The 50,450-nt window shown below is 32.5% G+C and carries 43 protein-coding genes; 21 read left to right on the forward strand and 22 right to left on the reverse strand.

Features of this window, described 5'->3' with window-relative positions:
• Window positions 1-194: 194 nt before the first annotated feature.
• Complete coding sequence (locus tag HN894_01950) at window positions 195-353, forward strand: zinc-ribbon domain-containing protein (GenBank protein ID MBT7142072.1); 159 nt, start codon at window positions 195-197, stop codon at window positions 351-353.
• Window positions 354-696: 343 nt separating this feature from the next.
• Here HN894_01950 and HN894_01955 read toward each other — a convergent pair whose 3' ends face one another.
• The 15 genes from HN894_01955 to HN894_02025 all read right to left on the reverse strand — a co-directional run bounded on the left by HN894_01955 (window position 697) and on the right by HN894_02025 (window position 21,765).
• Window positions 697-2,364 (reverse strand): NarK/NasA family nitrate transporter, encoded by a 1,668-nt coding sequence (locus tag HN894_01955; GenBank protein ID MBT7142073.1) that lies wholly within the window; start codon window positions 2,362-2,364, stop codon window positions 697-699.
• Window positions 2,365-2,462: 98 nt separating this feature from the next.
• Window positions 2,463-4,004, reverse strand: a complete 1,542-nt coding sequence (locus HN894_01960) for an MFS transporter (GenBank protein MBT7142074.1) — start codon at window positions 4,002-4,004, stop codon at window positions 2,463-2,465.
• Window positions 4,005-4,079: 75 nt separating this feature from the next.
• The gene (gene narI / locus HN894_01965) at window positions 4,080-4,799 is read right to left on the reverse strand and encodes a respiratory nitrate reductase subunit gamma (protein ID MBT7142075.1); all 720 of its coding nucleotides are present in this window, start codon (window positions 4,797-4,799) and stop codon (window positions 4,080-4,082) included.
• Window positions 4,800-4,842: 43 nt separating this feature from the next.
• Window positions 4,843-5,445: a hypothetical protein gene (locus HN894_01970; protein MBT7142076.1), complete on the reverse strand. Its 603-nt coding sequence runs from the start codon at window positions 5,443-5,445 to the stop codon at window positions 4,843-4,845.
• Window positions 5,446-5,495: 50 nt separating this feature from the next.
• The gene (narH, locus tag HN894_01975) at window positions 5,496-6,986 is read right to left on the reverse strand and encodes a nitrate reductase subunit beta (GenBank protein MBT7142077.1); all 1,491 of its coding nucleotides are present in this window, start codon (window positions 6,984-6,986) and stop codon (window positions 5,496-5,498) included.
• Between the two features lie 47 nt (window positions 6,987-7,033).
• Window positions 7,034-10,654 carry a nitrate reductase subunit alpha gene (locus HN894_01980; GenBank protein MBT7142078.1) on the reverse strand — a complete coding sequence of 1,207 codons (3,621 nt, stop codon included), beginning with the start codon at window positions 10,652-10,654 and terminating at the stop codon, window positions 7,034-7,036.
• Window positions 10,655-10,721: 67 nt separating this feature from the next.
• Window positions 10,722-11,537: a cytochrome c gene (locus HN894_01985; protein MBT7142079.1), complete on the reverse strand. Its 816-nt coding sequence runs from the start codon at window positions 11,535-11,537 to the stop codon at window positions 10,722-10,724.
• A gap of 25 nt (window positions 11,538-11,562) precedes the next feature.
• Window positions 11,563-12,750: a quinol:cytochrome C oxidoreductase gene (locus tag HN894_01990; protein ID MBT7142080.1), complete on the reverse strand. Its 1,188-nt coding sequence runs from the start codon at window positions 12,748-12,750 to the stop codon at window positions 11,563-11,565.
• Window positions 12,751-12,816: 66 nt separating this feature from the next.
• Complete coding sequence (locus tag HN894_01995) at window positions 12,817-13,419, reverse strand: cytochrome c (GenBank protein ID MBT7142081.1); 603 nt, start codon at window positions 13,417-13,419, stop codon at window positions 12,817-12,819.
• Entirely contained in the window at window positions 13,406-13,948 is a 543-nt protein-coding gene (locus HN894_02000; protein ID MBT7142082.1) for a DUF3341 domain-containing protein, read from the reverse strand. Before HN894_02000 ends, HN894_01995 begins: the two co-directional genes overlap by 14 nt.
• Complete coding sequence (nrfD, locus tag HN894_02005; protein MBT7142083.1) at window positions 13,941-15,293, reverse strand: polysulfide reductase NrfD; 1,353 nt, start codon at window positions 15,291-15,293, stop codon at window positions 13,941-13,943. The genes HN894_02000 and nrfD overlap by 8 nt, the downstream gene beginning before the upstream one ends.
• 95 nt (window positions 15,294-15,388) lie before the next feature.
• Window positions 15,389-18,388, reverse strand: a complete 3,000-nt coding sequence (locus HN894_02010; GenBank protein MBT7142084.1) for a TAT-variant-translocated molybdopterin oxidoreductase — start codon at window positions 18,386-18,388, stop codon at window positions 15,389-15,391.
• Window positions 18,389-18,426: 38 nt separating this feature from the next.
• Complete coding sequence (locus tag HN894_02015; GenBank protein MBT7142085.1) at window positions 18,427-19,581, reverse strand: c-type cytochrome; 1,155 nt, start codon at window positions 19,579-19,581, stop codon at window positions 18,427-18,429.
• Between the two features lie 750 nt (window positions 19,582-20,331).
• A complete protein-coding gene (gene miaA, locus HN894_02020) occupies window positions 20,332-21,228 on the reverse strand; it encodes a tRNA (adenosine(37)-N6)-dimethylallyltransferase MiaA (protein MBT7142086.1) in 897 nt (298 codons plus the stop codon).
• Window positions 21,229-21,252: 24 nt separating this feature from the next.
• On the reverse strand, window positions 21,253-21,765 hold the full coding sequence (locus HN894_02025) for a hypothetical protein (protein ID MBT7142087.1): 513 nt from the start codon (window positions 21,763-21,765) through the stop codon (window positions 21,253-21,255).
• Window positions 21,766-22,167: 402 nt separating this feature from the next.
• On the opposite strand from HN894_02025, the gene HN894_02030 reads away from it, so the two are divergent.
• From HN894_02030 to HN894_02065, 8 genes are all read left to right on the forward strand, one after another.
• A complete protein-coding gene (locus HN894_02030; GenBank protein ID MBT7142088.1) occupies window positions 22,168-22,848 on the forward strand; it encodes a DNA alkylation repair protein in 681 nt (226 codons plus the stop codon).
• Between the two features lie 8 nt (window positions 22,849-22,856).
• Window positions 22,857-24,911, forward strand: coding sequence for a tetratricopeptide repeat protein (locus HN894_02035; protein MBT7142089.1), 2,055 nt, complete (start codon window positions 22,857-22,859; stop codon window positions 24,909-24,911).
• A 442-nt stretch (window positions 24,912-25,353) separates the two neighbouring features.
• Window positions 25,354-26,247 carry a cytochrome c gene (locus HN894_02040; protein MBT7142090.1) on the forward strand — a complete coding sequence of 298 codons (894 nt, stop codon included), beginning with the start codon at window positions 25,354-25,356 and terminating at the stop codon, window positions 26,245-26,247.
• Window positions 26,248-26,280: 33 nt separating this feature from the next.
• Window positions 26,281-29,070, forward strand: coding sequence for a nitrate reductase catalytic subunit NapA (gene napA / locus HN894_02045; protein MBT7142091.1), 2,790 nt, complete (start codon window positions 26,281-26,283; stop codon window positions 29,068-29,070).
• Window positions 29,071-29,082: 12 nt separating this feature from the next.
• Window positions 29,083-29,889: a ferredoxin-type protein NapG gene (gene napG / locus HN894_02050; GenBank protein ID MBT7142092.1), complete on the forward strand. Its 807-nt coding sequence runs from the start codon at window positions 29,083-29,085 to the stop codon at window positions 29,887-29,889.
• Window positions 29,882-30,682, forward strand: a complete 801-nt coding sequence (napH, locus tag HN894_02055; GenBank protein MBT7142093.1) for a quinol dehydrogenase ferredoxin subunit NapH — start codon at window positions 29,882-29,884, stop codon at window positions 30,680-30,682. Before napG ends, napH begins: the two co-directional genes overlap by 8 nt.
• Before the next feature lie 31 nt (window positions 30,683-30,713).
• A complete protein-coding gene (locus HN894_02060) occupies window positions 30,714-31,313 on the forward strand; it encodes a nitrate reductase cytochrome c-type subunit; periplasmic nitrate reductase electron transfer subunit (GenBank protein ID MBT7142094.1) in 600 nt (199 codons plus the stop codon).
• A gap of 145 nt (window positions 31,314-31,458) precedes the next feature.
• Entirely contained in the window at window positions 31,459-31,818 is a 360-nt protein-coding gene (locus HN894_02065; protein MBT7142095.1) for a chaperone NapD, read from the forward strand.
• 17 nt (window positions 31,819-31,835) lie between these two features.
• Here HN894_02065 and HN894_02070 read toward each other — a convergent pair whose 3' ends face one another.
• From HN894_02070 to HN894_02100, 7 genes are all read right to left on the reverse strand, one after another.
• Entirely contained in the window at window positions 31,836-32,201 is a 366-nt protein-coding gene (locus HN894_02070; GenBank protein MBT7142096.1) for a hypothetical protein, read from the reverse strand.
• Window positions 32,198-32,716, reverse strand: coding sequence for a thioredoxin (locus tag HN894_02075; GenBank protein MBT7142097.1), 519 nt, complete (start codon window positions 32,714-32,716; stop codon window positions 32,198-32,200). The genes HN894_02070 and HN894_02075 overlap by 4 nt, the downstream gene beginning before the upstream one ends.
• A gap of 22 nt (window positions 32,717-32,738) precedes the next feature.
• Window positions 32,739-33,599, reverse strand: a complete 861-nt coding sequence (locus HN894_02080) for a UbiA family prenyltransferase (protein MBT7142098.1) — start codon at window positions 33,597-33,599, stop codon at window positions 32,739-32,741.
• 212 nt (window positions 33,600-33,811) lie between these two features.
• On the reverse strand, window positions 33,812-34,360 hold the full coding sequence (locus HN894_02085) for a 2-oxoacid:acceptor oxidoreductase family protein (protein ID MBT7142099.1): 549 nt from the start codon (window positions 34,358-34,360) through the stop codon (window positions 33,812-33,814).
• A 39-nt stretch (window positions 34,361-34,399) separates the two neighbouring features.
• Entirely contained in the window at window positions 34,400-35,176 is a 777-nt protein-coding gene (locus HN894_02090) for a 2-oxoglutarate oxidoreductase (protein ID MBT7142100.1), read from the reverse strand.
• 40 nt (window positions 35,177-35,216) lie between these two features.
• A complete protein-coding gene (locus HN894_02095; protein ID MBT7142101.1) occupies window positions 35,217-36,302 on the reverse strand; it encodes a 3-methyl-2-oxobutanoate dehydrogenase subunit VorB in 1,086 nt (361 codons plus the stop codon).
• 30 nt (window positions 36,303-36,332) lie between these two features.
• Window positions 36,333-36,557 (reverse strand): 4Fe-4S binding protein, encoded by a 225-nt coding sequence (locus HN894_02100; protein ID MBT7142102.1) that lies wholly within the window; start codon window positions 36,555-36,557, stop codon window positions 36,333-36,335.
• Window positions 36,558-36,976: 419 nt separating this feature from the next.
• On the opposite strand from HN894_02100, the gene HN894_02105 reads away from it, so the two are divergent.
• The 12 genes from HN894_02105 (at window position 36,977) to HN894_02160 (ending at window position 50,125) form a co-directional block, all read left to right on the forward strand.
• Window positions 36,977-38,410, forward strand: coding sequence for a TolC family protein (locus HN894_02105; protein ID MBT7142103.1), 1,434 nt, complete (start codon window positions 36,977-36,979; stop codon window positions 38,408-38,410).
• 69 nt (window positions 38,411-38,479) lie between these two features.
• Window positions 38,480-39,811: an efflux RND transporter periplasmic adaptor subunit gene (locus HN894_02110; GenBank protein ID MBT7142104.1), complete on the forward strand. Its 1,332-nt coding sequence runs from the start codon at window positions 38,480-38,482 to the stop codon at window positions 39,809-39,811.
• Between the two features lie 135 nt (window positions 39,812-39,946).
• On the forward strand, window positions 39,947-40,654 hold the full coding sequence (gene tsaB / locus HN894_02115; protein ID MBT7142105.1) for a tRNA (adenosine(37)-N6)-threonylcarbamoyltransferase complex dimerization subunit type 1 TsaB: 708 nt from the start codon (window positions 39,947-39,949) through the stop codon (window positions 40,652-40,654).
• Between the two features lie 14 nt (window positions 40,655-40,668).
• Window positions 40,669-41,520, forward strand: coding sequence for a hypothetical protein (locus HN894_02120; protein MBT7142106.1), 852 nt, complete (start codon window positions 40,669-40,671; stop codon window positions 41,518-41,520).
• 135 nt (window positions 41,521-41,655) lie between these two features.
• Window positions 41,656-42,447, forward strand: coding sequence for a ParA family protein (locus HN894_02125; protein MBT7142107.1), 792 nt, complete (start codon window positions 41,656-41,658; stop codon window positions 42,445-42,447).
• A gap of 121 nt (window positions 42,448-42,568) precedes the next feature.
• Complete coding sequence (locus HN894_02130) at window positions 42,569-43,555, forward strand: SMEK domain-containing protein (protein MBT7142108.1); 987 nt, start codon at window positions 42,569-42,571, stop codon at window positions 43,553-43,555.
• Window positions 43,552-43,782: a hypothetical protein gene (locus HN894_02135; protein ID MBT7142109.1), complete on the forward strand. Its 231-nt coding sequence runs from the start codon at window positions 43,552-43,554 to the stop codon at window positions 43,780-43,782. Before HN894_02130 ends, HN894_02135 begins: the two co-directional genes overlap by 4 nt.
• On the forward strand, window positions 43,757-45,472 hold the full coding sequence (locus HN894_02140) for a DUF2326 domain-containing protein (protein ID MBT7142110.1): 1,716 nt from the start codon (window positions 43,757-43,759) through the stop codon (window positions 45,470-45,472). Before HN894_02135 ends, HN894_02140 begins: the two co-directional genes overlap by 26 nt.
• A 229-nt stretch (window positions 45,473-45,701) precedes the next feature.
• Window positions 45,702-46,586 (forward strand): ParB/RepB/Spo0J family partition protein, encoded by an 885-nt coding sequence (locus tag HN894_02145; GenBank protein MBT7142111.1) that lies wholly within the window; start codon window positions 45,702-45,704, stop codon window positions 46,584-46,586.
• A 41-nt stretch (window positions 46,587-46,627) separates the two neighbouring features.
• Window positions 46,628-47,191, forward strand: coding sequence for a hypothetical protein (locus HN894_02150; protein ID MBT7142112.1), 564 nt, complete (start codon window positions 46,628-46,630; stop codon window positions 47,189-47,191).
• Window positions 47,192-47,227: 36 nt separating this feature from the next.
• On the forward strand, window positions 47,228-48,811 hold the full coding sequence (locus HN894_02155) for a transglycosylase SLT domain-containing protein (protein ID MBT7142113.1): 1,584 nt from the start codon (window positions 47,228-47,230) through the stop codon (window positions 48,809-48,811).
• Between the two features lie 117 nt (window positions 48,812-48,928).
• Entirely contained in the window at window positions 48,929-50,125 is a 1,197-nt protein-coding gene (locus tag HN894_02160; GenBank protein MBT7142114.1) for a fused response regulator/phosphatase, read from the forward strand.
• The last annotated feature ends 325 nt before the right edge of the window (window positions 50,126-50,450 follow it).

Genomic DNA, 50,450 nt, shown 5'->3' on the forward strand with positions numbered 1-50,450 from the left:
CCTCAATTTTCCTCCCAAATTATAGATAGCTGGCTATCAGGGATTTTGGGTTTAGTTTTATAAATTAGCCCATATTTATTATCAAACAGATAATTAAAGATACCATCTGCCAAGGCATAGCTATAGAAAGAAGGGATCCCGAAGAAGCGTTTAGCAAAGATAAATATTTTCTCAAAAACTATTTTGAGTTTTAGATTTTTGCCAATATAAATTGTAACAAAATAAGCTATAGCATTGATAAGGACAACAATATTTCTGATAGATCGGATATTGAACAAATTGAACTTTGCAAAAATTGCAACAATCGACTTGATGAAGGATTTGTATTTTGTCCATACTGTGGAATTCAATAGGAATAATGATGAAAAAACCCATTAGACAATAAATAAAAGTAAAAATTTCAGCAATTCTGAAATAAAAAAAAGTCCCGTACTTCAATACGGGACTTTTCTGAAAAAAATCAAACTCAAAATCTGAATTCAAAATTTTTGGATTTTTTATGAAAATAATTGCAATTTAAAAATTCAACTTAGGAGTTAATATTACATGTTTCGTTAAATACAATTGTCTCTGACAGAACTCGTAACTCGTATTCACGCAACTCACAACAAAAATTCAACTTACTACCTGCGATTTAAAAATTAATATTTTACTAATTTATTGAGGTCTGAATATAGTTCTATGTTTAGTAAATCACTATGGATTTTTTATATCAGCTTTAGGGCCAAGATAGTACCACCAATTTAATACAGCACAAATGGCGTAGAAAGCCGCAAATCCATATAGAGCATATTCAGGAGTAGTCAGTTTCATTTGCTCCCCAAGAACTTTTGGAATAATGAATGCTCCATACGCAGCAACTGCTGAAGTCCATCCTAAAACAGGACCAGCTTGTTCTTTGTTAAATACCATTGCAATAGTTCGGAATGTTGAGCCATTGCCAATTCCTGTAGCTGCAAAAAGAATTATAAGGAGAATAAAAAATGGCATAAAAAAGTCTTGCGGTGTTTCAGAGTGATATGCCTGAGCCATATAATATGCAACACCAAGTGCTGCAAGTACCATTATAATTGATACTATCTGAGTGATTAAAGCACCACCAAATTTATCTGACAATTTTCCCCCAACCGGACGAATTAAGGCTCCAATAAACGGACCAGCCCAAGCAAACATAAATGCACTCGGTCCATCCGGATTTGATACATCGTGCATCCATTGCCCATCAGGTCCAAGAGTATGAATATATCCAAAAATGAATTTGATTGATAGTGGAACTGCTGCAGAAAATCCAATAAACGAACCAAATGTCATGGTATAAATGATTGTCATTACCCAAGTATGTTTGTTATCAAATATTGCGTATTGTCTTTTTAAATTTGATTTTATTTCTCCAGGAGATGCAAGTTTTAGAAGAAAAACTGTTAAGCCAATTATTATTGGAAGAATTACCCACTTGTTTTTCAATACATTACTCACAAATGCATTATCTCCCGGGTCTAAACCAATTGGTGGCGGTAGGATGAAAAATAAGCCTAATCCGGCAGTTAAAAATCCGAGAAAAAGTAACCATGAAATTCGTCCAAATGAAATAAGTGGATTTTTTAAGTTGGGTGTAACTGCTTCTGTTTTTATATTGTTCATACCAAACCAACCAAAAAATGCAAGCGGCACTAACCATAAAACCCAGACCCATCCGGCATTTGCAATCCATGTAGTCGATCCGGCGGCAATTCTCTTAAAAATTGTACCCGATGGTCCAGAAAGTTCTAATTCTACTCCGCTCAAAGAACCAAGCAATGGAACTGTCATCGCAAGAGGTATAAGTATTTGCATAGTTGTAACACCGAAATTTCCTAATCCGGCATTAAGCCCTAAAGATGTTCCTTGTACTCTTTTAGGATAAAAGAAACTAATATTACTCATGGAAGAGGCGAAATTTCCACCACCAAAACCAGAAAGAAAGGCAAGAAATTGAAATTGCCATAAGGGTGTTGAACTGTCTTGTAATGCTATTGCAGTGCCGATAGCTGGAATCAAAAGTAGGGCAGTAGTAAAAAAGATTGTATTTCTTCCGCCTGCCAATCTAATAAAAAAGGTACTTGGAATTCTCAGTGTTGCTCCAGTTAAGCCGGCAATTGCTGCAAGCGTAAGCATCATACTTTTGTTTGTTGCAGGATCGGGATCAAATATAAAACCTAAGTTAATCATCTGAACTCCGATAATTCCCCACATCAGCCAGACTGCGAACCCAACCAACAGACTTGGAATAGAAATCCACAGGTTTCGAGTAGCAATTTTTTTTCCTGTTGAATTCCAGAAATTTGCATCTTCAACATTCCAATCAGTAATATTAATATTCGACATAATTTATTTTTTTGTAAAATTTAATTCAAATTTTGTTGTATCCTTCTCGCACCAAAGAATTACAAATTTTCTTTGTTCACAATCACTCAGTTTGGGTACTAATCAAAACTATCTACAAATGCATTTTTGGGTTCTTTTAGCATTATAAAACAATATATGAGGCTAATCAAAGCACCGGCAGAAAGCATATATAAGAAAGATTTATCATCCATAAAATTGTATAAAAACAAATATGTTACAGCCCCAACATTACCAAAAGCTCCTGCCATACCGGCAATTCTTCCTGTCATTTCTTTTTTTATGGACGGAATCATTGCGAAAGTTGCACCTTCAGCACCTTGAACAAAGAAAGAAGCAAACATTGTAATTGCTACAGAAACAATCAACCAACCAATCGTGTTAAATTGTGGAAGTAGTGTAACTTCACCCTCTGCACCTATTGGTCCATATTTTGAAATAATCGCCATAAGAAAAAATCCAATTGAAATCCCTGCCATGTAAAGCAACATTGTATTCTTACGTTTTCCCATTTTATCGGAAATTAAACCTCCTAATGGACGAGCAACTAAATTCATAAAAGCAAATGAACCTGCAACTGCTCCTGCCATTGTTAAGGTCATAATACGAGATCCATCTTCATATAGTAAATTGCTGAAAACTTCATAAAAGAACATTGGAAGCATTGAAACGATAGCCAGTTCGGCACCAAAGTTTGCAAAATATGTAGTATTCAGTGCCCCAACACTTCCAAACGGGAATTTGTCTTTTTCCGGTACTCCAACTTTTAAGCGAGGAAGATTGGTTCTTACAATTCTTACAACATCGGCAAGATATACTGCTCCAAGTATTATCCAGGCTATCCAAACTTGAGCCCAACTTATCATATGTTCGGCATAAATCATTTGCTTATGTAAAACATACACAACCAGCCCAAGAGCACCATATAATGGTAATTCCCAAACGATATATTGCACTAAATCAAAATAGGATGAAACGGGCATTGCACCTCCACTTTTCTTCTTGATGGAAGGTTTTATTCCTTCAGGATAATCATTAACAATGAAGAAATATATTACACCGTATATTGCAGCTATTATGCTTGTAATTGCAAGAGACCAACGCCAGTCGCCCCCTAACATATTCACAGCTACAAAAGGAACCATTGCAGCTGCAGCTGCAGATCCAAAGTTTCCCCAGCCGGCATAAAAACCTTCGGCTCGACCAATATATTTAGGTGTAAACCAGTTTGCTGTCATTTTGATACCAATAACAAAACCGGCACCAATGGCACCAAGAGCTAATCTTGATAAAACTAATTGTGTAAAGTTATTCCCAAAAGCAAATGTTAAACCCGGGATTATCATGATTACCATTAGACCTGCAAATATTCGTCTTGGTCCATACTTGTCAATCAAACCTCCTACAATAATTCGTGCAGGTATTGTTAAAGCCACGTTTGTTACCAATAATGCTTTAACGTTCGATTTCGAAAGCCATTCAAACTGTTCTATCATTTTTGAAAGAACACCGGCCATATTGAACCATACAACAAATGTGAGAAAGAATGCTATCCAAGTAAGATGTAAAGTTCTTATACTCGGATCTTTAAAATTAATTAATGATGGTGCTATTTTGCTCATATAATAAAATATTTAATAAAAGTATTACAATTGAAAATGTATGTTTATAAAACCAAACAAATAATTAATTCCTGTCTAATTATTTTTAGGCCGTTTTCCAACATGTATTTCTCGTGAATTCCTGATTTTATTTTTATCCCAGTTCCAAATTACTCTTTGATAGCTTCTGAAGAAATACCTAAATGGATATACTAAAAAGTGAACAAATCTGGTAAAAGGAATTATTGCTAAAATTGTAAATGCTGAAATTGCATGAATCTGAATAAAAATTGGCATTGCTTCAAGAGCCGCAGTATCAGGCGATAATATAAACAGAGATTTTAAATAAGGTGTCATTGTAGATGCAAACCACGAAGTACCCCAACGATGGAAATATGCAACAATTAGTCCTGTAACAATCTGAACAAATAATACAATATAAACAACTACATCCATTTTTGAAGTTACAATTTGAATTCTTTTTGTTTGTAACCTTCTAATAATTAAAATAATTAATCCCCATAAGGCTGAAAGTGCAAACCCAAATGCAGCAATTTCAATTATCAAAAGTCGTAAATATTGTCCGTTCCATGCCAATACTGTTTCTGGGAAAAGAAAACCAATAAGATGTCCAAAAAATAAAAACATCAAACCCCAATGAAAAGGACGTACTCCTTTATAAAGGGTTCTCCCTTCAAGAAACTGCGATGACAATGAAGAGTATTCAAACTCTAATGATTGATACCTGTAAATTGTACCAATAATCATAATTAATATTGAGGCGTATGGCAGCCCTACAAAGAAGAAGTTACTCATAATCTTTATTATTTTATATTGTCATTTTTGTTAGCTATCCTACTTACTTTCGTGATTTGCAGGCATGTGGGTTGCAGTTAATATTTTTTAGAAAATTTGTTTTGTCATTATTTGTAACAACAAATTGCTTATAGTTAAGATCTTTAAAGTCTGTTTCCATAATATTCAAAAGCGTTACCAGATTTTTTCTGTAAACATTACTTTTGTCTTCAAAAGTTTTCAACATTTCTTTTAATGCTGGTATCATTATACTATAGCCTAATTCTTCTGCAAAATTTTTATCGGCAATTTTTGGCAACAACCTTAACATATTTGGTAAATGATCAGCAAGTTCAGAACCACAATCGCTTTTTGCCTTAATATGCTCATTTCTTAAATTAACAAGAAACTCCCCTCTTTTGTAATCTTCTCCAAAAAGTATATAACCTATATCAAGATAGCACAAAGCTTGGATATCAAAAGTTTTAATGTAGTATTCAGTTTGTTTTTCAACGGGTGTTTCTTCAACAAAGGATAAAAAAGCCTCAACATTTTCCTGATTTTCAGGATAGAGATTAATAATAGTTTCATTTATTTCACTAACCTTTTTTGCTAAATCTTGGTTGGGATAACTAAATAGAGACGCTAATGCTGAATAATGTTTCATTTATGTTGGGATATGTGATTTGAGATTTTAGTGTTTTAAATACAAATTTTTTATAATCCTCGCTCTGGTTTATTTAAAAAGCCAAAACCGGTATTACCTTTAACATCGCCAGTATCTTCAATTAGTTCCATTGCTTCTTCACGGTGTGCTTCCGGTATAATAAACCGTTGTTCAAATTTTGCTAATGAAGTCAACCTAAAAATTGCATCGGCCATTTCGGTATCAATATTTGAAGCTCTTAGAGCTTCTACAGCTTCATTTTTGTCAATATCTCCAACTGTTACATCTCTACGATGAATTCTTACTGCTTGCAATTTTCTTAATACTTCTTTTATTTTTTCGGTATCACCGGCAGTAAACAGGCTCGCCAAATATTTTAGAGGAGGTCTTGTATCTTCAGCTTTTCCCCAAAGAGAATCAGTTGTACTATCATATGTATTACCCTTTGTACTTGCCATTGTTGGCAATAGTGGGGGTACATAAAATAAATTTGGTAATGTTCGGTATTCAGGGTGCAGAGGTAGTGCAATTCCCCATTTTTTCACAAACTTATAAACAGGCGAATTCTGAGCTGCATCAATTGTTGAATCAGCAATACCATTCTTTTTTGCAGCAGCTATTACTGTTGGATCAAATGGATCTAAATAAATATCTAATTGTTTTTCAACTAAATCTTTATTTTCACATGAAGCAATTTCTTCTATTCTGTCAGCATCATAAAGCATAACTCCAAGATAACGAATTCTACCAACACATGTGTGCATACAAGCTGGTGCTTGCCCGGTTTCGACTCTAGGAAAACAAAGAATACATTTTTCTGATTTTCCAGTATTCCAATTATAATAACTTTTTTTATAAGGACAAGCTGTTACGCACATTCTCCACGCACGACAACGTTTTTGATTTATAAGAACAATTCCGTCTTCACCTCTTTTGTAAATTGCTCCGGAAGGGCAAGATGCTACACAAGCAGGATTAAGGCAATGGTTGCATATCCTTGGCAGATAAAACATTACCATCCTTTCTAATTGGAACATTGTCTTTTTTTCTTCTTCGGTCAAATCCTGTAGGTTTGTGTCTTGTCGGGCATAGTCAATCGAACCACTGAGATCATCATCCCAATTTGGACCTGCTTTTACGTCAATAGGGTCGCCGGTAACTAATGAAACTGTCCGTGCCACAGGTTGGTCATCACCTTCAGGTGCCTCAAAAAGATTTGAATATTTATAGGTCCATGGTTCATAATAATCATCCAGAACTGGGAGATTAGGATTATGAAAAATTTTATTCATTCCCTTTACTTTACCTGCACCAATTAAATCGACCGATTCGCCTTTTTTCTTCCAACCACCTTTGTAGATTTCCTGATCCTCCCACTTCATAGGATAACCTGTTCCCGGTTTTGTTTCAACATTATTCCACCACATATATTCAGCTCCTTTTCTATCAGTCCAAATATTTTTACATGCAATTGAACAAGTATGACAACCAATGCACTTATCCATATGGAATACCATTGATATTTGTGATCTTACGTCCATCTGTTATTTTTTTTTTAAAATATAAAATAGTCAATAATAATATTCAATTAATGGTCTTCAATAACAACTTTTTCCATTTTTTGAACAACAACATGAGTATCCCGATTTACACCAACCGGTCCCCAATAATTAAAATGATAAGTAAATTGACCGTAGCCTCCAAGAAGTAAATTTGGTTTCAAGTGAACTCGTGTTAAACTATTATGTCCACCACCACGGCGGTTTCCCCTGACTTGCGATTTTGCAAGTTGATAAGTACGTTCCGGTGAATGATAAACTATGCAAACACCTTTTGGAATTCGTGCACTTACGCAAGCTCTTGTGCAATACACTCCATTATCATTGTGAACTTCAACATAATCGTTATCTTTAATTCCCATTTCTTCAGCATCAATTTCACTCAACCAACATGGTTCTGTACCTCTCGACAAGGATAGCATTCGTAATGTATCTCCGTATGTTGAGTGAATATGCCATTTACCGTGAGGTGTAAGTACATTTAGAACTCTCGCCTTATCTTCAACTACGGTTTGCCGTAATTCTCCATAAACCTCAGGTTTTGGTGAGGGTTTATATGTTGGCAAATGTTCTCCGAATTTAATATAACCTTCATGATCTAAATAAAAATGCTGACGACCTGTTAAAGTTCTCCATGGAACTAAACGTTCAATATTGTAAGTATAAGCTGAATAAGCTCTTCCGTCATTCATTAATCCGGACCATAATGGTGAGTTATTGTATCGTTTAGGTTGTGCTTGCAGGTTTTTGTATGTCAATTTTACATCTTTGCTACCTTCACCTAAATCTCTAAGTTTCAACCCTGTGCGTTTCTCTGCATTTTCGTATGCCCTATCGCTTAAAACACCATTTGTAAGTGAAGAAAGGTGAAGTACTGCCTCAACTGCTTCTACATCGTCTTTTAGAGAAGGATAAATTTCTCCATCAATTTTTTGAATATGGTCTGGTTCTTTGAGCATCATATCATAATAATCTCCACATTGATAGGGATTACCATGTGCTCCTAAACCATTTTTTATATTTCTGCCAAGACTGATATATTTCTCATAAATTTTTGTATAATCTCTTTCTACAATAGCAAGATTGTGCATTGTTTTGCCTGGTATAGGTTCACATTCACCCTTGCTCCAATCTTTTATTTCTGTTTGAGAAATTTCGCCGGGAGTGTCGTGTAAAATTGGCACATTTACAAGATCTTTTACCGGTGAAGGAATATGCTCTTTTGCTAATTCACTTGTAGCACGTGCAATTTCTTTAAAAATTTGCCAATCGCTTTTTGCTTCCCAAACCGGATTGATAGCTGCAGATAATGGATGAATAAATGAGTGCATATCTGTACTATTCAAATCGGCCTTTTCGTACCACGAGGCTGCTGGGAGTACGATATCTGAATAAAGTGCCGAAGTATCCATTCTGAAGTTTAAATCTACAACTAAATCCATTTTTCCTTCAGGATTGTCATCTGTCCATTCTATATCTTTTACGAATTTATCTGCAACCTCGTCTGCTATAGTATTGTTATGTGTTCCAAGATAATGTTTTAAAAAGAATTCATGTCCTTTTGAACTTGAGTTTATTGCATTTCCTCTCCAAATATACCACACTCGCGGAAAACTTTTTTCATTATCCGGTTTAGCAACAGCATGGATTAATTCTTTGCTTTTTAGTTTTTCAACAACATATTTTTTAATATCATCGTCGTTTTTTGCACCCGATTTTTCGGCATCGGTAATAATATCAAGACTATTTTTTGTATATTGAGGATAAAATGGCATCCATCCGTTTCTCACAGCTTTAACAATATGATCAGCTGTATGTTGTTTCGAAAAATCGTTTTCCGGAACAGTATTATAGTCAGCTTGATTTCCGTCATATCTCCATTGGTTTGAATTAATATAGTGCCAAATAGGAGCTTGTTGAAGTCTTACTGCAGATTGCCAATCTTTTGCGGACATAATTGCTGACCATGAATCCATCGGGGCAAGTTTTTCTTGTCCCACATAATGATTCATTCCTCCTCCGTTTACTCCAATACTTCCTGTTAGCATAAGTGCCATAGTCCCTGCTCGGTATATCAAATTATTGTGATACCAGTGATTAATACCAGCACCAATTATAATCATACACTTACCGTTAGTAGCTTCAGCAGTTCTTGCCCATTCACGTGCAAACTGAAGAATAGTATTTCTTCCAATTCCTGTAAATATTTCTTGCCATGCCGGTGTATATGCAGTATTTTTATCATCATAAGATTCTGGGTAACTCCCTGCAAGACCTCTGTCAATTCCGTATTGTCCCATTATCAAATCATAAACAGTAGTAACAGGTACTTTTCCTCTTATCGTATCTACAAATTTTACTGGTACTCCTCGTTCTTCTTTTACACCAAGTCCAAATTCGGTAAATTCAACTTGCAATACTTCGTCGTTGTTTTCAATCAAAGATAGAATTGGATCGTATGAAGTACCATCTTCTGCGTCTTCAAATTTCATATTCCATTTGCCAGGCTTGCTATCCCACCTGTGCCCAGAACTTCCTCCGGGGCAAACAAAATTTCCTGTTGCAGAATCAATGTTTAGGAATTTCCAATCGCCATTCTCAATATTTTTGTATTTTTCTATCTGGTTAGCCCGCAACATTTTAGCAGGAACAAATTTGCCATTTTCTTCAACTAATTCAACAAGAAACGGACTATCAGTATATTTTTTTGTATAATCAATAAAATAAGGAGTTTTTTTATCAACATGGTATTCTTTGAGAATTACATGGGTAACAGCCATCCAGTATGCACCATCTTGACCGGCATGAATTGGAATCCATTGATCGGAATATTTTGCCACCATATTAAAGTCCGGAGACATTACAACTGTTTTTGTTCCATTGTGTCGGGCTTCAGAAAAGAAGTGTACATCAGGTGTTCTAGTCATTCCAAGATTGGCACCCATCGCTACAATGAATTTTGAATTATACCAGTCTGCACTTTCTCCAACATCTGTTTGTTCTCCCCAAATTTCTGGAAATGAGTTTGGAAGATCACAATACCAATCATAAAAACTGAGATTTATTCCACCCATAAGTTGTAAAAATCGCGAACCTGCAGCATAGCTTAGCATTGACATTGCAGGAATTGGAGAAAAACCAGTAATTCTATCAGGTCCATATCTTTTTACTGTAGATATATTAGAAGCTGCCATCAATTCAAGTGCTTCATCCCATGATACTCTTCGGAATCCTCCTTTACCTCTTGCTTTTTGATATCTTTTTCTTTTTTCAGGATCGTTTTGAATATTTTCCCATGCTTTTACGGCATCGCCTGTTTTTTCTTTTTCTGCTTTAAATAAATCAAGAAGAGCTCCACGCATCAATGGATATTTTACACGAATTGGACTGTATAAGTACCAAGAAAATGAAATTCCACGCTGGCAACCTCTTGGTTCATAAGGAGGTAATGAACTTTCTAATTCTGGATAATCTATGGCTTGTGTTTCCCATACAACTATTCCATCTTTTACATGAATATTCCAACTACATCCGCCGGTACAGTTTACTCCGTGTGTACTACGAACAACTTTATCGTGTTGCCATCTGTTTCTGTAAAATTCTTCCCATTTTCTTAAATCCGGTCTAATTAAATCTTGTATCCAACTCATTTATAAAAGGTGTTTAAATTTTTGTCAAAATTGATATTTTCAAAATTCTCTTTCAAAAATTTTATAATTATGAACTTCTTATTTGACGACTAAATATTTCGTCTCTCACTCCAGCTTTTTTTGTGTTTTTCCAAAACAGATTAATAACTGCAAGAATTACTACAAAGAAAATTGCTCCAAATAGGAAGAACATTCCTTTGAACTGCCCGGGAGAATGGTATAATTGCTCTTCTTTTGTTGTTTTAAGAAATAATTCAAGATTTGCATGCTCTTCAACTGTAAGAGGTGAATTACTATATGAATTTATCATAGCCGGCATGCTTGTTTCCATTGATGCAACAACTCCTTCAACATAGGATGTTGATAAATCCATTGCCATAAGTCCTCCAAAAGACACTTCATTATGACGTATGTTATGACATGAGAGACAACTAGGACCTCCATTAATTAATGCCAATTCGCCTGTGAACATTTGCCTTCCCTTTTCAGCATCAGGTTTAAATATCAACGATTCTTTTCCTGAACCTTCTTCACTACTACTATTTTCAGAAGCTCCTCCGCTTGCAATATAATCAAGCATTGCTTGAATTTCTGCTACAGAATTTGAATGTGATGGCATCGGTTTTTTCTTAAATTCTTCAAAAATTGCAACAGCATCAGCATCTCCCGAAGCAATTAAATCTTTTGAAGATTTGATAAATTTAACTATCCAGTCGAAATCTCTTTTTGAAGTAACACCAGATAAATCTGGTCCAACTTTGATTCCTCCGCCTATCGTATGACAAGCTTGGCAATGCTTTTTGTAAAGTGCAGCACCGTCTTGAGCATATGTAGTAGCTGCTAAGAACAAAAATGATGCAATAAATGAAGCTATGTATTTCATATAAAATATAGTTTTATTTTTTGATTTAATGTAATTCGTGCATTAAGCTTTCTTCAATATATGGATGATTTTCGGGTATCAGTTTTGCTTTACTCAATGTTCTTGAAACTGCAAAAATAAACAATCCCAAGAACCCTAAGAACATGCCTATTTCAACAAAACCTATAGAATTAATACCCATAGGTGAGGATTCTGAAATTGTTGAGCCGGGCATAACTTGTAAATATAAATCAACCCACATTCCAATCATTAAAACTACAGCAGTAATTAAAAGTGCATTTATGTTTTTTGCAATTTTGTTTAACATTAAAAATAAGAATGGAAATAACCAATTAAGAATAACATTTACATAGAAAAGTACTTTCCATTCACCACTAATTCTTGTTTGATAGTAAAAAGTTTCTTCAGGCATGTTTGCATACCAAATTAATAGAAATTGCGAAAACCACATATATGCCCAAATAATTCCGAGAATGAACATATATTTTGACAAATCATGTAAATGAGATTTATTCAACATAGGAAAATGTCCTTGTTTATGTAACAGAATTACTATCAATGCTAATATTGCTGAGCCATGCAAAAATGCTGACACAAGATTCTTAATAGCAAATATAGTACTGAACCAATGAGCATCTATCGACATTATCCAATCAAATGTTCCAAAGCTAAATGTTACAGCTAGAGCAAAAATGAATACTTTTGAATAGAATTCACTTTTGTGAAAATATTCCATTCCTCCAATCAAATCTTCTTTTAATGAAAATTTTCGTAACAAAGCAATTAAGACAATCCAAACTGCGAAAATGATCAAATATCTTATTATAAAAAATGGAGTATTCAGATAAGGTGATTTGTGTTTTAGTAATGCGTCAGCTTCAACTGCATCGTGGTGTGACCAGTGGTATATTGAATGTGCCCCAAAAAGCACAAAAATAAATAAAAGTACTGCTGCATAAGGAATATAGCTTCCCATAGCTTCTGCAATTCTTTTAAACATTGACGACCAGCCGGATTGAGTAATATATTGAATTGCCATGAAGAAAGTAGCTCCTATCGCAAGAGATATGAAATAATAGTTGTTTATCAAATAGTTTGCCCAAGTTCTTTGAGGATTTGACAAAAACCCTACGATTATAGCCGCAATACCGATAAGGACAAGGATAATTGAAGCTATCCTTAATTTTGGTGATACTGTATATGCTTTATCCATTTTCAAATTTTTGTATTCAATGAATTACCTTTATAGTATAAAAAGTTTAACAACTTAGAAGGGTCGCTATTTTTCTAATTTGTTTTTTATATAACTTACAACTTTCCATCTATCTTCGGGTTTTATTTGTGCACTATGCGAGCCCATAAATCCCGAAACTGAACCCATTGTGATAACATGAAATATCTCTCCATCGGGTTTGTTTTGTACAAAATCATCAACTAGTGAGGTAACTTCTGTGTTGAATTTTCTGGAAGTTACTAAATGTCCGTCACCTTTTCCTGTTTCGCCGTGACACATTGCACAATTTATTTTGTAGATTTCTTGTGCTTCTATATAATCTTGTTCGGTAGGCAACAATGGGTTTTTCAAATTAATACCAGCCATAACTTGTCCAGAATCTGTTCTTTGATATTGATATGGAATTGCTCCTCTTGCGATTGTTCCGGCAACTGGTGGCTGAGCAGTTTTTCCATCTGTAAAATTCGGATTAATGGAGTAATATTCATAGGCTTCGGAAGGTGCCATATCGTTAAAATATGTATATCCTGGATGATTCCTATTATCATGATTACAGGATGAAAAAATCAAAAGCATTGAAAGAACTACTAATATTGTCGAATTTCTGAATTTATTTTGCATAAGAAGTTTAGCTTTAAATATTTTCAATATTTTCTTTTTCTCCGGTTTCTATTGCTCCATTTTCGAATAAAACAGAATTTATTCTATTTGTTTCTTCTTTCGACATATCTTCAGGTTTTTCAATAACAATTACAAATTTGTCGTCTGTAATATCGTTATGAACAACAACTGCTTCTTTGCCTGGTCCAAGTTTTTGTCTGATAAAAAAAGTACCAAGTGATAAAACAATTCCAACATTGATAGTCATAACAAACAGAATAATTATAAACGAAAGTGTATTATTTGGTTTTCCGCCTATTACAATTGGAATGTCAATAACAGAAGTCCAATACAAAAAAGCATAAGTTAATGAAATACCAAATACTCCATATATGAATGCAGCATATGGCATTCTAGTTTTTAGTCCCATTTCATGAAAAACTTCGTGAATTGGATATGGAGTAAAGACATTTTTGATTTTTATTCCGGCAGACTTTATTTTTTTCATCGCCTCAAGGAAAATATCTTCCTCATCGAAAACTCCAAATATATTGTTATTTTTATCAGTACTAATCATTGCTTGTTGGTTTTAATACTCCCTTAACTTCGCTAATTGCAATCATGGGAATGTATTTGAAAAATAATAATACTCCACAAACAAATAATCCCAACGTTCCGACATATACACCTACTTCTACAACTGTAGGAGAATATGATGACCAATTTGATGGCAAATAATCTTTCGACAAGGAGGTAATTACTATTACATATCTTTCGAACCACATTCCAAGATTTATAAACAATGAGATTATAAATACAATAGTGATATTTTTTCTAATTTTTTTGAACCAAAACAGTTGTGGAATAAGAGCATTACAAATTACCATCCCGTAGAAACCAATCATATAATCTCCGGTAATTCGATTATTGAAGAATGTGTAAAACTCATATTCACTCCCCGAATACCATGCGATAAATATCTCTGTTGAGTAGGCAGTTCCCATTATCAAGCTTATAAAAATAAGAATTTTTGCAATTGCGTTTAAATGTTTATCAGTAACATAAGCTTGATATTTATAAAACTTTCGGATAATAATCATAAGTGTGAGTACCATTCCGAAACCTGAGAATATTGCTCCAATTACAAAATAAGGAGGAAAAACTGTAGTATGCCAACCCGGCATTACCGATGTTGCAAAGTCCATAGAAACTATTGAATGAACAGATATAACAAGTGGAGCAGTCAAACCACCAAGAATCATTGCCAAAGCTTCAAAACGAAGCCATCCTCTTGCAGAACCAACCCATCCGAAACTCAGAAAACCATATATTGCTTTTTTTGTTTTTGAAATGGTTTTATCTCGAATCGTAGCAAAATCAGGAATCATTCCAATATACCAAAAAGTTGCGGAAGCCATTAAATATGTACTAATTGCAACAACATCCCAAAAAAGTGGAGAATTGAAATTTACCCATAGTTCTCTTGTAGTTGGGTAGGGTATAATGAATTTAGCCATCCAGATTCGTCCCATATGAATTAGAGGAAATAGTCCGGCACACAACACAGCAACCACGGTCATTGCTTCTGCTGCACGGTTTATGGATGTTCGCCATTTTTGTCTTACAATCAACAGGAATATTGAAAATGCAGTTCCTGCATGACCAATTCCAATCCACCAAACAAAATTGACAATTCCCCATCCCCAGGCAACAGAGTTGTTCAATCCCCAAGTACCAATGCCTTCAGTAATTGTTATGTAAAAAGCCCATGCACCCCAAAGCATTGCAGCTATGCTAATAGAAAAAGCATATATCCACCACTTTGGAGGTTTATTTTCAATCGGTGCAACAATGTCTTTGGTAATATCAGCATACGATTTATTACCTTCAACGAGTACTCCTCTTACCTTAGTTTTATACATGGTTTACTCAATTTTCTTAATTAATTTTCCTCAGTATTTAGTTCTGGTTTTTCTATTGGCAACTAGCAACTATCTTCGATAAACTGTCCATTTTTTTAGCTTTTCGTATTTCTAACCTTCGTTAAATAACCTACTGACGGACGTGTATTTACTTGCTCCAATAAAAAATAATTTCTTTCATCGGAATAAGCTTTAGAAACTGCACTTTCTGACATATTCAAATCGCCAAATACTATAGCATCTGCCGGGCAGGATTGAAGACATGCTGGTTTAATTTCACCGTCTTTCAGCTCTCTGTTTTCTTTTTTGGTGTCAAGTTTTTTCTCTTGAATTCTTTGAATGCAGAACGAGCATTTTTCAACTACACCACGTGTTCTTACAACCACATCAGGATTCAAAACCATTTTTCCTAAATCGCTGTTCATATTGTAATCAAACTTATCGTTGTTTGAATATTCATACCAATTGAATCTTCGTACTCTATAAGGACAATTATTCATACAATAACGAGTTCCAATACATCTATTGTAAGCCATGTCGTTCAGACCTTCTTTGCTATTTTGTGTTGCCGCAACCGGACATACATTTTCGCAAGGTGCATTGTCACAATGTTGGCACATCACAGGATGGAAAAATACTTCGGGCTCTTCTGCTTTTTCTGCATAATACCTGTCAATTCTCATCCAATGCATGATACGCTTGTTTCGAACTTCATCGCGACCTATAACCGCAACATTATTTTCGGCCTGACAAGCAATTACACATGCACTGCATCCGGTACAAGAATTCAGATCTATTGCTAAAGCCCAATGATGTCCTTTAAACTCTCGTTCATTATATAAAGATTGTTTGTGTTTTTCTGCTTCAACGTGTTCTTCGTTTCCGGCAGAAGGATTATTTTTGTATTTTTCCAGTACAGTTGTGTGGACATGGTTACGTCCGTGCATTGTATGATGAGTTTGTGTAAGTGCTAAAATATAATTTTCTCCTGTAGGAACAAGTTTAATATCATTACCGTTGTATTTTCTGGTTCCATCACCTCTAACAAGTCTAAATGCATTTTGTCCTACAGCATTTGCTACTTTCCCTGCATTACTTCTCCCAAATCCTAAGGCAATTGCAACTGTATTCTCTGCTTGTCCGGGCTGAACAAGTATCGGCAATTCAAATAAATCATCAACAATTACAATATCTCCTAGAGATAAATGATTTTTGTCAGCAAATGTTTTTGAAACGGCAAGATAATTATCCCAACAAACTTTTGAAATTGGGTCTGGTAATTCTTGTAACCATGGATTATTTGCCTGTTTTCCGTCTCCCAGTCCTATACTTTCGTACAAAACAAACTCAATTGCTCTTTCACCAGCATCAGTACTTTTAAGTTTAGAAGCGCAGTATGAAATGTTTCCGGATGAATAATTTACAACTGTCGGATTGTTATTTTCTGATGACGAATTGCTTGAAGAAAATACGCCAGCCTGAAGTGTATTATTCCAAAATTCAGTGAAAAGAATATATTTTGATTGCTTCGAGAATAAATTTGATTCCCAATATTTTTTAATATAAGAATAATAAACATCTTTTTTTACAGTATTTTCTGCATTAGGTTCAATATTGCCAGACCAAGTAATTAGGCTTTCTTGGGCTTGACGTGTATTAAAAAGTTTATTTATAGTAGGTTGTGTTAAACTGAAAAAATCTCTTTTAAATTCAGAATCATTCCAAGATTCTAAATAATGATTGTCTGGACAAACATAGGTGGCAAGTTTTGCTGTTTCATCCAATGTATTTGAAAATGAAACGGAAAGTTTAGTTTTGCTTAGTGCCGCAGTGAATGCTTCTGAATTTTGATAATCGTAAGCTGGATTTACATTGTACATCAAGAGTGCTCCAATTTCACCTTTATTCATACGTGTAGTGAGATTATCCATTTCGCTATCAATGCCTTGTCTAATATAAACCGGTTGGTCAATATTTATGGTTATTCCATAATTGCCGAGCATTGAGTTAATATCGTTTATTACAAGCTGAATATTGGTATCATTTGAACCTGAAACTACAAGTGATTTGCCTTTTGCATACCATAATTCATCGGCAAGCGACTCGACATTAACTGTAGATTTGGGTGCCAAAACTGTTGCTTTACCGGCTTTTTTTGCAATATAATTATAAAGACTCAAAATTGCCCCGGCTTCTTGCGATGGATTTATTGGTATTCTAAAATCAGCATTACTTCCTGTTAATGTAAGCGTTGATTCAAATTGAACATGTTTCGACATCTTCAAATTTGTTTTACTTAGCTTTCTATTTTTTGAGTACTGTTTTGTGTATTCTATTGGTGAAATCCAATTTCCAAGAAAATCGGCACCAAAACTTACTATCAAATCTGCTTTATCAAAATTGTATGAAGGTAAATTCGACAATCCGAAATTTTGTTGATTTGCTTCAATGATTCCTGATGCAGAAACAGAATCGTAATTAATTATTTCTGAAGTAGGATATTTTCTTTTGAAATCTTCAAAAATGCTTTTAGTGGAAGGACTTATTACTGTAGATGAAAGAATTACTATTCTGCTATTCTTCTTTGCTATTTCATCTAGAGTCCCAACAATTTCAGTATCTATTTCTTCCCATGTTATTTCCTGCTTGTTTTTTAAGGGATTTTTAATTCTGTAATTATCGTATAAACTCAATACAGATGCTTGAACTCTTGCGTTTGTCCCACCTTTTGTAATTGGACATAAATCATTGCCCTCAATTTTTATTGGTCGTCCTTCACGTGTTTTTACAACTACACTACAGTAATCATATCCATCAAAAAAGGTTGACGCATAGTAATTTGCATTACCTGGAATTATATTTTCAGGCTTAATTAAATATGGTATAGCTTTGTTAATAGGATTTTCACAACTTGCGGCTAAAGTAACAAAACCAACTCCAAAACCAAGCATTTTCATAAAATCACGGCGCGATGTTTTCCCACTCTTCTGAATCTCATCTTCAGATAATCCATCAATTGGAAATTCCGGTTCCGGTTCCTTTTTAGTTTTTGAATCTATGTCTAATTCCTCTAAACTTCTCCAATAATCTTTCATACTTTGCAAAAAATTTCGTGTCCTCGTTTAATTGTTGGCTAATAGTGACATTTTGAACAATTAGTTCCGCCAACGTCATCTACAGTAACTTCTTTTATTTTTCCGGACTTAATATCCTCGTGATGTTTGTAGGATGAATAGTATTTATTATCAAACTGAACTTTTTCTGTTTTATGGCAATTTATACACCATCCCATGCTCAAATCATTAACTTGTTGAATCCTTCCCATTTTTTCAACTTCACCATGGCATTTATTACAATCCAATTTGCCAACATTAACATGCTGCGCATGACTAAAGAAAACATGGTCGGGTAAGCTATGAACTTTTACCCATTGAATTGGTTCTTTCGATTCGAAGGCTTTGTGAATTTTATTTATCTCTTCTTCGCCAGTATTTGTTCCGTATCGGATTACATTGTGACAGTTTAGGCAAAGATTAGCAGATGGAATAGATGAATGCCGGCTCTCAAATGAGCTTGTATGGCAATAGTTGCAATCAATTTTATTATCACCAGCATGAATTCTATGTGAAAATTTTATTGGTTGGTCCGGCTCAAAACCTTGACTTCTTCCCAAATATGTTGCTTCTTCGTTAATGGCTTTTCCTGAAATTGCAAAACCTACAAATATTAGCATAACATTAATAAGCCTTATTTTTAACAGTCTTGTGAATGCTAAATCTATTAGTGGAATGAGAATTAATAAGATTCCAAGTATAAAAACCCAAGAGGTTGAAGTAGGCGCATTATTAAAATCATTATCAAGAAAGTTTGGATCAGCATCTAATTTTTTTGTTTCAAAAGTAATATAATCAACTAATGATAAAACTTCATCCTTAGAATAATCATGACGAGGCATAGGAAGATTTTCATTTTCTTTGAAAAGTCTTAATGCTGCAGTATCTCCAGAAGCAATAACTAAATCTGAAGCTTGAATAAATTTAATTAACCACTCTTCAGAATGCTTTTCTTTGATACCTGCTAAATCTGGTCCAATAAGTCTTCCTTTACCAATTGTATGGCATCGTGCACAAGACTCAAATAGTTCTGATTGAGACCTCATTGAAAGCGTAGTTTCTTTTTTTATGGAATCGGCAACTGTAATTTCTTTGAGTTTAATAGTATCATTTTGTGCCGAAACATTTATGATTACTAAAAAATAAAATACAGATAGTGAAATAACAAATTTCATTAAATATAATATTAATTACTGAGGTGAATATTTTTTCCCACTGATTTTACAATGGATATATATACAATATTTTTTAATTACAATCCCTAAAGCTTGAGGATAAAAGAGTTAACAGATTAGAGAAAACGAATGATTTAATATTCTTAAATGATTTCTAATAGTATTTAGGTACTGCAATACATAATATATATTAAAAAAATTGCTAAAATGATACTATATTAGCAATTACAAATATTTTTGAATTACGCTATTTATAAAATAATTCAATTACGGTGAATCTAATAATTTCACAAAAAAGTTTATACATTTTTATACCTTTTTATTATCAAACTTGACACAGCTTCGCTCCGTCAGTTACATAAAGCACATTTCAGCTGGCAATGTAAACAATAGTTTTCAAAAATATAATATTTAACAAATATTTATATATATATTCAAAATAGTTCTTGTATATTAAAAGTTTCATAAGTATAATTCAATGATTTAATCCTATCTATTAGTTTTTTATCTCAAATTATTAACCTCTCTGTCGCTTTTTATGCCTAACAAATTAATTTTGCAAATTTTAACATTAAAAATAATAAATACTTTCAAAAGTTTTTATAATCTGAGACGATTTATTTATTGTTCAAATTTTAACAATACAACTCAATTAGGGACAAAATTTGCATCCATTAAATTTCTATTTAATGACAAAATAAATATATCATTAGGTAGCAAAGTAGAAAATTAAATTAAAAAATAGTACGTTTAGCTTATATATAGTTTCATTTCCTTAAGCTGAGATGGTTGAAACCAAATTATATTGTTGTCTCTACCAAACCACGACAATTGCCGTTTTGCGTAACGTCTAGAATTTCGTTTAATAAGTTCAATAGCTTTCTCAAGCGAAATATTTTCGTCGAAATATTCAAACAATTCTTTATAGCCTACTGTGTTTAAGGCATTCAATTTTCTGTATTTATACAAATTTCTGGCTTCATCAAGCAAACCTTTACTAATCATCAGATCAACCCGCTTGTCGATTCTTTCATAGAGAATTTTTCTGTCGCAATTCAAAGCAATTTTTGCAATATTAAATTCACGCTTTTTGCTTTTTTTCTTTCTGAAAGAAGTATAGGTTTTTCCGCTGCTCATGCACACTTCTAATGCTCTGATAATCCGTTTATGGTTTTTTAGGTCAACTGAATTATAATATTCAATATCAAGGTGTTTTAACTCAAATCGCAAACTTTCAATTCCTTCATCTGCAAGTTTTTTTTCCAAAGAATTTCTTAATTCGAGATCAACTTTTGGCAAATCATCAATCCCATGAGATATCGCATCCATATAAAGTCCCGAACCTCCCACCATAAATACCATATCGTATTCCAGAAACAATCTATTTAACAATTCTAATGAGTCCATCTCAAACATGCTCACATTATAGTAATTGTGAATGCTTCGGTTGCCAATAAAATGATGTTTTACTTCAGCCAACTCCTGCTTGGTGGGCATAGCAGTGCCAATTTTCATTTCGTGATAAAATTGGCGGGAATCAGACGAAATTATCTCACTCTTAAAAAAATTTGCCAATTTGATAGCAAGGCTGGTTTTCCCTATTCCTGTGGGTCCGCATATTTGTATTAAGGTTTTATTTTGTTTCAATTTTTTGAACGAGCTTCAACAAACTTACAAATAATCATCATAATCATCAATATTATCGAAACCTATTTCATCTTCAAAATCATCATCGTCAAGTTCTCCTTCGGTAAGAAAATCGAAATCAGCTTCCTTGTAAACTATCTGAGGCGGAGGAAATCCTTCACTTTTCACACAATACGGGTATTTTCGGTTTTTAACTTTCGAAGACGATTCTACTAATTCAATAAAAAATCCTCTTTCAGAGAAAAAATCGAAAACGTAGATCATTCTCTGTTTTTCATCTTTAATAAAATTTTTTAAAATAGCATCTTCCATCAATATTTTACTATCGGTAGAATCAGACATGTCAATCAGAGTAATTTCTTCACCTTTCTCCCAATTTTTATTACAAATAAAAAAAGATGAAAGCTGAGTTTTGTCATATTTGCAAATTTTTTGAATTAATTCGTGTAATTTTTGAAAGCTATGAGTAGGTAAAATTTCTATTACAAGCAGGAAATCATCTTCCTCTTCAGATAATATTCTTAATGTATAAAGCATTGTATATTAATATTATAAAAAAAAAGTCCCGACTAAAAGTCGGGACTAAAACCACTAATCATGAAAAAAATAACATTTTCATCAATCAAATTATTAACCCAATTCAAAATTACTACTATTATTTCTTTTTCCAAATATTTTTTTTAATCATGGAAAATAAAAAATCTAAATATCATGTAATCTATTGTATTTCTGCAACATATCACTTTATTAATTTAATGAATTTAACAAAACCCAAAAAAGTTGAAAATCGAAATTAGTATGAATTATTAATGTCCTTTTATGATTTTTTCTTACAGTAATGAAGAGTTTCAAATTCTTTATTGAAAAAATGAAAATAATTAAAATTTTACGATTTACTGTAAAAACTGTATTTTAGGCAAAAATATATTTTTTTGACTTATGGTAGAATATTTAAAGTGTTTATCCGAAAAGTATAAGGCAAATGCAAATAGCGAAAATGCCCTTCCAATGAAAAAATATATGCGTAACCAATTTGAATTTTTTGGCATTAAAAACCCCGAAAGGAAAATTATTGACAAACAATTTTTTGCCGAAAATGGGCTTCCTGAAATTTCCGATCTCGAAAAAATAATAAAAAGTGCCTGGAATTTGCCAGAACGAGAATTTCAATATTTCGCTATGTTTTTGCTTGACAAGATGAAAAAGCAATTCGATGAAAAAGTACTAAATTTATTAGAATATTTGACTTTAGAAAAATCGTGGTGGGACTCTGTCGATTTTCTTTCAGCAAATATGTTTGGATATATGTTTCAGCGTTTTCCTGTTTTAATTCCAGAATATACAGAAAATTGGATGGCTTCTGAAAATATGTGGTTACAAAGGACTTCAATACTTTTTCAGCTAAAATATAAAGAAGCCACCGATTTAGAATTGTTATCGAATTTTATACATCAATTATCTTCATCAAAAGAATTTTTTATTCAGAAAGCAATTGGTTGGGAACTTCGTGAATATTCAAAAACTAACCCTCAATGGGTGATAGATTTTGTCGAAAATAATAAATTGGCATCATTAAGCAAAAGAGAAGCTTTGAAAGTTATTAACAGAAACAAAAAGTAAAATCGGAAATGAAAAAACAAAAGCAAAAAACAAAATATCCAAACAAAAGCGAAAAAACCCAGACCAAAAAACTTGAGAAAACTCCGCAAAATTTGCGAAAAAATTATCTGGCAATTTTAATCATTGTTGTTGTATGTTTTGTTTTGTACGGTAACACAATTCCATTTGGTTATGCTTTCGACGACACAATAGTAATTAGCGGAAACGAATTTACACAAAAAGGATTTTCGGGAATCAAAGAAATATTTACTTACGATTTGTTTGCTGGCTATTACGGCAAAGATAAAAATATGGTAGTTGGTGGCAGGTATCGCCCGCTTTCACTACTGACATATGCAATTGAATATCAGTTTTTTGGAGAAAATCCGCATATAAATCATTTTTTTAATGTGTTACTTTATGCACTTTGCGGAATAATGATTTACATCGTTCTTTCCATGCTTTTTAAACTAAAATTTGCAAAAACCTTTCATCAGCAAAAATGGTATTTTTCTATTCCTTTTTTAGTTGCAGTATTTTATGTTGCACATCCTGTACATACCGAAGTTGTTGCTAACATTAAAGGGCGCGATGAAATCCTGGTTTTACTGTTTTCGCTAATTAGCCTTTATTTCAGTTTCAAATATCTGGAAAAATTAAAACTGAAATATTTATTTATCAATTTTTTCATTTTTTTCCTTGCACTCCTGGCCAAAGAAAATACAATTACTTTTCTTGCAATTATCCCACTTTCGGCATATTTTTTTTCAAATTATAAAGCCAGAAATATTCTAATTTCGATTATTCCTTTAATTTTAGCTTCTGTCGTTTTTCTTATCATCAGGCAAAGTATAATTGGAACAACACCCGAAAAACTTGAAGATGAACTGATGAATAACCCATTTCTCGGAATGAATTTTACAGAGAAATTTACAACTATTTTTTATACACTTGTGGTTTATCTTCGTTTAATGATATTCCCTCATCCACTGACAATTGATTATTATCCATATCATATTCCGCTTGTTAAACTTACTGATTTGAGAGGAATATTTTCTTTTCTAATTTACTTAGGATTGTCAGTTTTTATTATTCGAAATTTTAAGAAAAAATCAATATTTGTATATAGCCTTCTATTGTTTATAATTACACTTTCAATTGCGTCGAATATACTTTTTCCTATTGGAGTATTTATGAACGAACGATTTATTTTTATTTCAAGTTTAGGATTTTCTCTTGCATTTATATATTTTTTGATTGAAATAATGCCAAAAATTATCAAAAACAAAAAAGTCTATCAAGCTACTTTTCTTTCAATGATGATGATTGTGTTTTTACTTTATTCAGTAAAAACTATTTCGAGAAATCGGGCTTGGGAAAGTAGTTTCAAACTTTTCACAAACGATGTTCACATCTCAGCAAACAGTGCTAAAGGAAACGGACTTGCAGGCGAATATTATTTAATAGAAGCTAAAAATACGGAAGATGAAAAATTGCGCGACGAGTATTTTCAAAATGGAATTAAATATCTGACACGTGCAATCGAAATTTATCCTAAGCATGCAATTGCTCTTTACAATCTTGCAGCAGCACATTTTCAGTATAACGAAAACTACGATGAGGCAATTAAAGTTTACAAAAAGATATTGGCAATAAGTCCGTACGAATCAAAGGCATTTCAGAATATTGCCATAATTCTTGCGAATAATAAAGATGTTGATTACAAAATGAAGGTCTTTTCAGACTTATTGAAAATAAATCCAAATACATTTGAAATAAATCTTGAAATAGGACGATTACTTTTGATGAATAAAAACAAAACTCAAGAAGCAATTCCTTATCTTGAAAAAGCTGTTAGTTTGAACAATCAGAGTTTTGTTGCACTGAACTCGCTTGGTGTTGCATACAATAAAACCGGAAAAATTAAAGAGTCTGCAAAAATATTTGAAGGTTCGTACAAATTAAGACCAAATGACATTCAAATTGTTCAAAACTTGGGAATAGTGTACCAACAACTTGGGCAAAATGAAAAATCTAAACAATATTTTGACAAAGTGAAAGAATTGCAAACTAAAACTAAATAAATTTTCTATCTTTACTGACTAAGTTTATTGAATTTTACAAAAAAATGTGATGGGCACTTTTACGTTTTTTATTATTATAATAGGTATAGTAAATTTGATATTCATTTTTAAATGTGTGTATTCAATAAATACTGTAAGCTCTTCGACGAATTTCTATTATTGTTCGTCTTGCGAAAAAGCAGATAAAAAAATCTAAAGGTTAACATCCTTGTAGATCTACTTTTAATGCTACAATCAATTTTGTGGACAAAAACATATAAACCGTTTCATCTATACTAAAATTATCAAAACTATTGGAATATTGAATACAAATAAATTCTTATTTCCAAAAAAACAAACTCTTTTCAATATTTTAAGAATTATCATAATTTTTTCATAAAATAATATTATATTCGCCACATTATAAGATTGACATATTGAAATACTTAAATACGTAAATGTAATGAAAACTTATAGAACAATTCAAGCTTTAATTGCGCTGCTTCTACTATCTATGCCAAGCTTCTCACAATGGGAAGTTCCTGAGAAAAAACAAAAAGCCAATCCACCCTTTATTTTTAACAGACAATCTGTTAAGGATGGAAAAGTTATATATTATAAACATTGTTCGAGTTGTCATGGCGATATTGGGAAAGCAAATTTTCAACCATTAACACCGGCTCCTGGAGATTTAGGTTCAGCACAAACAGAAATAAATACTGATGGAGGATTATTTTATAAAATATCCACAGGAAAAGGACTGATGCCAGTTTTTAAAGATGTTCTCACAGACAATGAAAAATGGCAAACAATTTCATATATGAGAAATTTCCATACCAATTATGTTCAAAAACTAAATGTAGAGGCTAAAGCTGAAAAATGGACAGGCGGCGAGATTATATTTCAAATTTCAAATTTAGAGTCTTCAAAAAAATGCAGAATAAAACTTACTGGTGACAATGGAGAAAAATTTATTCCAATTGAAGGAGCATCCATTGGCATTTTCACCGAAAGAATGTTTGGAACTATGCAAATTGGTCAAACATTAGAAACAGACGAATATGGATTTGCATCACTACCATTCCCTGAAAATCTACCTGGAGATGAAGAAGGAAACTTGAATATTACTGTAAAACTTTTAGACGATGATATTTATGGAGAAGTCTCAACAACAGAAATCTTAAAGATTGGCAAACCAAAACAAGTTACAAATATTTTAGAAGGCACACCCATATGGTCAGCAAATAAAGTTCCGTTTTGGATACTATTTTCGTATGTAGGAATTATCTTACTCATGTGGGGAGCAATGATTTATGTCTTACTTTCCATACTAAAAATAAAGAAATACAATATATAATAACTAACTATTTATAAATTAAAATGAAGTGAAATGACTTTAACCAGACGAGAATTTATTAGAAATTCTGCGGTTGCATCTGCCGCAGTAACTATTGGTTTGAGCGTACCAATGGATTTATCTGCAGCGCAGAAAACTGCGGAAGGAGGTTGGAGATGGGACAAGGCTGTATGTCGATTTTGTGGTACAGGCTGCGGACTGATGATTGCAACAAAAGATGATAAAATAGTTGCAGTAAAAGGAGACCCAGCTGCACCTGTAAATAGAGGACTAAACTGCATAAAAGGATACTTTAATGCAAAAATTCAATACGGCGAAGACCGATTGAAAACACCCCTATTGCGAGTTGATGAAAGCGGAAATTTTAGCAAAACAGGAAAATTTAAACCTGTTAGTTGGAAAAGAGCCTTCGACGAAATGGAAAAACACATTAAAAAAACTCTCCAAGAACTTGGGCCTACAGGCTTAGCAGTTTTTGGTTCTGGTCAATACACTATTCAAGAAGGTTATGCAATGTCGAAACTTATGAAAGGAGGTTTCCGTTCGCACAATCTAGACCCAAATGCTAGACACTGTATGGCTTCTGCAGTTGCAGGTTTTATTCAAACTTTCGGAATTGACGAACCATCGGGAACATACGACGATCTTGAACTTACAGATACAATTGTTACCTGGGGAGCAAATATGGCTGAAATGCATCCAATATTATGGTCTCGTGCAACTGATAGAAAACTATCTGATCCCGACAAAGTTAAAGTAGTAAACCTTACAACATTCACAACAAGAACTTCTGACCTTGCCGATATAGAAATTGTGTTCAAACCTCAAACCGATTTGGCATTATTTAATTATATCGCCAGAGAAATTGTTTACAATAATCCAAAATCAATCGATTGGGATTTTGTGAATAATCATACGGTTTTTGCAACCGGACCAGTAGATATTGGCTATGGTATGCGCGGACCATCGCACAAAAGCTTTACCGATGCCGAAAGAGAAACAGTAAAAAAACAAGAAAAGAAAGTTCTATCGAAAGCAGAAGGGACAACTTTAGCTTATCTTGGATATAAAGAAGGCGATACTCTTGAAATGAAAAATGCTGCTGTTGCTAAAAAGCATTGGATTATTAGTTTCGAAGAATTTAAAAAAGGATTAGCACCATATACTTTAGATTTTGTTGCAAATCTCGCAAAAGGAGATCCAGATGAATCTATAGACGATTTCAAGAAAAAACTTAAAACACTTGCCGATTTATATATGGAAAAAGGCAGAAAGGTTGCAAGTTTTTGGACTATGGGTATGAATCAACATACACGTGGAACATGGGTAAATGAGCAAGCATATATGGTTCACTTCTTACTCGGAAAACAAGCACAACCCGGAAACGGAGCATTTAGCCTTACAGGACAACCTTCGGCATGCGGAACTGCTCGCGAAGTTGGAACATTTGCTCATAGATTACCATCCGATATGGTTGTAGCAAATCCTGCCCATAGAGAAATATCTGAGAAACTTTGGAAAATCCCTAAAGGCACAATCAATCCTAAAGTTGGCTCACACTATACAAAATTGAATAGAGACATTGAAGACGGCAAAATTAAATTTGGTTGGATAAATGTTTGTAATCCTTATCATAATACAGCTAATGCAAACCACTGGATAAAAGCAGCACGGAAAATGGATGTTTTTATGGTTTGTAGCGATAGCTATCCAGGAATTTCCGCCAAAGTTTCCGACTTAATCCTACCTTCATCAATGATATTTGAAAAATGGGGTGCATACGGTAACGCTGAAAGAAGAACTCAGCATTGGAAACAACAAGTAACACCAGTTGGAGATTCAATGTCAGATATATGGCAATACATGGAACTGGCCAAAAGATTTACATTAAGAGAAGTTTGGGGAGTACAAAAAGTTCCGGGATTAGAAGGCGGTTTACCTGATGTTTTAGGCGGAGCACAAGAAATGGGATACGACCCAAATGCTACTCTTTATGATGTTCTGTTCGCAAACAAAGATGCAAAATCATATGACGCGAACGATCCTATTGGCTCAGGTTTTCAAAATTCAAATGTATTTGGCGACAAACGAAATGTTGTCGGTTCAGACGATAAACCATTTAAAGGCTACGGATTTTTTGTTGAAAAATACCTATGGGAAGAATATAGACAATTTGGAATTGGAAACGGACACGATTTAGCTGAATTTGACAGATACCATCATAATAGAGGTTTGAAATGGCCAGTAGTAGATGGAAAAGAAACAGAATATCGATTTAATGCAGACTACGATCCATATGCCAAAAAAGCAGGAACAGGGAAATTTGCATTCTACGGCAAAGCTCTTAAAAAAATGCCACAAGGTACAATTACCGGAGCCGATGGAAGCAAAGATAAGATAGATCTTTCTAACAAAGCTAAAATCTTTTTCCGTCCGTATGTTGACGCTGTTGAAATGCCCGATAAAAAATATCCTTTCTGGTTGTCAACCGGAAGAGTACTTGAACATTGGCACAGTGGAACAATGACAATGAGAGTTCCAGAATTGTATAGAGCAGTTCCAGAAGCCTTATGTTATATGCATCCAGAAAATGCTGCTGAAATGGGAGTGCAACAAGGAGACCTTGTTTGGATTGAATCAAGAAGAGGCAAAATTAAAGCTCACATTGATGTAAGAGGAAGGAATAGAACACCAAAAGGACTTATTTATGTGCCATGGTTCGATGAAAAGGTATTTATCAATAAAGTTTGCCTCGATGCAACATGCCCAATTTCAAAACAAACAGATTTCAAAAAATGTGCTGTCAAAATTTATCCCGCATAAAAATCTGAAAGTATGACTGAAAATCCAAACAATGGTGAGCGTCGAAATGCACTAAAAACAATGTTCAAAGCAGTTGGAGGATTGTTTGTAGGTGGAGCCACTTGGGGTAGTTTTGTTGAGCAAGCAAAAGCTCAGGAATTAATTTTACGACCACCGGGAGCAATTGATGAAAAGGATTTCTTGAAAGCCTGCACTAAATGTGGAGAATGTGTTCAAATTTGTCCATACGACACATTAAAACTTGCATCAATCGACGATGAAGCTTTAATGGGAACTCCATATTTCAACGCACGAGAAATTCCCTGCTATATGTGCCCCGATATTGTTTGTGCAACTGTATGTGCACCAAAAGCTTTGGATATTACTAAGTTATATAAGAATACAGAAGAAAATGATCTTTCACTTGATGTGAATAAATCGAAAATGGGTGTAGCCATAATCGATCAAGAAAATTGTCTTGCCTTTTGGGGAATACAATGTGATGCCTGTTTTAGAGCTTGTCCTTTGATTGACAAAGCTTTAATTCAGGAATATTCCAGAAATGAAAGAACTGGTGCTCACGCAAAACTCACACCAAAGGTAGATCCAAATTTCTGTACAGGTTGTGGAATTTGCGAGCATGTTTGTATTACAGAAAGATCATCAATAAAAGTTCTACCTACGGAAGTTGCTTTAGGAAAAGTGAGCGATCATTATATAAAAGGATGGGATAAGAATGATGAAAAAAGAATGAGAGTGAAAGATGAGAAACCTGAGGATAAAAATGTTGTTCCGGCCGAAGATTATTTAAATGATTGGGAGGATTTATTGAATGACTAAAAACAGCAATAGATATATAATTATTAGGAGAATATTACAAATCTCAATAATACTTCTATTTATAGCAGGAAATATTTTTAGCGTGAAAATCCTTTCCGGAAATTTAAGTACTGCTCATGTTTTTAATTCATTTTATTTGGTCGATCCTCATGCCACCCTGCAAATTTTGTTTTCAGGATTTATTATTGGAACAGAAGCACTAATTGGTGCTTTGATTATTTTTTTGTTTTATTCAATTATTGCCGGCAGATCGTTTTGTAGTTGGGTTTGCCCAATAAATATCATTTCCGACTTTGCCCTTTTGCTGCGAAAAAAGTTTAAGATTGATAGTAATTATATCACATTTAATAGAAAAACAAGATATCTAATGTTGATTCTTGGATTAATTTTATCAATAATTACTTCGGTTGCAGCTTTCGAATTGATTAATCCGATAACAATAATTTATCGTTCAATAATATTTGGTTTTAGTTTTGGATGGACAGTAATTTTCCTAATTCTTTTTTTCGATCTTTTTGTGATGCGAAATGGTTGGTGTGGTCATCTTTGTCCTTTAGGTGGATTTTATTCACTAATTTCGAAAATTCACATAATAAAAGTTTATCACAAAGTAGATAATTGTACAAGTTGTGGAATTTGCTTCGATGTTTGTCCAGAAGTTCAAGTATTAAAAATAATTGGAGTAAACTCCGGATTTGTTTCTTCAGGCGAATGTACAAATTGTGGTCGTTGCGTAGAAAAATGCAAGGACGATGCTCTAAAATTTTCAATTAACAAGTTTAGTTATAAATAAAAAAAGTAAAAATCATTTAAAAATTATACTGATGAAAAAATTTTTAATTTCAAGTTTAGTATTAAGTATATTCTTTCTAATAGGATGTAGTAATAGTGCAGAAGTAAAAACCGAGGCAGTAAAATTGCTTAGTGAAGAAGAAATTGGTTATCGAACCAGCAATTTATACGAAGAAAATGTTGCACTTGGTTCAATGGCAATATACTCAGGTGAGATTGCAGGAAGTAGCACGAATATTGATCGTTCATTCGAGAATGCTCCGCCACTAATTCCACATAGCGTTGAAGGGCAATTTCCGATAACGATAAAGCAAAACACATGTATAGAATGCCATGCTCCGGCAGTTGCCGATTCGCTGAAATCTACGGCAATGCCAGCCTCACATTTTTCCGATTACAGACCTAAACATTCGTTAGTAAAAGGTCTGTTTATTCGTAAAACCGGAGACAATGAAGTTTCTTCAAAATCTCTTGGCGACAAAATGTATCTCGGAAGATACAATTGCTCTCAATGCCATGTCCCACAAACTGATGTTGCTGTTGAAATACAAAACAATTTCGAAGCTTTATTCAGAGATTTAAAAGATAATAAAAACTCTAATCTCAATAAAAACATGAATGAAGGAATATAGATTACCTTTTTCAAATCTATATATTTATTGTACTTAAATAGTAATAGCTCAACGAGTATTAAAGGCGTAACTTACATCTTTTAATGCTCGTTGTGTGTTTATTTAAGGAATAAAAAGCCGAATTGCAAAAAAAAATGAAAATAAAATGAATATTTCGAGCGCAGTAATTAAAACACTTCCGGATTCAATTAATGAGGTGATAGAAATAATAAAAGCAAGCAATTTATGTGAGTATCACCTTGATGATGGAAAAGGAAAAATAGTTGTTTCTATTGAAGGAGAGAGCATTGACGATGAAATAAAAGCAATTAATGAGCTAAAAAAAATACCTAAAGTAATTAGTGCAGACATAGTTTATTCTTATATGGAAGACGAAATTGGTGAGGAAATTGCAAAACTCGAAGAAAACGAACTTGTCCCACCCTGGCTAAACAACGATTCCATCAGAGCAGAAGATATAGATTATAAAGGAGAATTGAAGATTAATAAAAAGAGGAAGCAATAGTTGCATTCTTATGTAATCTATAAATGTATATAGAGAAACTCTAATTCGCCGTATCTTAGCCGTAGAATAGTATTTGTAAGATTTTCAACTTTATAAGTATTGTTTGTAATTAATATCTCTGTTTGGTTTTCAAAGAATTTCCAATTGCTGATAAACTCATCTTGTTCTGTAATTTTCAAAAATGTCCCGTCCAAATAAAAAGTATAAGTATAAAATTCTACTTCTATAACAGAATTCGTACTCAAATCCACAAGTGAACTCAACTGCCATGTTTGGCTTGTAAGTAATTTTTCACGTTTCTGAAGTATGCCTTTTTCGCAACTTACACAAAGGAAAAGGAAAAACACAATTCCTGAAATAGAAAATATCCTTTTGAACATCATTTATTTTCAACAATTTCTATCAAGTCCTTTTCAAGCGAAACTTCCGGGGTTTCAATTATTCTGCCAATTTCATTTTCATCTATGTAGAAAATGAATGTAGGAACCAGTTTGATTTGCAAATTTGAAATGTCTTCTTGCTTAGCTTTCTTCGAAGTATCTATACTTATCAACGAAAGCTTGTTTTCATCGAATTTCAGATAGTCTAATATTTTATAAAACCTGGGAACTTCCCTCCTGCTGTCGCAACACCAAGTGGCGAGAACAACTTTTATTTCAATTTTTGATAGTTCATTCTCATTTATTTTTGATAATGTTTCTTTGTCTAAATTATATGTCCGATATTCTTTTTTAAACCACTTTTTGAATGCTTTGCTTTTTAGTCCTTTTCTGTCGCATTTTCCAATTAGGATTTCTTTTTTAGCTTTTTTATCAACAACTATTTTGTTGATTTCCTGAGAATTTCCAATTTTTGCAAAAAAAAGAAACACGATGAAGATTGATAATAATGTTTTCATAACAAGCAGTTCAAGAGAAATATCAAATTTTTAAATAAAAATCAAAAATAACGAAAATAGCAAAAACCACACTTGCAATTCCATTTGTCGTAAAAAATGCAAGATTTATTCTGCTCAAATCATCCGCTTTTACAATAAAATGCTGATAAAATAATAAGACTATAAAAATCAGTGAGCCAATCCAAAACAATAATCCAAAACTTCCATAAAATCCAACAAAAACAATCAAAAGAGCTACAATAATATGTATTGAAAACGAAACTTTCAAGGCTTTAGGTTTCCCTAAAAAAGCTGGTATCGACTTAAGGTTTTCCAGATTATCAAATTCTTCGTCCTGAAGAGCATAAATAATATCGAAACCACTTACCCAAAAAAGTACTACAAACGAAAAAAGCACAGGCAATAGTGCAAATTGCTCACTCACAGACAGGTATGCCCCGATTGGAGCAAGCGAAAGTCCCAAACCTAAAATAAAATGACAGATTGAAGTATATTTTTTTGTGAGGCTATAAGCAAGAATTATAAATAATGCAACAGGCGAAAGCCAAAAAACCAATTCATTTATAAAAAAAGTTGACGAAACGAACAGCAACGAATTTATTATTACAAATAATATTGCAGATTTTTCTTTAATAATTCCTGCAGGAATTTCTCGATTTGTTGTCCTCGGATTTTTTTTGTCTATTTTTCTGTCGGCAAAACGGTTGAAGCCCATTGCTGCATTACGTGCAAAAATCATACATAAAACGATGAAAATAAGAATTTTCCAATCAAAAGAATTTTCAGTTTGATTTATTGCAAGAAAAAACCCAATCATTGCAAATGGCATTGCAAAAATTGTATGACTAAATTTTACTAAGGATAAATAATTTTTTATTTGCATTAATGAATTTTTATTTAAAATTTCAGGTAAATCTAATTTGCTATTTTCAGAAAACAGGAAATAACAAAAAAGTCCATCAAATACTTGACAGACTTTACTTTTTCAATATTTATTTTGAAATATCAATCCTTCTTATTAGCAATATTATTGTTGATGCTCAAAAAATCAGTATCAACAATACGAGTTAAAATTACTTACTGAAAATTGGTTCATTAAACCTGAACTTCCTGAGTATTTTCCATACCCATTTTTATTGCACTTTCGTTTAGTGGAATTAATTTGTGATAGCGTTCGGGTAACGATTTTTTAAGACCTTTTATCACATTTTCCATTTTAACTATTGGCTTAATTTTCAAATATGCACCCAGAACAATCATATTAAAAATCTTAGTATTTCCCATTTCGGAAGCTTTTTTTGCTCCTTCGATAGTGTAGATTTTAATATCTTTTCTTGTCGGATGTTTTGTAATTCCGTTTGGGTCGTATAAAAGTACGCCTCCCGTTTTCACGGTTGATTCGAATTTATCCATCGACTGCTGATTAAGGATAATTGCCGTATCAAAGAAGTTTAAGATTGGCGAACTAATCCTTTCGTCGCTCAAAATAACAATAACATTGGCAGTTCCACCACGCATTTCAGGACCATACGATGGCATCCAGCTTACTTCTTGTTCTTGCATTATCCCAGAATAACCAAGAATTTTTCCCATAGATAAAACTCCTTGGCCACCAAATCCGGCTATTATAATTTCTTCGGTCATTTTATATTTTTTTATTTGTTATTCTATTCAATCTGAGAACTATTTAACAAAATTCCCATCTACTTTAATATCTCCTAAAGGATAGAAAGGAAACATGTTTTCTACCATCCATTCGTTCGATTTTACTGGTGTCATTTTCCACCCCGAATTGCAATTCGAAACTACTTCAACAAAAGAAACTCCATTGTTTAGTTTTTGGTTTTCAAATGCTTTTCTGATTGCTTTTTTTGTTTTTCGGGCATTTCCCGGAGTATGAACTGCTTGTCTGGTTACAAAATTTGTTCCGGGCAATTGCGCAACTAATTCAGTAATTTTTAAAGGATTACCCATTGAAGCAACATCTCTTCCGTAAGGTGAGGTTGAAGATTTCATTCCTGGAAGAGTTGTTGGAGCCATTTGTCCGCCAGTCATTCCGTAAATTCCATTATTTACAAAAACAATAATAATATTTTCGCCACGGTTGCATGCATGAATTGTTTCGGCTGTCCCGATTGCTGCCAAGTCTCCATCGCCCTGATAGGTAAATACATATTTTTTTGGCCAACATCTTTTTATTCCTGTAGCAACTGCCGGTGCTCGTCCGTGTGCTGCCTGCTGCATGTCGATATTCATAAATTCATAAGCCAATACTGAACATCCAACAGGTGCTATTCCAATAGTATCTTCTCCTATTCCCATTTCATCAACCACTTCCATCATTATTCTATGAACCGTGCCATGTCCACATCCGGGGCAATAGCTTAGTGATTTGTCTGTCAGAAATTCGGTTTTTTTAAATACTAAATTTTCTTTCTGAATTATTTCGCTTATATCCATTATACTGTATTTTAAATTTTGAAAATAAAATTACATTCAGCTATGCTGAAATTACTTTTTGTTCCAATGCTTCAAGAACTTCTTCCGGAGTCGGAACTATTCCTCCATATCTTCCAAAATGCTCGACTTTGGCTTTTCCGTTTGCGGCAAGGCGAACATCTTCTACCATTTGTCCGGCGCTCATTTCTACTGATAATATACCTTTTACTTTTTTTGTCATCTCTTCGATTTGCTTTTTCGGAAATGGGAATAATGTTATTGGTCGAAGCAAACCAACTTTTAATCCTTTCTCTTTTGCTAACTCTACTGCTTTTTGACAAATTCGGGCACTTGAACCATATGCTACCATAGCATAATCGGCATCCTCGCAATTGAATTTTTCAAATCTTACTTCCTCTTCCTCCATCTGTCTGTATTTTGACTGAAGATGATGATTGTGTTGTTCTTGTTTTGCAGAATCTAAATCTAAAGAAGTGATAATTCTTCTTTCTTTATCTTTAGATTTTCCGGTAGTTGCCCATGTGTATTTTTCTATTAATTCTTCATCAGTTAGTCTGGGAGTATAATCCATCAGCTCAACTTTTTCCATCATTTGTCCAATCACTCCATCCGTCAAAATCATAATTGGAGTTCTGTATTTAAAAGCAAGATCAAATCCATCTTTTGCAAAATCTGCCATTTCTTGTACTGATGATGGAGCTAAAACTATCATCTTATAATCTCCATGTCCTCCACCTTTCACAGCCTGAAAATAGTCGGCTTGCGAAGGTTGAATAGTTCCCAGTCCTGGGCCTCCTCTCACTACATTTACAATTACGCAAGGAATTTCGGCTCCTGCCATATATGATATTCCTTCTTGTTTCAAACTTATTCCCGGGCTTGAAGACGAGGTCATGGCTTTTTTCCCGGTTGCACCAGCCCCGTAGCACATATTTATTGCAGCTACTTCGCTTTCTGCTTGTAAAACAACCATTCCTGTTCTTTCTTCAGGATTTTCTGTCATTAAGTATTCTATTATTTCGGATTGAGGTGTGATAGGGTAGCCAAAATATGCATCTACCCCTATACGAACAGCAGCTTCTGCTATTGCTTCGTTCCCTTTCATTAATCGTAATTCTTTCATTATTTTGAATTTTTTACATTAAACTTTTTGCTGTTAAACTCTTTTTCTGTAAACTGTTATTACTGAATCAGGACAAACTAATGCACAACTTGTGCATCCTGTACAAGCTTCTGGATTTTCCATGTAGGAATAATGATATCCTTTCCCATTTACCTCTTTTGCCATGCCAATGACTTGAGTAGGACAAGCAACAGAACATACTTCGCATCCTTTGCAATTTTCAATATCAACAACAATAGCTCCTTTCACCTTTGCCATTTTATATGTTTTTTATTTATAATACATTAAAAAAATTGTGGTCAAAATTAGTATTTATTTTGATATATATACATGATTTTTAGCATTTTTTTTGACAATATAATATGCTGTATATCAATAATATATCTTCATGTTTGCCGTTTGAAAATTATTTGTTTTCAAATTCTATTATAAATTATTTTAATAGTTTGTAATTTATAAAATAATATTCTAAAAATTTGCTAAAAAATAAATTTCGAAATTTGTATATTTATTATACTTTCTGACAATTTAAATGTTAAAAATAAATTTGAAAATTCAATCAAAATGTGATGTAATCATTTAATTTTGACAAATATTTTTTAAAGTAGTTAGTTTAAAATAAATTTGTAATATTATCGTATTATTTTTACAAATATTAAAATTGTAATTTATTGATTATGAAATTATTAAAATTAGTTTTTATTCTTAGTGCTATATTTTTAGTATCAAAAAACGGTTTGTCGCAAGAAAGGTGGTCTCTCGAAAAATGTATTGACTACGCATTGGAACACAATATTCAAATAAAGCAACAAGAATTAAACGCCAAATATTCGGAAAATTTATTAGTTCAATCGAAATTAAACTTATTGCCAAGTTTGAATGGAAATACTTCATTGAATAATAGTTTTGGTCGTTCGGTAGATCCTTACACTTATGAGTTTACAACAGAAAATGTCCAATCAATGAATTTTTCGTTAAGCAGTAGTGTAACTCTTTTTAGTGGTTTACAAAAACTCAATGCCATCAAACAAAACGAGTTTAATTTACTTTCAAGTTTGCAAGATGTAGAAAAAACAAAAAACGATATTGCACTGAATATTACTGCCGCATTTCTTCAAATATTATTTAACGAGGAGCTTCTTGCTGTTGCACAAAAGCAACTCGAAATTACAAATATGCAAGTTGAACGAACAAAAAAATTAGTTGAAGCCGGAAGTTTGGCAAAAGGAAGTCTTTTGGAAATTCAAGCTCAACAAGCATCCGAAGAACTTCAAGTAGTTAATATGGAAAACCAAATAGATATCTCATTTTTAACTCTAACTCAATTGTTAGAATTGGAAAGCACAGAAAACTTTGAGATAGAAAACCCAAATCTGCCTGATGTAGATGAATCTGTTTCTCTATCGAAGGTTTCTTCCATTTATCAGCAAGGAGTTTCTTCCCTACCTCAAATAAAAAGTGCCGAATTTCAACTTTTAAGCTCTGAAAAAGCACTAGCAATTTCCAAAGCTATGTATTACCCTTCTTTGAGTTTAAACGCCTCGATTTATTCAGGGTATTCAAACAATGTGCAAAAATCAATTTTTTTCACAAGTTTGGTTGAAAGCCAACTTATTGGTCACACAGCAGGAGGTGAAGAGGTCTGGTCTGAAGAATATTCCTCTATTTCTCAAACTTATGAGTCATATCCATTCTCCGACCAAGTAAAAGATAATGCATACAAATCATTAGGTTTTAATTTGTCGATACCGATATTCAATAACTGGCAGGTTCAGACAGCTGTAAAAAACTCAAAAATTGCTTTATTAAATGCTGAATATAATCTTGAACTTCAAAAAAATGTTTTATACAAAGAAATTCAAGTGGCTCATACAGATGCAATTGCAGCTCAAAAGAAATTTATTTCAACAAAAAAAGCAGTTACTTCAATCGAAGAATCATTCAGATATACTCAACAAAAATTTGATGTTGGCTTGGTAAATTCTGTTGATTATAATGTTGCTAAAAATCAATTATCTCAAACCCAATCGGAGCTTTTGCAATCGAAATATGACTACATATTTAAAACAAAAATATTAGATTTTTATAATGGAAAACCAATAGTTTTATAATCAACACTGCATACTTAAAGTTCTGTTTTTTAGTTAGTTGAAATAAGTATTATATAAAATAATCATATAATGAAAAATAATAAAATTCTCAAGTATTTAATTATTGTAGCAGTTGTATTTATCATTCTTGCTTTAATAGGAAAAAAGGCAGGCTGGTTTGGCAAAGCTGATATCATAAAAGTAACTACTGAAAAAGTCTCGAAAAGGAACATAATTGAAACTATTACTGCAAACGGGAAAATTCAGCCTGAAACAGAAGTAAAAATCAGCCCAGATGTATCTGGCGAAATTGTAGAGCTAAACATAATGGAAGGCGATGAAGTTGAAGAAGGAAAACTCTTGCTCAAAATTAAGCCCGATATTTATTTATCAAATTTAGACAGAGTAAAAGCTTCGCTTAATTCTGCAAAATCAAATCTCGCAAACTCAAAAGCCCGACTTGTTCAAATTGAAGCTCAATTTAAGCAAGCAGAATTATCATTTAAACGAAATAAAAAACTGTGGAATCAGAAAGCAATTTCGGAAGCCGAATGGGAAACAGCCGAATCGTCATTTTATGTTGCAAAAGCCGAAGTAGAAGCAGGCAGAGAGACAGTAAATTCTGCCGAATTTGCAGTTAAAAGTTCAGAAGCTTCGCTCAAAGAAGCAAAAGAGAACCTCACCAAAACAACAATTTATGCTCCTATGAATGGAACCATTTCTAAACTTAATGTAGAAAAAGGTGAAAGAGTGGTAGGAACAGCTCAAATGGCAGGTACAGAACTCCTTAGAATAGCCAATTTGAACAAAATGGAAGTTAAAGTTGAAGTAAACGAAAACGATATTGTTAGAGTCAGTTTATTTGATACAGCCATTATTGAAATTGACGCATATTTGAAAGAAAAATTTAAAGGAATTGTTACAGAAATTGCCAACTCTGCAAATACATTGGGAGTATCGACCGATCAGGTTACAAGTTTCGATGTAAAGATCCTTATACTTCAAGAATCCTATAAACATTTGATTCCTACAGATAATCCTAATTTTTATCCATTCCGTCCTGGCATGTCTGCAAATGTCGATATTGAAACCCATATTGAAAAAGATGTTTTAAGTATTCCTATTCAGGCAGTTACAACTCGCGAAGATACAAGTCAGCTTGCCGATAGTCTAAAAACTTTTGACAATAAGTTTGAAGAAGAAATGATGGAAGTTGTTTTTGTCTATGAAGATGGAAAAGTAAAGCTACGAAAAGTCGTTTCAAGCATCCAAGACAATAACTATATTAGAATTGACAGCGGATTGACTGCTGACGAAGAAGTTGTAGTTTCGCCATATAATGCAATTTCAAAAAAGCTAAAAGACGAAAGTGTAGTTGAAAAAGTTGATAAGGAAAAACTCTTTACCGATGAAGATGAGTAACCTGTTTTTCAGACAAATATTTTTCAAAAAAAACTTCTATTAAACTGTAAAATCTCAAATTTTCTGCTTTCAATTTTTCGTAAAATTTCAATCTATTTTTACAGAATAGCACAAATAAATAATTCGTAAAAAATATTGGCACTAATATTAAACATAGAAACCTCTACAAATGTATGCTCGATAGCTCTGGCTAAAGCTGGAGAAGTAGTTTCCTACAAAGAAAGCAGCGAAGACAAATCTCATGCTTCTTCTATTACTGTTTTTGTTGAAGAAGTTTTTCGAGATACAAATTTTGAATTAACCCAAATTGAGGCTGTTGCAGTGAGCAAAGGTCCGGGTTCATATACAGGACTAAGAATTGGTGTTTCTACAGCTAAAGGAATTGCTTATGCGATAGAAAAACCATTAATCAGCGTTTCAACTTTGCAATCTTTGGCACTCGGATTGTCAGAAAAATTTGTTTCGGAAAAATCTCAGAGTATTCCAACACTTTTTTGCCCAATGATAGATGCCAGAAGAATGGAAGTTTATACCGCAATTTTCGATCATCAAAATATTCTGAAAAAGGAAATTTCCGCAGAAATAATCACCGAAGACTCATTCGCCGATTTTCTTGCGAACAACAAATTGATTTTTTTTGGAAACGGAGCCAAAAAATGCAAAACAATCATAAAGCACCCAAATGCCGTTTTTATTGACAATATTGACACAAGTGCTACAAAAATGAGCAAAATATCTGAGCAAATATTTCAAAATAAAATCTTTGAAGATCTGGCTTATTTCGAACCATTTTATCTGAAAGATTTTGTTGCAACTATTCCAAGAAAAAACATCTTCAAATAAGAAAATCGCTACAAATGTCATTCGTAAAAAAAAGTCTGATATATTTTTTAATTCTATTTTCTCTGAATTGTTTTTCTCAGTCAGATATTTGGTCGGTAGGAACAGCAATTACTCTCGACAAGAATGATTATAGATACGGAGTATTTCTTCCATTTAGTTATGGTTTGACAGAAAGTTTTGAAGTGTCTGCAAATGTTATCCCTTTTTTGTTAGTTCCAAATATTTCAGCGAAAAAACAATGGACAAATCAACGATGGATAATTGCAACAAACCACAGTATCCATTATCCAAGCTTCGGATTAAAAGCTGCAGCTAATACCGAAATTTACGATATTCTACCGGATACATCCATCATTCCTCAAATTATTGCCTTTAAAAATGAAATTTTAATTTCACGAGGATTTGCAAGTTCAAAATGTAATGCTTTCGAAAAAAATTCCGATGAAGTACGAACAAATGCAAATTTCATACTTACACTAAAACTCGGTTTTCAATTCGCTTCAATATTTAAAGACAGCAATTTTCCTGCAATTAATAAAGCATATTTATATCATAAGTCTTCGATTTATCACGATAAAAATTTGCTATATGCAGGCATCGACCTTGACGGAAAATTTTTACCAAAACTAAATTATACTATCGATTTTGATTTTTTACTTTCAGATTTCAAAGAGATTGCTTTGGAGCAAAAATCAATAATTATTTGGAATAAAAGCAGCAAATTTTCAGTTCTGCTGGGCTACAAATTGTTTTATGTTCCTCCTATCGAAAACCAGTTTTTTATTATGCCATTTACTGATTTTGTCTGGACCTTTGCATCTGCAAAAAAATTAGAATTGGGATTATTTGGCAGAAAAATGTTTTGATAAAAACATTAAAGTGTGCATTAACACTGAAAATTGCATTTACAATATTTCACTATAATTTCTGTAGTTGGACAAATGCTAAAAATTTAATACATTAATTTTTAACTTTGCATTTTTATAAATAAAATAATTAATATGGCAAAAGTAATTGCACTGGCAAACCAAAAAGGAGGGGTTGGGAAAACAACAACAGCAATTAATTTGAGTGCTGCCTTGGCCGTTTTAGAGTATAAAGTTTTACTTATTGATGCTGATCCGCAAGGAAATTCAACTTCAGGAATAGGTTTCGATGTTCGGCATATAAAATCAAGTATATATGAATGTTTGATAGACGATGTAGATCCTAATAGTGCTATTCTGAATACAGAAATTGAATATCTCGATTTACTTCCTTCAAATATAGATCTTGTTGGTGCCGAAATTGAAATTTTGAACAGACCCAATCGGGAAAATGTTTTACGTAATGTTATTGAAAAAATCAATAAAAACTACGATTTTATATTTATTGATTGCTCGCCATCATTAGGATTGATAACCGTAAATTCCTTAACTGCTGCAGATACTGTTATGATTCCAGTTCAGTGTGAATATTTTGCTTTGGAAGGGCTCGGGAAACTTCTTAACACAATCAAAATTATACAAGGACGTTTAAATACTGCTTTAGAAATTGAAGGATTTTTGCTTACTATGTACGATACACGATTAAACCTCTCTAACCAAGTTGTAGATGAAGTTAAAAAACATTTCAAACAAATGGTTTTTGATACAATAATTCAAAGAAATGTTACACTTGGCGAGGCGCCAAGCTATGGCCAATCAGTTTTGTCTTACGATATTAAATCAAAAGGCTCTAAAAATTATCTGAATTTAGCAAGAGAACTTTTGCAAAAAAATAATATGACAAAAATTGATCAATCTATGATTTGATGTTTGAAATATCAGATTCTTAGTGTTTCGTAAATATACATAAGAAAACAAGTAAAATTTGAAATCCATAGTAGAATTGGAAAAATGTTAATGTCAGAATTATTAAATAAGGAAAAACTCAATGATTGATTTAAGGCAAAAAGCATTTAATAGTATTAGCAGAGTTTTAGCAATAACTCGCTATGATATTGAACAACGCCAGTTGATAAATGAATATGGATTAAATATACACGCAGAAAATTACTTTAGAGATGTGTTCAATTTTGTTTACGGCTACAACTTTGAAAATGATAATTTTAAAAGCCAAAATAGTTCTTGTGTTGATTTAGTAGATGAAAGTCGGAAATTAGCCTATCAAATTACAACAACCCGAACAAAAGAAAAAGTTGAAAACACATTTAAAGCCCTAAAAAAAGAAAAGTATAAAAATTATACCATCAAAATATTTTATCTTCTTGATAAATCAAAACCTAGTGAAAAAACCATTGAAGAATTCAAAAATGATTATGGAATTGATTTGAATGATTGTTTATTAGACTACACAGACTTGATAAATAAAATAAATGACCTTACAGATGATAAGCTCATCGAATTAGACAATAAACATTTCAAAAACAATACAGAAAAATATACAGATGAAATTGTATTAAATCTTGTTTTTAAACACCTAATACAAAATTATTCTAAAATAAACCCCAACTATGATGATGATTTTGGAACTATTGATACTAGTGAAAAAATAGAACTAAATAATATAAACAGTAGAATTGCAAGTGAAATAAATGGCGGTTTAGATTACATCAATATTGTAGATAGTGAAAATGATTTATTAAGTGATTTGAGAAAATTAGTAGTAGATGAATTATATAAAGATATTTTAGTGCATTTGTTATTGCCTAAAGTGTCAAAGTCTGTATTAGTGGATAAAACATTATCGGAACTAAATGATTTATGCAAAACTAATAATATAGATTTCAATAAAATTATTAATAATTTACATCAAAATTTAGAAGGTAAAATAAATATCAAAGACTTTAATTCAATGTCAATTAGTTGGATTATTATATCTTTCTTTTTTGAAATTTGTGATATAGGTATAAAAAAATGATAATTCCTAGTAATACTATACAGCCTGTTGATAGTCTCATAAGTATTTCAGCTATTATTATTGAAATATTAAAGGAGGCTAATATGTCTTTGGATGATTTGTTGGAGGTATTTAATAGAAGGTATTATAAGAAAATAGCAATAGAAAAATTGATTTTAGCAGTTGATTTTCTCTATATGACGGATAAAATAATGGATAATAATGAAATTATTAAAATTAACATCTAGTAATCCAAAATTCAGAACAATAAACTTTGAAAAAGGTTTAAATATTGTTGTTGGTACGCAATTGACCAAAGAGCAAAAAAAATCTATTAATGGTATAGGAAAAAGTATGTCCTTATCTTTAATTCATTATATGTTTGGTTCAAGTTTTAAGACTAAAGCAGATAAAAAACTCAAAGAGTATTTATCAAATTATGGAGACTTTATATTAACTTTTATTCATCGTGAAAAAGAACATATCATAAAGAAGAATTTTTCGCAAAGAGATTTTTATTTAAATGGGGGAAAAGTAACACAAACCAATTACCCAAAAGAATTAAACAAACTATTTTTAGGTAGTGTCGATTCTAAACCATCATTTAAACAAACTTTTAATTGCTTTGCAAGAAAACATAGTAGCGAAATAAGTTATTATAGTAATATTTTAGCACAACAAGGTCGTCCGCTTGAAGATTATTCCCAAAGGTATGCTAACCTATCTTTACTTAAGATTGATTTAAAATTAGTAGAGAAAAGTTATGATATAAAAAAGAAATTAGAAAAATTAGAAAAAGCTAAAACAACTATTGAAGAATACAAAAAGGCTCTGGATAGTTCAAATGTCAATGACATTAAAGATGAAATTAAAAGATTAGATATTCAGTTACGAGATTTTATTATAGCAGAAAATTTTGATGCATTAAAGCAAAAAGCAGATGACTTAACATCGCAACTAAATGAACTTAGGAATCAGATATTTTTTAACGACAACAGATTAAAAAGAAAAGAAATAAGCCTTGAAGATTCAAAAAGCACAAATATTGATATAAAAAAAATAGAGCAGCTTTTTAATGAAGCTAATTTCTTTTTTGAAGATAAGGTAATTAAAAGGCTAGACCAAGCACAAGAATTTCATACAAATTTAATAATTAATAGAAAAAAAAGATTATCTATTGAAACTAGAGATTTAAAAATATTATTAATTCAGTTACAAACTGACAAAGAGAGCATATCTACAAAAAGAGATAGTATCTTAAAGGACTTAAATAATAGTGGAGCTTTGGAAGAAAGAGATAGTCTAAAAGATAGAATCAAGACTCTTGAAACTGAAAAAAATGATTTAGAAAAATACGAAAATATTTTAAGTGACTTCAAAAGAGACAAAAGTGATTTAGATGTGAAAAACGCTATCGTAAAACAAGAAAGCATTTCTTATCTCGAAAAAAATCACGAAGAACACAATGAAAATGAAAGAATATTTAGAGGTTTAGTAAAGCGATTTTACGACAACAAAGGAGGTTCTTTAAAAACAGAAGAAGCACCAACAGCAAAATATCTTTTTAATATTAATTCCCACATCCCAAAAGAAGGTTCACAAGGTGTTGGCGAAGTAAAGATATTTTGCTATGATGTTTTGTTGTATTTACTAAATAAAAATGCACTTAATTTTTTAGCACATGATGGATGTATCTTTTCGGAAATGGATCCAAGACAGAAAACAACAATTTTTAAAGTTATTTTAGAACTGATAAAGGATGATAATTTTCAATATTTCTTAAATATTGGAGAAAATACATTAAATGAAATTTTAGACGATAATAATCAAATAGATATTTTAACAAAAGAAGAAAAAGAAACCATAACACAAAGTATTAGATTAGAGTTATCAGACAAAGAGCCTAAATATTGGTTATTTGGAGAAAGTTTTGATTAAAATACTTGAATGGTTAGAAGAATGTACATTCCTTTTCATTACAAAAAAGATAATTGAATGTTGATTACAAAAATGATCTGAAATTTTGAATAAAAGAAATGTTAAGTGAATACTTTAAAATATATGAAAAATAATATCAAGAGAACTAAATTGAAAGAACAAACTTGTATTAATAAAAAACAAAACACTAATTGCTAACATAAGAAAAAATCAAATAACCAACTAACATATGGCAAAAAAAAATGTCTTAGGAAGAGGATTAGGAGCATTGATAAGCGATGCAGACGAAATCATATCGCCAAAAAATGAACTTATAAACGAAATCAAAATTGACAAAATTGAAGTAAATCCTTTTCAGCCAAGAAAAGAATTTAATGAAGAAAAATTGAATGAATTAGCTCAATCTATCAAAAATCTTGGAGTAATTCAACCAATCACAGTTCGTAAAATTAATGAAGATAAGTATCAATTAATTACTGGTGAACGCCGGCTCAGAGCATCGAAAATAGCCGGACTTTCGAAAATTCCATCTTATACTCGCACAGCTAACGATTCAGAAATTCTGGAGATGGCGCTTGTTGAAAATATTCAACGAGAAGATTTAGACGCAATTGAAATTGCTCAAAGCTACCAACAATTAATAGATGAATGTAATCTCACCCAAGAAAATCTGAGCGAACGGGTAGGGAAAGGACGAGCTACGGTTACAAACTATTTGCGGCTTCTGAAACTTACTCCCGAAGTACAACTTGGTATAAAAAATAATAAAATCCAGATGGGTCACGCTCGTGCCTTAGTAAATATTCAAAATCCTGAAAAACAAATAGAAATCTGTTTAAAAATTATTGATGCCGAACTATCTGTAAGGAAAGCAGAAGAGTTGATTAGCAAGATAAATCTGGTTGATAAACACTCGAAAAACAAACCAAAGGGCAAATATTCGACCCCAACAGAATATCATCAGTTAGAAAACCATCTGTCGAAATATTTCAAAACCAATATACAATTTGTGAAAACAAAAAAAGGAAATGGTAGGATTGTTATTCCTTTTAAAAGCGATTCTGAATTGGAATATATTATTGAACTTTTAGACAAAAAAGGAAGCGAAATATAGTTTAGCCTGTAAAATTCAATTTGAAATACAAAATCAATATATTGAAAAGTTTTTCATATATCATTCTAATTTTTGCAATTATTGTTTTGAGCAAATTCGCAAAAGCACAAACTATTGATACATTAGCAAATCAGCAATATATGAATACTATTCATTCGCCACGAAAAGCTACAATTTCTTCAGTAATTCTGCCCGGTCTCGGACAAGCCTACAACAAAAAATATTGGAAAATTCCTGTTATCTATGCAGGTTTTGGAGCATTAATATATGCTGCAAATTTTAACAATACCGAATATAAACGATTTAGAAAAGCATACATAGCTCTAACCGATGATGATGAAACAACTATTGACGAATTTCAAGGTACAAGGTCTTCCGACGAAATCTTATTTTTTACTACCGAATACCGTAGAAGCCGCGATTTGAGTTTCATTGGAATGTTTGCATTATATGTGCTAAATATTGTAGATGCCTCAGTCGATGGATATTTCTATAGCTTCGATGTAAGCGAAGATATTTCTTTAAATCTACAACCAAAAATGCTGAATATTGCATACATCGAAAATGCACCCGGAATATCTCTTACTCTTAAATTTTATCATTAATTTTAAACCTATCAACAAACAAAATCATAATCTTAAATGAAACAAAAAATTTCAATATTAATATTCATACAATTTTTATTCAATTATAGTTTATCTTTTGCTGCGACAGACACTAACGATTCCACCAAAACCCGAGACTCGTTAGAAATAAATTATCAGATGAAAAACTTCAGGTTTGCTGACAATCTGGATAGTTTGGTAAATCTTTGGTACATAAAAAAAGCAGTTTCGGCAAATCATATCGACACTAATTTCTCGCTTGCAGATACAAGCCTAATTCCAAGTTTTGCTGATTCTGTTTTTATAAGCCGTTTTGCTGAACTAAATTCAATGATAGACCTTTCGTTCAACTCAAATGTAAAAAGTTACCTTAATGTTTACACAAAAAAGAAGCGCGACAAAGTTGAAATAATGTTAGGACTTACCGACTATTATTTTCCAATTTTTGAAGAAGTTTTGGCATATTACGATCTTCCACAAGAATTAAAATATTTACCTGTAATAGAGTCGGCTCTAAATCCAAGAGCAGTTTCACGAGCTGGTGCTACCGGACTTTGGCAATTTATGTATTCTACCGGAAAAATGTATGGACTTGAAATAGGTTCATATATCGACGAAAGACGCGACCCAATAAAATCGAGCCATGCTGCTGCTCGTTTCCTGAAAGACCTATATAAAACTTTTGGAGACTGGACACTTGTGATTGCAGCTTATAATTGCGGTCCTGGAAATGTAAATAAAGCCATTAGACGCTCGGGCGGAAAAAGAAATTATTGGGATATATACTATCGTTTGCCGCGCGAAACACGCGGATATGTTCCGGCATTCATAGCTGCAAGCTACACCATGAATTATTATGAAGAACATAATTTGCAGCCTAAAAATATAGAAATTCCAACTGTTACCGATACAATTTGTGTTAAAGAAAAGCTTCATCTGGGGCAGGTTTCCGAAGTTTTAAACATTCCAATTCAGCAATTGCGAGACATGAATCCACATTTCAAAAAAGATATAATCCCCGAAAACAAAAAGAAGGATTATTTTTTGAGAATTCCTGAACAATACATTGCAAGTTATATCGATTTGGAAGATTCTATTTTTACCTATAAAGACTTGGTGTTTTTTAATCCTGAACACATTTCAAAATCGCCTGCAAAATATTCTGCATCGAGCTATTCGGCACCTCCACCAAAGAATAGTGTGAAATTATACTATCATGTTCAAGCTGGCGACAATCTGGGATATATTGCCAGTTGGTACAATGTGGGTGTTTCAAAACTCAGAGGCTGGAATAATATTTACAGAAACCTGATAAAGGTTGGGCAAAAATTAGTGGTTTATGTTCCAAAAGATGAAAAGAAAAAGTATTCCAATATTAGTTCAATGACTTTCGAGCAGAAACAAAAATCGATAGGAAAAACAGTTTCTGTTAGTCAAAAAACCAAAACAACATATAACTCCAGCTATGTATATTACACCGTAAGAAAAGGCGATAATCTTTGGACAATTGCAAAAAAATATCCGGGTGTTTCAAACTACGATATTATGAAATTGAATAATATTTCTAATGCAAAAAATTTAGTTATAGGTCAAAAACTCAAGATTAAAGTTAAAGGATAGTTTGCTTGAATTATTTCCCGATAGCTATCAGGAAATTGATGAATTATGAATAAAAGATTGTTAATTTATATTTTTTAATAAAACTAAAAAGAAGACAAGACAAATATTATAAACGAAATGTATTATCAAAAGAAAAATAGTGATTTCAAAATACTTATAGTAGATGATGTTCCGAAAAACATTCAGGTTGTAGGAAATATTCTATTAAAAGAAAACTATCAAATCACTTATACCCAAACTGGCATACAAGCCATTTCTATGGCAAACGATAACGATTTCGATTTAATACTTTTGGATGTGATGATGCCAAATATGGATGGCTACGAAGTATGTAAAATATTAAAATCTTCAAATAAAACAAAAAATATCCCTGTAATTTTTCTTACTGCAAAAACCGATAACGAAAGCATTATAAAAGGATTTGAAGTTGGTGGTGTCGATTTTCTAACAAAACCTTTTAATGCAAAAGAACTTCTCGCAAGAGTAAAAACACAGCTCGATTTAAAAGAAAAAACTGAACTTCAGGAAAAGGCAAATGCCGAACTTGCTCTAAAAAATCAGCAAATTACGGCAAGCATTAGGTATGCTCATACTCTTCAATGTGCTTTCCTTCCAAGCCAAGCCAATATTAAAAAATACTTCAACGACTTTTTTATATTAAATAAACCTAAAGATATTGTTAGTGGCGATTTTTATTGGCTTTCAAATAAAGACGATAAAACATATTTTTCTGTTTCTGACTGCACAGGACATGGTGTCCCCGGTGCATTTATTAGCATTCTTGGCATCACTTCATTAAACGAAATCATAAATAAATATAATAACTTATCTTCTGCCGAAATACTTGTAAAACTTCGCGAAATTGTGATTTCATCCTTGCATCAAGCCGGAGAATTAAACCAAACAAGAGACGGGATAGATATGGCTTTTTGCATATACGACCATCAAACAAAAATTTTGCAATTTTCCGGAGCCAATAATCCGCTTTATATTATTAGAGATAATGAATTGATTGAAACTAAGGGAGATAAAATGCCCATTGGAATTTATACTGATGAAAGGAAAGATTTTTCAAATCACGACTTTCAAATGCAGAAAAACGATATGATTTATATTTTTTCTGATGGATATATTGATCAATTTGGTGGAGAAAACAACAAAAAATTCAAATCAAATTCTTTTAAAAAACTGATATTAGAAATTCATCAAAAGCCCATGAACGAACAAAAGCAAATTCTGGAACAAACCATAATTGACTGGATGGGCAATTTTGAACAAATAGATGATATTTTGGTTATGGGGGTTCAGTTTTAGTGATTCTCCTTATTTAAAGTAAGACAAAAAAATTCACTACGCTACTTTTTCGTATAAATGTTTCTGAAATTCTATAAACAACGAACTGATGTTTTGAACATCTCCTAATCCAAGTTGGGCTAAATCATTGCGAGTATCAGCAAGAAACAACTATTTTCTATAGCTGTTTCAGTAGGACAAGACAATTGGATATTCCGGTCATGTTGACCCCTCAATCCGGCCATATTGACCCCTCTAGATTTTGGTTTTAAAGAACGCTTTAATATGACAAAATTTCAGTTTACAAAATCATTTTTTCATACTTCAAATTTACTTTTTTTTCTTA

This window comes from Bacteroidota bacterium (assembly GCA_018692315.1).
Lineage (GTDB): Bacteria > Bacteroidota > Bacteroidia > Bacteroidales > JABHKC01 > JABHKC01.

Excerpts from the sequence above, each read along its gene's own strand:
- HN894_02070 (MBT7142096.1), bottom strand. The coding sequence starts at position 32,201 with ATGATGTTCAAAAGGATATTTTCTATTTCAGGAATTGTGTTTTTCCTT.
- napA (MBT7142091.1), top strand. The coding sequence starts at position 26,281 with ATGACTTTAACCAGACGAGAATTTATTAGAAATTCTGCGGTTGCATCT.
- napH (MBT7142093.1), top strand. The coding sequence starts at position 29,882 with ATGACTAAAAACAGCAATAGATATATAATTATTAGGAGAATATTACAA.
- narH (MBT7142077.1), bottom strand. The coding sequence starts at position 6,986 with ATGGACGTAAGATCACAAATATCAATGGTATTCCATATGGATAAGTGC.
- HN894_02155 (MBT7142113.1), top strand. The coding sequence starts at position 47,228 with ATGAAACAAAAAATTTCAATATTAATATTCATACAATTTTTATTCAAT.
- HN894_02120 (MBT7142106.1), top strand. The coding sequence starts at position 40,669 with ATGTCATTCGTAAAAAAAAGTCTGATATATTTTTTAATTCTATTTTCT.
- HN894_01980 (MBT7142078.1), bottom strand. The coding sequence starts at position 10,654 with ATGAGTTGGATACAAGATTTAATTAGACCGGATTTAAGAAAATGGGAA.
- HN894_02060 (MBT7142094.1), top strand. The coding sequence starts at position 30,714 with ATGAAAAAATTTTTAATTTCAAGTTTAGTATTAAGTATATTCTTTCTA.
- HN894_02065 (MBT7142095.1), top strand. The coding sequence starts at position 31,459 with ATGAATATTTCGAGCGCAGTAATTAAAACACTTCCGGATTCAATTAAT.
- HN894_02030 (MBT7142088.1), top strand. The coding sequence starts at position 22,168 with ATGGTAGAATATTTAAAGTGTTTATCCGAAAAGTATAAGGCAAATGCA.
- HN894_01970 (MBT7142076.1), bottom strand. The coding sequence starts at position 5,445 with ATGAAACATTATTCAGCATTAGCGTCTCTATTTAGTTATCCCAACCAA.
- HN894_02130 (MBT7142108.1), top strand. The coding sequence starts at position 42,569 with ATGATTGATTTAAGGCAAAAAGCATTTAATAGTATTAGCAGAGTTTTA.
- HN894_02140 (MBT7142110.1), top strand. The coding sequence starts at position 43,757 with ATGAAATTATTAAAATTAACATCTAGTAATCCAAAATTCAGAACAATA.
- HN894_01955 (MBT7142073.1), bottom strand. The coding sequence starts at position 2,364 with ATGTCGAATATTAATATTACTGATTGGAATGTTGAAGATGCAAATTTC.
- HN894_02000 (MBT7142082.1), bottom strand. The coding sequence starts at position 13,948 with ATGATTAGTACTGATAAAAATAACAATATATTTGGAGTTTTCGATGAG.
- napG (MBT7142092.1), top strand. The coding sequence starts at position 29,083 with ATGACTGAAAATCCAAACAATGGTGAGCGTCGAAATGCACTAAAAACA.
- HN894_02080 (MBT7142098.1), bottom strand. The coding sequence starts at position 33,599 with ATGCAAATAAAAAATTATTTATCCTTAGTAAAATTTAGTCATACAATT.
- HN894_02085 (MBT7142099.1), bottom strand. The coding sequence starts at position 34,360 with ATGACCGAAGAAATTATAATAGCCGGATTTGGTGGCCAAGGAGTTTTA.
- HN894_02110 (MBT7142104.1), top strand. The coding sequence starts at position 38,480 with ATGAAAAATAATAAAATTCTCAAGTATTTAATTATTGTAGCAGTTGTA.
- HN894_01985 (MBT7142079.1), bottom strand. The coding sequence starts at position 11,537 with ATGAAATACATAGCTTCATTTATTGCATCATTTTTGTTCTTAGCAGCT.
- HN894_02145 (MBT7142111.1), top strand. The coding sequence starts at position 45,702 with ATGGCAAAAAAAAATGTCTTAGGAAGAGGATTAGGAGCATTGATAAGC.
- HN894_01960 (MBT7142074.1), bottom strand. The coding sequence starts at position 4,004 with ATGAGCAAAATAGCACCATCATTAATTAATTTTAAAGATCCGAGTATA.
- HN894_02010 (MBT7142084.1), bottom strand. The coding sequence starts at position 18,388 with ATGAAAGATTATTGGAGAAGTTTAGAGGAATTAGACATAGATTCAAAA.
- HN894_01990 (MBT7142080.1), bottom strand. The coding sequence starts at position 12,750 with ATGGATAAAGCATATACAGTATCACCAAAATTAAGGATAGCTTCAATT.
- HN894_02015 (MBT7142085.1), bottom strand. The coding sequence starts at position 19,581 with ATGAAATTTGTTATTTCACTATCTGTATTTTATTTTTTAGTAATCATA.
- HN894_02125 (MBT7142107.1), top strand. The coding sequence starts at position 41,656 with ATGGCAAAAGTAATTGCACTGGCAAACCAAAAAGGAGGGGTTGGGAAA.
- HN894_02075 (MBT7142097.1), bottom strand. The coding sequence starts at position 32,716 with ATGAAAACATTATTATCAATCTTCATCGTGTTTCTTTTTTTTGCAAAA.
- HN894_02035 (MBT7142089.1), top strand. The coding sequence starts at position 22,857 with ATGAAAAAACAAAAGCAAAAAACAAAATATCCAAACAAAAGCGAAAAA.
- HN894_02040 (MBT7142090.1), top strand. The coding sequence starts at position 25,354 with ATGAAAACTTATAGAACAATTCAAGCTTTAATTGCGCTGCTTCTACTA.
- HN894_02160 (MBT7142114.1), top strand. The coding sequence starts at position 48,929 with ATGTATTATCAAAAGAAAAATAGTGATTTCAAAATACTTATAGTAGAT.
- HN894_02090 (MBT7142100.1), bottom strand. The coding sequence starts at position 35,176 with ATGGATATAAGCGAAATAATTCAGAAAGAAAATTTAGTATTTAAAAAA.
- HN894_02100 (MBT7142102.1), bottom strand. The coding sequence starts at position 36,557 with ATGGCAAAGGTGAAAGGAGCTATTGTTGTTGATATTGAAAATTGCAAA.
- narI (MBT7142075.1), bottom strand. The coding sequence starts at position 4,799 with ATGAGTAACTTCTTCTTTGTAGGGCTGCCATACGCCTCAATATTAATT.
- HN894_02135 (MBT7142109.1), top strand. The coding sequence starts at position 43,552 with ATGATAATTCCTAGTAATACTATACAGCCTGTTGATAGTCTCATAAGT.
- HN894_02105 (MBT7142103.1), top strand. The coding sequence starts at position 36,977 with ATGAAATTATTAAAATTAGTTTTTATTCTTAGTGCTATATTTTTAGTA.
- nrfD (MBT7142083.1), bottom strand. The coding sequence starts at position 15,293 with ATGTATAAAACTAAGGTAAGAGGAGTACTCGTTGAAGGTAATAAATCG.
- HN894_02025 (MBT7142087.1), bottom strand. The coding sequence starts at position 21,765 with ATGCTTTATACATTAAGAATATTATCTGAAGAGGAAGATGATTTCCTG.